At 63.5% G+C, this 56,962-nt stretch carries 49 protein-coding genes, 1 tRNA gene and 1 pseudogene (2 of these 51 cut by a window edge); 17 read left to right on the top strand and 34 right to left on the bottom strand.

Annotated elements, in window-relative coordinates:
* Positions 1-1,747 carry the 3' portion of an IlvD/Edd family dehydratase gene (locus KAQ61_RS08265; protein ID WP_210931319.1) on the top strand. Its footprint begins 11 nt before the window's first position, so 1,747 of the gene's 1,758 nt are visible here — the last part of the coding sequence; its start codon lies beyond the left edge, outside the window; the stop codon is at positions 1,745-1,747.
* A gap of 6 nt (positions 1,748-1,753) precedes the next feature.
* Positions 1,754-2,434: a GntR family transcriptional regulator gene (locus KAQ61_RS08260; RefSeq protein WP_045266630.1), complete on the top strand. Its 681-nt coding sequence runs from the start codon at positions 1,754-1,756 to the stop codon at positions 2,432-2,434.
* A 12-nt stretch (positions 2,435-2,446) separates the two neighbouring features.
* Here the strand turns inward: KAQ61_RS08260 and KAQ61_RS08255 are convergent, their stop codons facing one another.
* On the bottom strand, positions 2,447-3,262 hold the full coding sequence (locus tag KAQ61_RS08255; RefSeq protein WP_045267850.1) for a beta-keto acid cleavage family enzyme: 816 nt from the start codon (positions 3,260-3,262) through the stop codon (positions 2,447-2,449).
* Positions 3,263-3,272: 10 nt separating this feature from the next.
* Positions 3,273-4,199 (bottom strand): 3-hydroxyacyl-CoA dehydrogenase family protein, encoded by a 927-nt coding sequence (locus KAQ61_RS08250; protein ID WP_083215258.1) that lies wholly within the window; start codon positions 4,197-4,199, stop codon positions 3,273-3,275.
* 502 nt (positions 4,200-4,701) lie between these two features.
* Between KAQ61_RS08250 and KAQ61_RS08245 the strand changes: the two genes are divergently transcribed.
* On the top strand, positions 4,702-5,112 hold the full coding sequence (locus tag KAQ61_RS08245; RefSeq protein ID WP_210931317.1) for a hypothetical protein: 411 nt from the start codon (positions 4,702-4,704) through the stop codon (positions 5,110-5,112).
* A complete protein-coding gene (locus KAQ61_RS08240; protein ID WP_210931796.1) occupies positions 5,109-5,471 on the top strand; it encodes a phage terminase small subunit P27 family in 363 nt (120 codons plus the stop codon). The genes KAQ61_RS08245 and KAQ61_RS08240 overlap by 4 nt, the downstream gene beginning before the upstream one ends.
* Positions 5,472-5,476: 5 nt before the next feature.
* Here KAQ61_RS08240 and KAQ61_RS08235 read toward each other — a convergent pair whose 3' ends face one another.
* The gene (locus KAQ61_RS08235) at positions 5,477-5,842 is read right to left on the bottom strand and encodes a hypothetical protein (protein ID WP_045266632.1); all 366 of its coding nucleotides are present in this window, start codon (positions 5,840-5,842) and stop codon (positions 5,477-5,479) included.
* A 105-nt stretch (positions 5,843-5,947) separates the two neighbouring features.
* Entirely contained in the window at positions 5,948-6,289 is a 342-nt protein-coding gene (locus tag KAQ61_RS08230; RefSeq protein WP_244983024.1) for a DUF3024 domain-containing protein, read from the bottom strand.
* Positions 6,290-6,318: 29 nt separating this feature from the next.
* Here KAQ61_RS08230 and KAQ61_RS08225 point away from each other — a divergent pair, with 29 nt between their 5' ends.
* From KAQ61_RS08225 to KAQ61_RS08210, 4 genes are all read left to right on the top strand, one after another.
* Entirely contained in the window at positions 6,319-6,603 is a 285-nt protein-coding gene (locus KAQ61_RS08225) for a hypothetical protein (protein WP_210931313.1), read from the top strand.
* Positions 6,590-7,855, top strand: a complete 1,266-nt coding sequence (locus tag KAQ61_RS08220; protein ID WP_210931310.1) for an integrase family protein — start codon at positions 6,590-6,592, stop codon at positions 7,853-7,855. Before KAQ61_RS08225 ends, KAQ61_RS08220 begins: the two co-directional genes overlap by 14 nt.
* Before the next feature lie 134 nt (positions 7,856-7,989).
* The gene (locus KAQ61_RS08215) at positions 7,990-8,409 is read left to right on the top strand and encodes a helix-turn-helix domain-containing protein (RefSeq protein ID WP_210931308.1); all 420 of its coding nucleotides are present in this window, start codon (positions 7,990-7,992) and stop codon (positions 8,407-8,409) included.
* Positions 8,409-9,716, top strand: a complete 1,308-nt coding sequence (locus tag KAQ61_RS08210) for a type II toxin-antitoxin system HipA family toxin (RefSeq protein WP_210931306.1) — start codon at positions 8,409-8,411, stop codon at positions 9,714-9,716. The genes KAQ61_RS08215 and KAQ61_RS08210 overlap by 1 nt, the downstream gene beginning before the upstream one ends.
* 230 nt (positions 9,717-9,946) lie before the next feature.
* Here KAQ61_RS08210 and KAQ61_RS08205 read toward each other — a convergent pair.
* The 18 genes and pseudogenes from KAQ61_RS08205 to KAQ61_RS08125 form a co-directional block, all read right to left on the bottom strand.
* Positions 9,947-10,135 (bottom strand): annotated as a pseudogene (locus KAQ61_RS08205) (IS5/IS1182 family transposase); the annotation flags it as partial.
* Positions 10,136-10,299: 164 nt separating this feature from the next.
* Positions 10,300-13,095 (bottom strand): phospholipase D-like domain-containing anti-phage protein, encoded by a 2,796-nt coding sequence (locus KAQ61_RS08200; protein ID WP_210931304.1) that lies wholly within the window; start codon positions 13,093-13,095, stop codon positions 10,300-10,302.
* A 12-nt stretch (positions 13,096-13,107) separates the two neighbouring features.
* Entirely contained in the window at positions 13,108-16,137 is a 3,030-nt protein-coding gene (locus KAQ61_RS08195) for an anti-phage-associated DUF1156 domain-containing protein (protein ID WP_210931302.1), read from the bottom strand.
* A 69-nt stretch (positions 16,138-16,206) separates the two neighbouring features.
* Positions 16,207-16,608 (bottom strand): type II toxin-antitoxin system tRNA(fMet)-specific endonuclease VapC, encoded by a 402-nt coding sequence (vapC, locus tag KAQ61_RS08190; RefSeq protein ID WP_210931300.1) that lies wholly within the window; start codon positions 16,606-16,608, stop codon positions 16,207-16,209.
* Positions 16,605-16,838, bottom strand: a complete 234-nt coding sequence (locus KAQ61_RS08185) for an antitoxin (RefSeq protein WP_042419946.1) — start codon at positions 16,836-16,838, stop codon at positions 16,605-16,607. The genes vapC and KAQ61_RS08185 overlap by 4 nt, the downstream gene beginning before the upstream one ends.
* Before the next feature lie 144 nt (positions 16,839-16,982).
* Entirely contained in the window at positions 16,983-17,609 is a 627-nt protein-coding gene (locus KAQ61_RS08180) for a DUF3780 domain-containing protein (RefSeq protein WP_052369990.1), read from the bottom strand.
* Between the two features lie 2 nt (positions 17,610-17,611).
* The gene (locus KAQ61_RS08175; RefSeq protein WP_210931298.1) at positions 17,612-20,686 is read right to left on the bottom strand and encodes a DUF499 domain-containing protein; all 3,075 of its coding nucleotides are present in this window, start codon (positions 20,684-20,686) and stop codon (positions 17,612-17,614) included.
* A 428-nt stretch (positions 20,687-21,114) separates the two neighbouring features.
* Positions 21,115-21,624, bottom strand: coding sequence for a hypothetical protein (locus KAQ61_RS08170; protein WP_244983023.1), 510 nt, complete (start codon positions 21,622-21,624; stop codon positions 21,115-21,117).
* Complete coding sequence (locus tag KAQ61_RS18950; RefSeq protein ID WP_276514459.1) at positions 21,563-21,853, bottom strand: HGGxSTG domain-containing protein; 291 nt, start codon at positions 21,851-21,853, stop codon at positions 21,563-21,565. The genes KAQ61_RS08170 and KAQ61_RS18950 overlap by 62 nt, the downstream gene beginning before the upstream one ends.
* Before the next feature lie 46 nt (positions 21,854-21,899).
* Positions 21,900-23,093: a plasmid recombination protein gene (locus tag KAQ61_RS08165; RefSeq protein ID WP_210931295.1), complete on the bottom strand. Its 1,194-nt coding sequence runs from the start codon at positions 23,091-23,093 to the stop codon at positions 21,900-21,902.
* A gap of 119 nt (positions 23,094-23,212) precedes the next feature.
* On the bottom strand, positions 23,213-23,422 hold the full coding sequence (locus KAQ61_RS08160) for a hypothetical protein (protein ID WP_042419516.1): 210 nt from the start codon (positions 23,420-23,422) through the stop codon (positions 23,213-23,215).
* Positions 23,423-23,622: 200 nt separating this feature from the next.
* Positions 23,623-24,291, bottom strand: coding sequence for a hypothetical protein (locus KAQ61_RS08155; RefSeq protein WP_210931293.1), 669 nt, complete (start codon positions 24,289-24,291; stop codon positions 23,623-23,625).
* Between the two features lie 549 nt (positions 24,292-24,840).
* Positions 24,841-24,916: transfer RNA gene (locus tag KAQ61_RS08150), tRNA-Thr, on the bottom strand.
* Between the two features lie 18 nt (positions 24,917-24,934).
* A complete protein-coding gene (locus KAQ61_RS08145) occupies positions 24,935-25,951 on the bottom strand; it encodes a class 1 fructose-bisphosphatase (RefSeq protein ID WP_183302438.1) in 1,017 nt (338 codons plus the stop codon).
* A 97-nt stretch (positions 25,952-26,048) separates the two neighbouring features.
* Positions 26,049-28,736, bottom strand: a complete 2,688-nt coding sequence (pepN, locus tag KAQ61_RS08140) for an aminopeptidase N (protein WP_045266895.1) — start codon at positions 28,734-28,736, stop codon at positions 26,049-26,051.
* An 11-nt stretch (positions 28,737-28,747) separates the two neighbouring features.
* A protein-coding gene (prfB, locus tag KAQ61_RS08135) for a peptide chain release factor 2 (protein ID WP_156781647.1) occupies positions 28,748-29,852 on the bottom strand; the annotation gives its coding sequence in 2 pieces (ribosomal slippage) (positions 28,748-29,770 and positions 29,772-29,852; 1,104 coding nt in all).
* Positions 29,853-30,079: 227 nt separating this feature from the next.
* Positions 30,080-32,308, bottom strand: a complete 2,229-nt coding sequence (locus KAQ61_RS08130; RefSeq protein ID WP_210931291.1) for a hypothetical protein — start codon at positions 32,306-32,308, stop codon at positions 30,080-30,082.
* A gap of 198 nt (positions 32,309-32,506) precedes the next feature.
* Positions 32,507-33,556 carry a DUF72 domain-containing protein gene (locus tag KAQ61_RS08125; RefSeq protein ID WP_210931289.1) on the bottom strand — a complete coding sequence of 350 codons (1,050 nt, stop codon included), beginning with the start codon at positions 33,554-33,556 and terminating at the stop codon, positions 32,507-32,509.
* 168 nt (positions 33,557-33,724) lie between these two features.
* On the opposite strand from KAQ61_RS08125, the gene KAQ61_RS08120 reads away from it, so the two are divergent.
* The 3 genes from KAQ61_RS08120 to KAQ61_RS08110 all read left to right on the top strand — a co-directional run bounded on the left by KAQ61_RS08120 (position 33,725) and on the right by KAQ61_RS08110 (position 39,802).
* Positions 33,725-36,091, top strand: a complete 2,367-nt coding sequence (locus tag KAQ61_RS08120) for a Tex family protein (RefSeq protein WP_210931287.1) — start codon at positions 33,725-33,727, stop codon at positions 36,089-36,091.
* A gap of 262 nt (positions 36,092-36,353) precedes the next feature.
* A complete protein-coding gene (locus KAQ61_RS08115; RefSeq protein WP_210931285.1) occupies positions 36,354-37,151 on the top strand; it encodes an HDOD domain-containing protein in 798 nt (265 codons plus the stop codon).
* 185 nt (positions 37,152-37,336) lie between these two features.
* Positions 37,337-39,802: an AI-2E family transporter gene (locus KAQ61_RS08110; RefSeq protein WP_210931283.1), complete on the top strand. Its 2,466-nt coding sequence runs from the start codon at positions 37,337-37,339 to the stop codon at positions 39,800-39,802.
* Positions 39,803-39,810: 8 nt separating this feature from the next.
* Here KAQ61_RS08110 and KAQ61_RS08105 read toward each other — a convergent pair whose 3' ends face one another.
* On the bottom strand, positions 39,811-40,947 hold the full coding sequence (locus tag KAQ61_RS08105; RefSeq protein WP_210931281.1) for an iron-containing alcohol dehydrogenase: 1,137 nt from the start codon (positions 40,945-40,947) through the stop codon (positions 39,811-39,813).
* A gap of 233 nt (positions 40,948-41,180) precedes the next feature.
* On the opposite strand from KAQ61_RS08105, the gene KAQ61_RS08100 reads away from it, so the two are divergent.
* Both KAQ61_RS08100 and KAQ61_RS08095 read left to right on the top strand, forming a co-directional pair.
* On the top strand, positions 41,181-42,110 hold the full coding sequence (locus KAQ61_RS08100) for an alpha/beta hydrolase (RefSeq protein ID WP_210931794.1): 930 nt from the start codon (positions 41,181-41,183) through the stop codon (positions 42,108-42,110).
* A 25-nt stretch (positions 42,111-42,135) separates the two neighbouring features.
* On the top strand, positions 42,136-42,990 hold the full coding sequence (locus tag KAQ61_RS08095) for a YbgC/FadM family acyl-CoA thioesterase (RefSeq protein WP_210931279.1): 855 nt from the start codon (positions 42,136-42,138) through the stop codon (positions 42,988-42,990).
* A gap of 102 nt (positions 42,991-43,092) precedes the next feature.
* On the opposite strand, the gene KAQ61_RS08090 is transcribed toward KAQ61_RS08095, so the two are convergent.
* On the bottom strand, positions 43,093-43,872 hold the full coding sequence (locus KAQ61_RS08090) for a methyl-accepting chemotaxis protein (RefSeq protein ID WP_210931277.1): 780 nt from the start codon (positions 43,870-43,872) through the stop codon (positions 43,093-43,095).
* Between the two features lie 53 nt (positions 43,873-43,925).
* On the opposite strand from KAQ61_RS08090, the gene KAQ61_RS08085 reads away from it, so the two are divergent.
* On the top strand, positions 43,926-45,011 hold the full coding sequence (locus KAQ61_RS08085; RefSeq protein WP_210931792.1) for an IS5 family transposase: 1,086 nt from the start codon (positions 43,926-43,928) through the stop codon (positions 45,009-45,011).
* A gap of 52 nt (positions 45,012-45,063) precedes the next feature.
* Here the strand turns inward: KAQ61_RS08085 and KAQ61_RS08080 are convergent, their stop codons facing one another.
* The 8 genes from KAQ61_RS08080 to KAQ61_RS08045 form a co-directional block, all read right to left on the bottom strand.
* Positions 45,064-45,774 carry a hypothetical protein gene (locus KAQ61_RS08080; RefSeq protein WP_210931275.1) on the bottom strand — a complete coding sequence of 237 codons (711 nt, stop codon included), beginning with the start codon at positions 45,772-45,774 and terminating at the stop codon, positions 45,064-45,066.
* Positions 45,775-46,033: 259 nt separating this feature from the next.
* Complete coding sequence (locus KAQ61_RS08075) at positions 46,034-47,098, bottom strand: NAD(P)/FAD-dependent oxidoreductase (RefSeq protein WP_210931273.1); 1,065 nt, start codon at positions 47,096-47,098, stop codon at positions 46,034-46,036.
* Between the two features lie 99 nt (positions 47,099-47,197).
* Positions 47,198-47,527 carry a ferredoxin FdxA gene (gene fdxA, locus KAQ61_RS08070; protein ID WP_210931271.1) on the bottom strand — a complete coding sequence of 110 codons (330 nt, stop codon included), beginning with the start codon at positions 47,525-47,527 and terminating at the stop codon, positions 47,198-47,200.
* Positions 47,528-47,671: 144 nt separating this feature from the next.
* Positions 47,672-49,051 carry a sulfate adenylyltransferase subunit 1 gene (locus KAQ61_RS08065; protein ID WP_210931269.1) on the bottom strand — a complete coding sequence of 460 codons (1,380 nt, stop codon included), beginning with the start codon at positions 49,049-49,051 and terminating at the stop codon, positions 47,672-47,674.
* Between the two features lie 164 nt (positions 49,052-49,215).
* Positions 49,216-50,148 carry a sulfate adenylyltransferase subunit CysD gene (gene cysD, locus KAQ61_RS08060; RefSeq protein WP_042416599.1) on the bottom strand — a complete coding sequence of 311 codons (933 nt, stop codon included), beginning with the start codon at positions 50,146-50,148 and terminating at the stop codon, positions 49,216-49,218.
* Positions 50,149-50,212: 64 nt separating this feature from the next.
* Positions 50,213-50,848, bottom strand: coding sequence for a phosphoadenosine phosphosulfate reductase domain-containing protein (locus KAQ61_RS08055; RefSeq protein WP_210931267.1), 636 nt, complete (start codon positions 50,846-50,848; stop codon positions 50,213-50,215).
* Complete coding sequence (locus KAQ61_RS08050) at positions 50,845-51,237, bottom strand: DUF934 domain-containing protein (protein WP_183302455.1); 393 nt, start codon at positions 51,235-51,237, stop codon at positions 50,845-50,847. The genes KAQ61_RS08055 and KAQ61_RS08050 overlap by 4 nt, the downstream gene beginning before the upstream one ends.
* Positions 51,238-51,263: 26 nt before the next feature.
* Positions 51,264-53,057, bottom strand: coding sequence for a nitrite/sulfite reductase (locus KAQ61_RS08045; protein ID WP_210931265.1), 1,794 nt, complete (start codon positions 53,055-53,057; stop codon positions 51,264-51,266).
* Between the two features lie 162 nt (positions 53,058-53,219).
* Between KAQ61_RS08045 and KAQ61_RS08040 the strand changes: the two genes are divergently transcribed.
* From KAQ61_RS08040 to KAQ61_RS08030, 3 genes are all read left to right on the top strand, one after another.
* Positions 53,220-54,056 carry a double zinc ribbon domain-containing protein gene (locus KAQ61_RS08040; RefSeq protein ID WP_338026775.1) on the top strand — a complete coding sequence of 279 codons (837 nt, stop codon included), beginning with the start codon at positions 53,220-53,222 and terminating at the stop codon, positions 54,054-54,056.
* A 116-nt stretch (positions 54,057-54,172) separates the two neighbouring features.
* Entirely contained in the window at positions 54,173-54,817 is a 645-nt protein-coding gene (locus KAQ61_RS08035; protein ID WP_210931262.1) for a hypothetical protein, read from the top strand.
* 86 nt (positions 54,818-54,903) lie between these two features.
* Positions 54,904-56,346 (top strand): zinc ribbon domain-containing protein, encoded by a 1,443-nt coding sequence (locus KAQ61_RS08030; RefSeq protein WP_210931260.1) that lies wholly within the window; start codon positions 54,904-54,906, stop codon positions 56,344-56,346.
* A 79-nt stretch (positions 56,347-56,425) separates the two neighbouring features.
* Here the strand turns inward: KAQ61_RS08030 and KAQ61_RS08025 are convergent, their stop codons facing one another.
* Positions 56,426-56,791: a hypothetical protein gene (locus KAQ61_RS08025; protein WP_183302460.1), complete on the bottom strand. Its 366-nt coding sequence runs from the start codon at positions 56,789-56,791 to the stop codon at positions 56,426-56,428.
* Positions 56,792-56,894: 103 nt separating this feature from the next.
* Positions 56,895-56,962 carry the final stretch of an Lrp/AsnC family transcriptional regulator gene (locus KAQ61_RS08020; protein ID WP_210931790.1) on the bottom strand. It continues 388 nt past the right edge of the window, so only the last 68 of its 456 coding nucleotides appear in the window; its start codon lies off the right edge, out of view; it ends in the stop codon at positions 56,895-56,897.

Genomic DNA, 56,962 nt, shown 5'->3' with positions numbered 1-56,962 from the left:
GCCAAGCCAAGCGCCCTCGATCCATCCTGAAGCAGCCTCCAGTGGCATTTCGAAAGGGCTGACCAATTACGGCGATCGCGGGTTCTCGCTGTTCCTGCGCAAAGCCTTTATCAAAGGCGCAGGCTTCACGGACAAAGCCCTGGATCGCCCCGTGATCGGCATCACCAATACCGGCAGCGCTTACAACCCTTGCCACGGCAACATGCCCCAGCTGATGGAAGCTGTGAAGCGTGGCATCTTGATGGCGGGTGGTTTGCCCATGGACTTCCCCACCATCTCGCTGCACGAAAGCTTCTCGCAACCCACCAGCATGTATTTGCGCAACCTCATGTCCATGGACACCGAGGAGCTGCTGCGCGCGCAACCCATGGATGCCGTGGTGCTGATTGGTGGTTGCGACAAGACCGTGCCTGCACAGCTCATGGGCGCAGCGTCGGTCGGGCTGCCCGCAGTGCAGTTGGTGACTGGGTCGATGCTCACCGGCTCGCACCGCAGTGAGCGTGTGGGCGCCTGCACCGACTGTCGCCGCTACTGGGGCAAATTCCGCGCTGAAGAAATCGACAGCCAAGAAATTGCAGACGTCAACAACCAGTTGGTGGCCAGCGTGGGCACTTGTTCGGTAGCGGGCACTGCCAGCACCATGGCGTGCATTGCCGAGGCATTGGGGATTGCCATTCCCGGCAGCGCCAGCCCTCCAGCCGTCACCGCAGACCGCATTCGCATTGCCGAGCGCACCGGCGAAGTGGCCGTGCACATGGCCCGTGCGGGTTTGACCATTGACCAAATCCTCACCCCTGCGGCCTTTGAAAATGCCATGCGCGTGTTGCTGGCCATGGGCGGCTCGACCAATGCCATCGTCCATTTGGCGGCGATTGCGGGGCGACTGGGCTATGAACTGGACCTGAAGGCACTGGATGCACTGAGCCGCAACACCCCGGTGCTGCTGGACCTCAAGCCTTCGGGCGACCATTACATGGAAGATTTTCACGCTGCTGGCGGCATGCCTACCTTGCTGCGCGAGCTCAAGCCGCTGCTGAACCTGGACGCTTTGACCGTCACCGGCAAAACCTTGGGCGAGGAGTTGGAAGCCGCAGGCCCGGGCTTTGCGCAGACGATTGTCAAAACGCTCCAAGACCCGTTGTCTCCCCAAGGCGGCATTGCCGTGCTGCACGGCAATCTGGCGCCTGGTGGTGCCATCATCAAGCAATCGGCCGCCAATCCTGACTTGATGGAGCACGAAGGGCGCGCTGTGGTGTTTGAAAATGCCGAGGACTTGGCTGCGCGCATCGATGCGTCTGACCTGGATGTGCAAGCCGACGATATCTTGGTGCTCAAGAACATTGGCCCCAAAGCCGCCGCCATGCCTGAAGCGGGCTATTTGCCCATTCCCAAGAAGCTTGCAGCGCAGGGTGTGAAAGACATGGTGCGCATTTCGGACGGGCGCATGAGCGGCACAGCCTTTGGCACCATCGTGCTGCATGTCACGCCTGAAGCGGCGATTGGTGGCCCGCTGGCGTGGGTGCAGACCGGCGATACCATCAAGCTGTCGGTGCGCGAGCGCTCGATTGAATGGAAGATCGATCCCGCCGAGCTTGCGCGTCGCCAAGCTGCCCAACCCGTGCAAATTCCCAGCGCCGAGCGAGGCTATGCCCATTTGTTCAAAAAGACGGTGCTGCAAGCAGACCGGGGCGCCGATTTTGATTTTTTGACCGCAACGCAGCGCAAGGGCGCTGTACCTAGGAGTTAAGCAGGCATGTTGACGGGCACTCAAGCCTCCGAGTGCCGTCCCGAACAGGGCGGCACCTCGGCCATGGTGGCCACACTGGAAGAGGACATTGTGCTGGGCCTTCTGCCACCCAAAATGCGGCTGGTTGAAGACGAGCTGATGGCGCGCTTTGCGGCCAAGCGCCACACGGTGCGCGAAGCTTTGGCTGTGCTCGAAGGCCTGGGCTTGGTCGAGCGCAAGCGCAACATCGGCGCCTTGGTGAAGTCTTTTGGCAGCGATGAAGTCTTGCAGCTCTACGATATGCGCTGCCTGCTGGAGGTCGAGGCCATGCGCACAATCCCATTGCCCCTGCCCAATGCGGCCTTGCAGGCGCTGGCACAGCTGCAAAGCGCGCACGACGAGGCCGTGCGCCAGCACGACGCACGCCGTATCTTCAGAACCAACCAAGCGTTCCATCGGTTTTTGTTTGCGCAATGCGGCAATATGTTCTTGGCCCAGGCCATTGAAGATTTCGCACGCCGCACGCATGCCATTCGCTTTGGTGCCTTGATTTCGGGCGAGCGGCAGCTGCAGTCGCAGCAAGAGCACCACGAGCTGCTGGCCGTGCTGGAGCTCGGGGATCGCTCCCGCTTGCTCGAGCTGGCTACGGCGCACTTGCTGCCCTCCAGAGATCACTACTTGAAGGCGCAGGCCATGCTGCAAGCCTGAAAGCTGCACCGATCAATTCAAGAACAGGCGACGCACATCATCGGCACATGCCAGCGGGCGGCCCAACGCTTGCGCACCTTGGGCGACTTGCGCCACCAGCGCTGCGTTGTCCGGGGCGTGTGAGCCGTCTTTGAGAAACAGATTGTTCTCAAAGCCCACGCGGGCATGGCCGCCCAGGCTGGCAGCAGCCATCGCACAAGCGTTTTCCTGTGGGCCAAATGCGCACATGGCCCAAGGATAGGCGCCATCATCTGCCGCCAGAAACGGCAGCAAGTCCGTGGGAGAAGACGTCTGCCCCACGGCATAGCGACCCAGCACAAACAGCAAGAACCAGCGGTTGTCTGGAATCACGCCTTGCGCGCGCAGGCGCTGCCAAGTCTGCACATCTGCCACGTCATACAAAATAATTTGCGTCATGACGTTGCTGTTCTTCAGCCAAGTGAAGAATGCTTCAATCTCAGCCTCGGACACTTCAGGCTTGACGATTTCGCGCAGCCCCACCGATACCGCCTCCGGTGTGACTTCACGCGCGACCTGCATTTGCACGTGGGGCTGGTAGACCTGTGCGGCCTCGGTGGTGATTTGCACCACCAGCTCCTGCCCAACAGCCTGGCGAATGGCAGCCGTTGCCTCGCGGTAGGCGTGGGCATCGAGCAAATGTTTGCCATCGGCTTGCCGCACATGAGCGTGGATCATGGCAGCACCGGCATCCAGGCAGGCCTTGGCGGTTTGTGCCAATTCCTGCGCCGTCAGTGGCACCTGCGGGTGCTGCGCTTTGGTTTTATAGGCCCCATTAGGGGCCACGGTAACAATCAAAGGGCTGTGCATGCCGTGCCTTTCAGCTTTGCGCTGCATCACCCACGGGTGGCAGCTCGTTTTTGAGGATTTCCAGCCCTGCCAGCAAGGTTTTTTGGTAGCGCTGGCGTTCTTGCGCGATGGTCTCTGGCGTCCACTTGAAAAAGCCTTCGCCCGTTTTCATGCCGAACTTGCCTTCTGCCACTTTTTGCGACAGGCATTGGCTAGGCACCGTGTTGGCGGCCAGCGAGGGGTACATGGTGGCACCTGCCGCGCAGTGCACTTCAAGGCCTGCGTGGTCACGCTGGAGCACCGGGCCAGCTGCCAAAAAGCGAAAACCAAAACCAAAGCGCACTGCCGCGTCCACATCTTCAGGCGTGGCCACACCTGCATCGATCAGCGCGAATGCCTCTCGTGCCAATGCGTGCTGCAAGCGGTTGGCCAAAAAGCCGGGCAAATCTTTCTTCACCAGCACCGGCACCATGCCGCACTGGCGCATGAATGCATGCAGGTTTTGGGCAGATTCGAGTGCGCTGCCTTCGCCGCACACCACTTCCACCAAAGGCGTCAGGTGGGCGGGCATAAAAAAGTGCAGGCCCAGCATGCGCTCGGGTGTTTGGAGCCCTTGAGCGATGGCGGAAATGGGAAAACTTGAGCTATTGCTGGCCAGCAGTGTGTCGGGTCGGGCCAGCGCTTGCAGATCCTTGAACAAAGCTTGCTTGATGTCTAGGCGCTCGGGAATGCACTCGATCACGACGTCGACCGTAGTCCAGTCAATGTCCTGCAAGGACTCTACCGCGCTCAGTTGCTGCTGTTGCTCGCTTGCTTGCAGCTGTGCCAAGCCATTGGCTACTAATTCCGGTACCTTGGCACGGCGCTCGGCGTTGGACTCGACCACGATGGTGCGGCAACCGCCACGGCACAGCACCACGGCCACATCAGCCCCCATGGTGCCGCCACCCACCACCACAGCGGTTGAGCGAGAAGGGCGAAAGAAATGCGCAGGAGCGCTAAATGTTGTGGACTCCACCGAGTGTCTCCCTAGTCAAAATTACTGGGAGCAAGTGTGGAGCTTGTCAATAAATTTGTTAAACGAATTTATTTTCTTAACTATCCTGTTTTGCCGATAAGTTGGCGTGTTGATTTGTCGGCGTCTGCTTGACTTTGCTTGGCACGACGTTTGGTGAACAGATGTAACAAAGCCATAATCACCCACAACAAAATGAGACATCAGGAGTGCAGAGGGTGAGCAATTTTGATTCTCTGAAGGCGCACTCCCAAGCGCTGGCATCGCTGGGTGCGACAGCGGAAAAAATCTTTCCTCACGATCCTGTCAGCTGCGTGGCCAAGCTGCGCATTCTGGCCCAGGCACTGGCCAAAGATATTGCCCATCGCACAGGCGGGGGTCCCAGCAGCAAACCCAAGCCGAGCTGCTGCGTGCGATTGACCAGCGCATGGGGCTGGATCCACAAGTGCGCCACCTGTTTCATGTGCTGCGCATGCGCGGCAATGAAGCAGCCCACGATATCGACGCCCCCATTGGCTACCGCGAAGCGCTGGACAGCTTAAAGATCGCGCGTGAAGTGGCGCTGTGGTTTCACCGCACCTTTGGCAATGATCCGCACTTCAAGCCCGGGCCATTCAAACTGCAGGATGACCCGAGCCAAAAGCTGTACGCGCTGCAAAAGCAAATCAACGACTTGCAAAGCAAGCTCAGCAGCACAGAGGCGGTGACGAGCGATGCTGCCGCCATGGCAGGGCTGCTGCGCCAGCAGGCAGAACAAGAAAAAGCACTCAAGGCCACACCAGCCTGCAGTTCGTCCACTTGGCATTCTTGGGCCTTCTGCTCAGGAGACTTTGAACACGTTCTAAAGCAGACCTGACAGAGCCGCCTCACTGGCTCACTGATCGGCAAAAGGACACTTGGCTGGATGTGATTCAAAACGCCCCACCGGGCCTGCTCAAAGATGTCGATGCCTCGGTGTTCACAGTGTGGGTGGTGGCGTTTGACTTGTACCAAGAGGCCAGCAACAAGTTGGCCAAGACCGGCATGCTGATCAAAGCGCCTAACACAGGAGTGCCGATGCAGTCGCCGTACCTGGCCATCGTCAACCGCCAAGCGCAGATCATGCCCAAGGCGGCAGCTGAGATGGGCTTCACCCCCGCGTCACGCTCGCGGGTGGTGGTCAAAAAAGAAGCAGGCCAAAAAGATGACCCTTGGAGTGGGATTGCGGGTGGGTAAGCCAGTTACTTGGAAGGTTCTGGCACCCATTTGATGCCTGCTACGCCTAGGTTGCCCGTACTGATGTGGTCGCTGAGGAGGGGCACGAGGGTGCGCATATTGAAATCGAAGCTGTGCTGCCACATGAGTCGCAGTTTCCGCAAAGCGTTTTCATTTCGGTAGATGCTGCCATCCCAGTCGATGAGCAACATCGCCACCTCTCCTTCGTCGGCCAGCATACACAGCAAAGCGTCATCAGCGTCTTGATCCAGTGAGGCTTTAAGTTCGTCCTCATAGTCGGCCAGGACTTCGACGTACAGATCGATGCTTAGGGTGGCTTGTCCAGCGAGGGCTGCGTGCAGATCAGCTGCAATTTGCTTTTTGTCACTCATGGGGGGATTTTCGCAGCATCAGAAGCTGCGCTGGCTCAGTGGGTGCAGGCGAAAAAGGAGTCGGGCCACAAAGATGCCTCTTGGAGTGGAATTGCGAGTGGGTAACTAACCCCAGAAGCACCCATAGGGATCTTCTTCTACGGCTGCGCAAAACGCATCAATCGTTTTAGCAGTGGGCACTGGCTCGTAGCTGTGCCACTTCAGATCGGCTCGCATCCAGTAGATCTTCCAGATTTTTTGGGTGCGCACATAGGTGGCTTTGGCGAAGGGCCGCTGGTGTCGTTCTCCATCCATGAGGCGGCGATCTTCGAGCAGGTACACCGATTGGCCTTCTAGGGTCCACAGGAGATCCAGTTGGTCTCGTATGTGTTCAGGTGGTCGCTTGCGCTGCACGAATGCGTTCATTGCTTTGCCAGTGCGCAGTACTTCTAGCTCGGTCAGGGCCATTGACGCTCTCTCTATCTGTCTGATACCCCATGACACTATCACCATCTAGGCGCAATTACGCTGCAGTTGCGCTGCGCTATGCGCAATCGGTTGTGGCTGGCGATGTGCCCGCATGCCAGTGGGTGCGCCAAGCTTGCCAGCGGCAAATCAACGACTTGCAGCGTTTCAAGGGCCGCACCGCAGCGTACCGATTTAACCCTGTGCTCACGGACAGCACCGGACGCAAGTACCGCCCTGCAGACAATTTGTGTGCCTTTATTGAGTTGCTGCCGCACATCAAAGTGAATCACACCGGCTTCCATGAGCTGCCCTGAAGGTAAGGCGAAAGTGTTTTTACGTGACAGTGAAGTGCCTGGCCTAGCGGTTCGTGCTACTGATAAAGGTGCAAAGGCTTTTGTTTTTCAGCGTAAAACCAAAGAGGGCAGCTTCTTGAGTAAGACTATCGGCCCCCCAGCTGTATGGAGCATCGAGCAAGCGCGCACTGAGGCGCGGAAATTGGCATTGACAGTTGACCAAGGCCAAGACCCACGCGAGCTGGAGCGTCAGCACAGGGCAGAGCAGGACGCCCAGCGACAGCAGGCCAAAGCCAAAGCTCTGACAGTAGGAGATATCTGGCCGTTGTATTTGGAGAACGGTAGACCAAAGCGCCGGGATGCTTGGAAGCCGCGCTACTTGGCAGACCTTCATGCAATGGCGCTACCCGGTGGAGAGCCAAAAAAGCGCGGTACTGGACTGACGCGCCCCGGCCCACTTTTTCCTCTTCTGGCATTGCCCCTGTCTGGTGTGACAGAAGATGCGCTGAAGGTGTGGTTTGACCGGGAAGCAATCACAGGTAAGCACCAAGCTGCACGTGCCTTGATGATGTTTCGTGGCTTTCTTCGCTGGTGTGCCGCTCAACCCGAGTATCGGGCGCTGGTGGACCGTGATGCGGGTAAAGCACCGGCGATTGTGGAAAGTCTGCCTGCGAGTGTTCGGCGTACCGATGCATTGGAGGCGGCCCAAGTGCAAAGTTGGTGGAGTGGGGTTGAGCAGTTGTCTAACCAAACCGCCAGTGCTTATCTAAGAACTTTGCTCTTAACAGGTGCGCGCCGGGAAGAAGTGGCTGCCTTGACGTGGCAACAGGTGGATTTCCGCTGGAGCAAGTTGACCTTGGCTGACAAGGTGGAAGAGGTCCGCGTCATTCCGCTGACCCCGTATTTGGCGCAACTACTCATGCGTTTACCGCGTGTCGGTGCCCATGTGTTTGCCAGTACCGGTAAAGCGGGGCGGATTACCGACGCTCGCGCAAGCCATGCCTTAGCGCTACGCAGTGCTGGAATTGGTCATTTGACATTCCACGGCTTGCGTCGCTCCTTTTCGTTGCTGGGGGAAGCCGCAGGCGCACCTGCCGGTGCAATTGCGCAGATCATGGGGCACAAGCCCAGTGCGACGGCAGAGGGCTATCGGCCGCGCAGTATTGATGCGTTGCGGCCGTTCGCGCAGCGCATCGAAGCGTACATTCTGGACCTGGCCAACGTCCAATTTGAAGTGCCTCAAGTGGCTGCCAGGTTGCACATCGTGAAGTGATCCACTTGGTTGTCACAGGGCGAGGTCCTACCGCCAGTTCATGAGTATCACTCTTGAGTGATAACTTGCAGAAATCACATTAAAGTGATAATTTGCATTTATCACTTTGAAATGATTTTGGCCGTGGGGGTGAGATGGACTACACACTGAATTTTCCACAGCACCTGGGCTTGTACCTCAAGTCGCTGCGTAAAGCCAAAGGCATGAGCCAAGCTGGATTGGCGAGCTTGCTCCAAGTCACGCAATCCAGAATCGCCGCGATTGAGAAGGACCCTTCCGCCGTCAGCGTGGGGCAGATGATGGCCATCCTGGAATTGTTGGGAGCGCAGTTGGTGCTGCGGGCTCAAACGCTGCCCCCAGAGGCCGCGCTCTCAGACGCAGCATCCGTCCCAGTGCAAGCCGGTGAATCCACGTCAAAAAGCAAGCAGGCGAGGGTAGTAGCCAGTCAGGCAGCGCCAGCCCAGCACCTTGAGCCAAGGCCGAGCGCGCAGCCGCTGAAACACACGGTACTCGCAGATGGCTGGCAGAGTCACAAGCCACAAGGGCGTTGGTAATGCGCGCGCTCGGTATTTGGATGAACGGTTTGCGTGTAGGTCGCTGGGAGATCTCGCGCACGGGTGCGCACAGTGTGGTGTATGACCCAGGCTGGCTGGCGAGCAAACATGTGCGCCCTTTGTCGCTGTCGCTGCCATTTACGCCGGACCTGCGTGTCACCGGCGAGGTGGTTGAGAACTTTTTTGACAACCTATTGCCTGACAACACCGACATCCGCAAGCGCATTCGGCAACGGTACGGGCTGCGCAAGTCTGACGTTTTTACCTTGCTAGAAGCGATCGGTCGCGATTGCGTGGGTGCCGTGCAATTACTGCCCGAGGGTGTTGAGCCTGATGGCTTTGATCAGATCCGTGGCCAGCAATTGGATGAAGCCGCGATCAGCGCGCACTTGAGCTCTTTGGGGGCTTCATTTGGCAGCCTGGATACGGACGTCGACTTTCGGATTTCTATTGCTGGCGCACAAGAGAAAACAGCGCTGCTGCGCGTGGACTCACAGTGGTACGTGCCCGAAGGTGCTACGCCTACCACCCACATACTCAAGCCCAACATCGGTTTGGTGCCGGGGACAGAGCTGGATTTCACACAGTCAGTGCAAAACGAGTGGTTGTGCAATCAATTGCTTAAAGCGCTGGGATTGCCGGTAGCGAACTGCAGCATTGAAACTTTTGGCCCACACACGGTGCTGTGTGTCGAGCGCTTCGATCGCGCATGGACACCAGATGGCTGGTTGGCACGTTTGCCGCAAGAAGATTTATGCCAGTCGCTGGGGGTCGCCAGCACTCAGAAGTACGAAGCGGATGGTGGCCCTGGGATCGCGCAATGCTTGCAAGTGTTGAGCAAGAGCCAGGCGTCTGCGCAAGATTGCGCGCGCTTCGTCATGGCACAGCTGGCGTTTTGGCTTTTGGGTGCTATCGACGGCCACGCCAAAAACTTCTCCATCTTTATGCAACCTGGCGGGGGATATATCTCAACGCCTTTGTATGACGTGTTGTCGGCATGGCCGGTAATAGGCCATGGGCACGGAAAGATTGCTTGGCAGAAAGCCAAGATGGCCATGGCTGTTCCAGGGACTCAAAGCCGCCACTACCACTTGCAAAAAATCCAGCGTCGGCACTGGAAGGCTTTGGCAGATTGGACGCGGGTTGAGGGCCTGTGGCCCGCGATGCTGGAGATGCTGGCGCAGCTGGACACCGCGATTGAGCAAGTCAATGCTGACCTGCATCCTAGTGTGTCACCGAGTATCGCGAAGCAAATCTACGACGGAGCACGTGCCCAAGCACACCGTTTTCTGGCTGTACCTGATTGATGAGGTACAGGGCTTTTGCCTCGATTCCAGTTTGCGGGATTCCCGCAAACTGGATTGCTTGATTTCAGCAAACTAGATTGCTGCTTTCCGGCAAACTAGATTGCTGGTTTTCAACAATCTGGAATACACGGTAAGGCTGATCAAAGGGACGCCGCCGATCCCGCAAACTTTGCTGCGGCGTTGTTGCATAAATCACCATGAGGCCGAGCTACCCCAAACCTCAGACGGATTTACGCAGCAGCGACCGTCTGGCGTGTGCCCAGAGCGGTAAATTGATTGAGGATTGACGCTCGAATATTGAGCTCGGCCACCTGGCGTTCAAACGTCCTGGCCATCACCTTCTCGCCCAGGCGCTTGAAGCAATTCATCTTGGTCTCCACCAAAGACCTTCGGTGGTAGCCGCTCCAGCGTTTCCAGATTGCCAGCGCAGGATCATGGCGCGGTTGCGGTCGGTGCAGGGAGAGGTGGCTCAGCGCGGGTTCTAACAATCCATTCGGCGCCGCGCCTGGCTAGTCTGTACGACGACATGCCGCAAACGAAACTCGAAAGGTTTGCACGCTTCGCCACATTTCTTCTGGCTCCGTCACCACCCTTTGGCCAGCATCTCCCGCATGCTCAACCCATTCAGCACCGTGGCGCAGGTTTCCCAGTCCGCATCCTCCACCTTGCTGTACTTCGCATCAAACGGATTGCGCGTGGCCGTGGTGCGGTCTATCAGCTGATTTGCGGCGGCCTCGTCGTTCAAAGCTACCTGCACCCACACATCTTCTAGGGTATCGGGGATCTGCCCGAACAGGCCATGGATGGCTTCAAGCCGGTCGGCCAGCACCTGGTGCACGCGGTCTTCCACCGAGTCGCGGTAGCGCAGGTTGGCGATCCAGATTTCACTGCGGGCCTGGCCAATGCGCTGGATGCGGCCTTTGCGCTGTTCCAGCCGGGTGGGGTTCCAGGGCAAGTCGATGTTGATCAGCGTGCCTAGCCGCTGCAGGTTCAGGCCCTCCGATGCTGCATCAGTGCCTAGCAGCAGCTTCAGGTCACCCTCGCGCACCCGCTTTTTGAGCACATTGCGGTCGCAGCGCTGAAATCGCCCATCGCGCCAGAAGCCCGAACGGTTGCTGCCCGCGTACAGGCCAATGTCCATACCCGCGAACTCTGGGCGCTTGGCCATTTCATCGCCCGTCCAGCGCACCGTGTCGTAATACTGTGAGAACAGGATGCAGCCGCGCTCCAGCCAGCTCTCGGAAACGCCCGGGTGGGTGCCTAGCAAGTAGCCGATCAGCGCCTCCAGCTTGGGGTCGTTGTTGCCGCCTTGCTTGAGCAGGTTCAGGCAGCGTCGCAGCGAATCGATTTCTTTATCGGTGAAGTTTTTGAAATCGCTCGCCCCTTGCGGTGGCCGTCCGACCTGCACCGGTGCCTCATCGTCGGCGTCATCATCGTCTTCGTCGTCGGGGGCATCAGGCTCCTCGCCCAGCAGCTTGGCCACAGTGCGCCGCCCGGCTTCCATCGAACTGCCCAAGCGCCGCAGCAGCAGCGTTTTGAAAAACCCCGCACCTTTCACCCGTTGCGCCAGTAGCTGTGAAAACTCTTCGGCCTCCACATACGCTTCACGCAGGTAGCTGCCCAGCACCAACGCACCTTCGTGGTCTTCGCCAAACAGTTTCACCGTCACCTTGGGCAGAAAGTAGCTGCCCGTGGCGGGGTTGATAGTGGCCTCCAGGTAGGCCCGAGTGCGGCGCACAATGCAGCGCAGCAGCGGGTTGTAGTGGGCACCGTACTCAGGCAGCAGGCCGTTTTGCAGCTGCACGCGCTGAATCGCGGGAGAGAGCTGATTCAGACTCTCAGGAGGGAATTGCCAACGCGTGTCTTCGGCATCCAAGCTGCGGCGAATGCGGTCAAAGGCCGGGTTTTCAAACTTGGAGGGCAGCGGATCGCGCACAAACTCCCAGCCCTCACGCAGATCCGCTGTCGGCACCTCCGCATCTCCAGTGGCGATATCTAGGCAACGGCTAGGCTGATACCAACGGCTGGAATGCGTCCAGCCACCCAGCACACCATCATTGCCCTGCGAAAGGATGTGCAGCAAATCCCAAGCCTCCACCGGATGCAGCTGCACCGGCGTGGCTGTGGCCAGCAACATGCTTTTGGTCTTGGGGCCTATCTCGCGCAAAAAGGCCATCAGCTTGTTAGGCTCGGCGCGCTCGTTCACTTCATCGGCATCGGCGTCCACCTTGGGCACCTTGCGGCGGCGGGCGCGGTGCGCTTCGTCCACGATCACGCAGGTGTAGCGACGGCTCAGCAGCTGCCCCACGGCTTCAGACAAGCCGCGCACCACCAGCCCTTGCGACACCAACCCAATGCGGCGCGGGCACTTGCCCAGCGACTTGGCACCGTCTGACGGGTACTCCAGGTCGTTCTCGTCCACCCAGGTCTTGCCTGTCCAGCGGGCCGATGGCAGGTCCAGCAACTCCATCAGCTCGTCCTGCCACTGCTGCAGCAAGGGCTTGGGCGCCAGCACTAAGATCGGCCCGCCCTCGGGGTCGTCCAGCGCCATCAGCATGGCGGCCATGGCCAGTTGCACCGTTTTTCCCAGACCTACCTGGTCGGCCAACACCAGGCGTGCGCCACCCAGGCGATGTCGCTCCAGTGCTAGCTGGGCAAAGTATTTTTGGTGCGGCCACAGGCCCTGCTCGCGGCGGTACACCGGTGCCTCCACGGCCACAGCAGCAGCGACCTGCGTGGGGTCTGGCATTGAGGGCAGTTGCGCTGGCTCGATGACCGTGCGGGTGATGATGCGTTGCACATCCTGCACGATGAAGGGGCAGCAGGATAGGTCCACCGCTCGCGGGTCGTTCCACAGCGCGTCAAACTCCGCCTGCACCCAGGCGATGGTTTCGGGGTCGTTGTCTTCCCACAGCAGCTCGTAGTTCAGCTTCCAGGCCGACAGGCTCTCGTTCACGCTGCCCATGAAGGCGGTGGCGGTGCCATCGGCATAGCGCAGCACCCCGGCCTTGCCGTGAATCAGGCCAAACGCCGTGTCAGGCAGCACCCGCACTTCCAGCTTGTTGCTGGTCAATGCGTCGTACAACGCCCGGTAGCGCGGCAAGGCTGCGGGCGGTGCTTCCTCAGGCTTGCCCGCGCACCAGCTGCGGCGCAGCGCGGCTTGTGCGGCGGCGGCGGTCGCCAAGTCTTGCGGGTCCAGGTCAGAGTTGCAGATGATGCGCACTGGCCCGGCCACACTGGCCAGTGCCTCACCCGCCACCTCAAACAGGCTGGATCGAAAGTACCCCGCAATGCGGTCGTAACTGATGGCGCCGCGCAGGCGCTGGGCCAACACCGATTTATCAAGGCGGTTCAGGCGGCTGGAATGGCGCTGCAGCATGCGGTGCCTCTATCAAGCGTGGTCGTTGCGCAACCGCCCGGCCAGCATTCGGGCGGCGTCAGAGTCTGCCACCCACTCGCCCATACCTTCGGCATTGCCCAGCGCAGCCAGCCATTCCAGCAGGTTCACAAAGCCTTCGCGCCGGCCCCAGTAGCCTTGGCCAAACGTGTCGCGCAGGTATTGGCGGCCAGGCTCGGGGCTGTTGTCGTTGGCAGCCGTTTCACGCACGGCAAACAGCAGGTGACGTAGGGGCGATGCCGCAAACGGGTGCGGACCCGCCGCCGCCACACGGCCCCTGCCTCGACCCACATTGGTGCCCATTGGGCCTGCAGTGCCCGCCCCATCATCGCCAACAGCTACTAAAACGCTAGCAGCCAAGGCGCTGGCGCTGGCCACGCGGGTGCCGTTGGCCTTGTCGCTTTTGAGCAGGGGCTTGATGTCGGTCACGCCAAAGCCGCGGGCCAACTCTTCGTACATGCCCTTGCGGCGCTCGCCCCGGCTCTCGATGTCGAGCGAACGCAGGTAATAGCGCTCCACCAGGCTCAGGTCTCGCCAGGCGTTTTCCAAACCGCGTGGGATGAGCGTGTCGCAGGCAATGCCCAGGGCGCGCTCAATCACAGCCTGAAAGTCGCTCTTCTCGCCCTTGGCGCGCACGGCAAACACCTCGTGCTCCACGTCTTTGCCGTCCAGGTTGCCGTACTGCGTTAGGACTTTCAGCGCGGCAGCATAGGCGGCCAGCTGGTAGTCGGCATCGTTGAAGTTGGGCTCACCGCCTTCGTCCAGCGCCTGCATGCTGGCAATCTGGCGCTTCACCTCGTCTTCGACCAGCGGGTACACCTCGTCCAGAAAACCGGGTTCGTTGGCGGCGCGCTTGCGCAGCACCAAGCAGACGGTGCCTTGCACGTAGTTGCCTTTTTTCATGCCCCCGGCTTGCGTCTCGGTGCTGATGGTCCAGGCGGCGGTGGCCTTGAGCCCTGCAGCCCAGAGAATCATGCCCAGGTCGGCCCACACCGCCGGGTCTTGGTGCGTGAACATGACCATTTGCATGCCGTTGTCGGGCATCTGGCGGGCCAAGTTCCGGTAAATCTCAACCATGGAGCGACGGAAATCCTCACCATTGCCACGTACGGCGAGTTCAGCGCGGGCATCGGGAGTCCAATCCGGGAAAGCCTTGGTGAGTTGCTTGTCGTACCACGCTAGGAAAAAGTCGCCAAGTTCGTGATAGTTGATCGCATCTGCATACGGTGGGTCAGTAATCCATATGTCGCACTTACTGGCAATTTCGCGAGCATCTACCAGCTCAGTTGCATGCAGGACAGCAAAAGCTGATGTTTGGCCAAACGGTTTAAGCAGCGAATCCTGCAACAGCCCAAACGACTTGTTTCCATGATTGAACAAAGTGTTCAACGCTTGATTGACAAAAGTTTGGTCAGTATTCCCAGGACCTTTGGATTTATCGCCGTTCCATGTGCATAGCTTCGAATTCCAGTTCGCCTGTACACCTAACTTCAACAACAGAGCCACCCGAGCCTCTTTTGAGGTTGCAACCGCTCCTTGTGACAAATAGCAGCCATAGGTCAACAGCTGCCGTGGCGTAAACAAATGGTGCCAATCCGTCCAGCCTCGCTCACGAATAGGTTGATCGGTGTTGTAACCGCCTGCAATTTGCTTCGAAGGAATGAACCCTTCGCGCTGCCAATCGGCAAACCGCTCGCGCAGCAGCGCCAGCACCTGCGCTTCGCGCTCCAGATCGGCCGCGTCCGGTGCGGCATAGCGGCGCTCCAGCTTTGGTTTGCCATTGCGCATCACCGTCTTGGCCCAGCGGATGCAATACAGGCGCTCCTGAAACACATCGTCCGGGCGCGGCACCACTTCGTCATTGGTCCAGCGGCGCAGGCCATCGGTGCCGCGCAGTGCCTCCACCGACCAGCTCCGGTTCGGATCAAACGGGTCCACCACGCGGCTGTCCACCACGGTGGCGCCTTTTTTGTCTTTGTATTGCTTGAACTCGGCTTCGGATACCGCCAGCACTTCGGGCTGCAAGCGGTCTGAGCCGGCCACGCGCTTCCAGGTGGCGACGATGCGGTATTTCTCGGCTATCACCCAGCTGGGGGCCAGCGGAATGTAGTAGTCGGAGCCTTCGGGCTTGACCTCCACGCAGTACAAAAACGCTTCGGCGCGTTCGCCCCGGTCGTTGTGTTCAATGCCCCAGTCGGTGATTTGCCGGTCGGCGGCGGCAAAGACCTGTTGCTGCACGCGCGCCACTTCGGCCTGCACCTCGGGGCCACCGCCCAGCAGGTTCAGGCTGGCCCAGGTGAGCAGCCCGGCGACTGGGTTCAGGTCGGAGCCAAAGGCTTCGCAGCCAATGCGTGCCGCCTCAAACGGTATGGAGCCGCCGCCACAAAAGCTGTCGCCCACGCGGGGCGTGTGGCCAAAGGTGCGCTGGCCCAGTTGGTCGATCAGTTCTGACAGGCAGGTGGCGGTGGTGCCCAGGTGGGCGTTGATGTCGGCCCAGGTGGCTGGCGTCGGGCCTGCAATGTTCTCGGGGCGTTCGCAATGCACCAGGCGCTCGGCATAGGGCAAGGCATCGAACTCGGCCCGGTCGGGGATGGGGCGCATGCGCTGTGCATCCAGAGCCTGCTGCTGCTCGGGGCTTAGGGCGTCCCAAATCTGGGTGAAAAGGGCTTCCTTGTCTTCTTCGCTCAGGCCCTGCTTGAGGCCGCGCGCACCAAAAAACTCTTCTTGCACCTCGGGTGTGGCGGCTTCGCGCCAAGCGGCTGCGGGTATCTCGCCCTTGCAGCGCTGCCAGGTGCCATCGTCGTCCATCGTCAGGATTTTGAGAAAAATCTCGCGATCCTTTTTGGCGTCGTTGCTGGCAGGCATCAGCATGCCCAGGATGGCGGCGCGCACCAGAATCAAGGGCTTGCGGCCCCACCATTTGCCCAGGCCGGTGAGCGTTTGGCTGGCACCGGCCTTGCGCTCTTTGTAGGCTTCGGCCGATAGGCGGGCAATGGGGAACTGGGTTTCGATGAAAGTGGGCATGAGTTACTTTAAATTTAATAGCTGCTCGCGCTTATGCAGCAAGCGCTAGAGGCCAATTGGGCCTAAAAATCAGGTGGCGGCGGCCCAGTTGTCTAGCTGCAGGCCGGGCACTTTGGCAAATTCGCGGGTGTTGTTGGTGACCAGCAGGGCCTGTTGGCTCAGGGCGTGCGCGGCAATCATGGTGTCGAGTGCGCCAATCGGAGTGCCACGGCGCTCCAGGTCGGCGCGCAGGTCGCCATAGGCCCACACGGCAGCATCGTCAAACGGCAAGATGGTGAGCGGGGCCAGAAACATCTCCAGCGCCTGGCGGTTGCGGGCAGAGCCACTTTTGGCCACGCCAAATGCCAGCTCTGCAGCCACCACGCTGCACAGCCCCACATCGCCCATGCGGTATTGCTGAAAGCGCGCCAGCACGGTGGGGGGCTTGGCGTTGATGATGTAGATGCAGATGTTGGTATCGAGCAGGATCATGGGTTGATCTCGTCCCGCTGCTGGGTGTCAGGCTGCTCGCGGGTGAGCACAAAGCCGGGCTCAAAAGCGGCTAGCCCGGCTTGCAGCGTTTGCCAGGGGTTGTCTGCGGGCAGCAGCAGCACGCCGTTGCCAAAGTGCTTCACCACGACTTCCGTGCCGGTGAAGCGGTATTCCTTGGGCAGCCGCACGGCTTGGCTGCGGCCAGATTGAAAAAGGCGTGCGGTGTCCATGGCGGGCTCCTTGGTTGGTGGATATCAATGGTAGCTACCGCCCGTGATTCTGTCCAGCACGGATTTGATAGTGGAATATTTGCTATATATTTAATAGCTGCTTGCGCTTTTCAAATAAGGGTTAGAGCCCAAATCGATAGCAAATCAGAGCGACAGCGACAGCTGCGAGTGCCCCAGCAGTTCGCGCCGCGCCTTGGGCGAGAGGCCTTCGCCTTTGACAAACGGGTTATCGGCCAGCGCCGCACGCAGCGCCTTGCGCCAGCCTATGCCCTTTTGCATGGCCTGGCCGGTGGTGGCCACGGTCATGGTGTAGAGCCACCAGCGCTCTTCGGGGGCCAGCACCTCCCAGTTGTGCAGTGCGTTGGGGATGTCGTCTGGCGGGGCGTCTTCGACCGCCCAGCACAGAATGCACAGCTCTTTGCCCAGCGATGGGTGCACGGGCACGGGCTTGGCAGGCGCTTTGACAAACTTGGCCACCGGCAGACCGTTAGCGCGCAGGCGGCGGTTGGCTTCGTCCCAAAAGGCGGGGGCCAGGGCCAACCAGCGGGCGCGGTCAATGACGACGCGCAAGCCGGGGGCGTTGGGCTGGGGTGGTTGCGTGGCGCGTGCACCCAGGCTGTCCAGGTCGTTGCCCCGGTGCTCGGTGATGCAGATCATGTCGCTGCTTGAGGTGCCTTTGGGCACGTCAATCAAAAAGCCGTGGCGGGCCTCTTCGGGCAAAAAACCCAGGCCCACGACCTTGCGGGTGGTGCTTGCAGAACTGCGTGCCATGGTTATTGGCGCACCTTGGCGGCATTGAAGGCCTGGTTGGTGGCTTTGAGCCAATCCAGCAGTGCTTGGCCGCTGGGGAATGCCAGGCTGCCAATTGCCATGCGCAGGCAGCCTTCGCTGACGATGTCTTGCAGTTTTTGCGCGATGGCTTTGACAGCAGAGGCGTCGTAGCCGCCCTCCAGCGCGCCGGAATATTCGACGTTCTGCTGGCCATCGGCGCTCTCGGCGGTGAGGCTGATGTCATGGGCCATAACTGAGCCCGCTTTCTCCAGCCGCCCAATGGTGTCCCACACGGCTGCGGCGTCGTCGAGCTTGGTTTGTTGCGTCCAGCGGGCTGGGGCGGTGAGGTCAATCGAGGGGCGTTCTACGCCCCCCTGCTGGGGGATGGTGATGCGGATGGTTTCAGAACTGAGGCCGTATTCACTTGCGGTGGCCATGGCGCACACCACGCGGCAATTGGCGGGCACACGGAACGGGCCGTCGTAAGTGGCAATACCCACGCTGGTGGGCGATGAACCATCGGTGGTATAGCGAATGCTGATGCTGTTGGCCTTGGGCAGCGCGAGCAGTTCCACCTCAAAGTGGTCGCCCCGGTTGTGCAACTGGTACTTGAGGCGCAGCTTGGCCGTCCAGTCTTTCACGGGGCTGGTGCGAGCCAGGTCTGCCGGGTCATGCGCCAAGAAGCGGTATCGCAGTGCGGTGGCTTCGAAGCGTGTGGGTGTGGGCACGGGGGATGAGGCAGCAGTGGGCTCTGCGTCGCCCGTTTCAAACACCACGGCGGGGGCGTGCAGTGGCTCAATCTTCAGATAGGTGTAGCCAGGGCTTTCTTCTTGCACGGAGAGTTCACGCACCGACACTTCAGGCACGGGCGGTGGAAATGGGCCACGGCGAACGTGGTTGCCCTCTTCGCGCCAGTGGCCGCGCAGCAAACATGCGGCTTTGAGGTCGTCTAGCGCCGAGAGTTTGTGCAGCGGCCAGTTGGTGTTGACGGCAGCGGCACGTTTGAAGTCGGACCAAAGCACGACCTTGGTTTCCGCCGAGCCGAACAGGCGTGCCTCTGCACGGGTGCGGAAGCTGTCGTCGTCGATTTTGGTGGTGAACTTTTGTGCGCCTTCCAGGGTGTGGCGCAGGGTGGCTTCGCCGCTTTGGTTGCCCGCAAAGGCCAGGTCGGTGCCGGTGGCACGCAGTGCGCTATTGATGGAGGGGTAAACGATCTGGTCGAAAGCCTCTTTCAGCGCGGCGGTGAACTGCAGGCCTACGCGGTCGCGCAGGGAGTCAAGGGCGCGCCACTGGGGGTCGTCAGACGGAGTGTTTTCAGAGCGCAATTCGTCTTCAATGCTCTGGAGGGCGCGGGTCTGGCGCGCGGAGTCAAGCACCTTTTGGAAGGTATCGCGCGAACCGGTGAGGAAGAGCACACGGTTTTTGTATTGCTGCTGGGCCCACCAGGCTTGCCAGTCGGCAGAGATGGGGAGCTGGTTGGCCTGACCACCTGGGCGCACGATAACTAGCGTGGTTTTTTCCAGCTCGATCTGCACTTCATCTGGTGGTGGCAGCACTTTGATGACCTGGTAACAGTCGCGCAGTGAGGGGGCGAAGTACGCCTCTAGGTGCTCACGCAACATGCGGTCCACCGTCTCGGTGTGCAGCGAAAGGGCCATGGAGCGCAACTTGGCAGCCAAGTTTTGCTGGTTCTTGAAGTAAAGGCGGCCATCAGCCGAGTTGTGCAGATACCAGGCGCGAGTGGCCAGCTTATCGAGCACGTTGGCCTTGAAGGTAGACAAGTCCCGCCCTGGACGTTGCAGGCAATCGACCAGCTGGTATTCGCGCAGGCCGTGAATGGCGCCCGGCGTGGTGGAAAGCGATGCAACCAAGATCAGCCGGGCTGCATCCGACGCATCGGAGTTGCCGTTGGCCAGGTCGATTTGCTCTACCTCGGCATCGCCTGCGTGGGCGATGTCATGGGCAATGGCTTCGCTCAGCGATGGGTTGATGGTGCGAACTTCAGACGCAATTTCGTCCAGGTTCAAGTCCAGGTCGTAGGGGTGGATGAGGTCGATGGTGGCGGCCTTGCCGGAATTCCACAGGTTGGACACCACCATCTGCATGAGCCGAATCACGCCACGGGTTTGCTGGAAGCCCTCGTTTTCCTTGAACTTGCCGACCAGCTCACGCAGGTCCGGGTGGAAGGGGTACGCATCCAGCACACGGGTGAACAGCGTTTCGGGGGATGTGGTGGTCAGGCCCATTTGCACCGCTTCGCGCAGCGCTTCGCGGTAGGCCTCTGCCACCTTTTTGACTTCAGGCTCGGGGGCTACTTGCGCAAACAGGCGTTTGCGCAGGATGTGGTACAGCTCATCGCCGTTGGGGTTGACCGGCGTGATGGGCACGGCGATGCGGCGGGACTCAGAGGTGATGCCCTGCACGGCGCGGTTGAAGGCGTCTTCCAACCGCGATTGACCCACACTGAAGTTGGAGCCCGCCAAGTCGGACAGCACAAGGCAGACATTCGGCATGTCTGCCACAGCGACAAAAAGATTGGCCAGCGCGGCTGTGGTCACAACTCCAAGGTCTGCATTGCCCACTGGCACGGCCACAGCGTATTCTAGGTATGGCGGCAGTTCATCCAAGAAAAGCACCAATGGCTCACCGCCTAGCAGCTGCTTCCACGCTTCAGGGCCTGGGGCGCTCAGCAAGGGGGACACGTAACGGGCAAATTGATCCGCCTTGCCCAGTTGTTCTGCAATGGAACCCCAGATACCGCCCGCTGCATCTGTGCTGCGGCCATTGAAGCCCACCACACGGCATGGCCCCAGGGTGGGCGCGGGGTTCTGGTCGCCGGTGAGCACTTTGTTGCGCAGGGCCGGATCGCGTGCCAACAAGCCCAGCGCAATCATGCTGTGCGTCTTACCGCCGCCCATGGCCTGTGAGAGCAGGAACACTGAAGACCCGGCACCCGATCCACCCAAATGCCGGAAAGCCCGATCCACCAGCGTGAGCATGCCGTTGGTGAAGTAGTTCTCTTCGAAGAAATCAGAGCCGTTGACCTCACCTTTGAGGAAGGTGTCGAGGTTCAACACGGTCGCGCGCCGATCTGCGGCGTGCACTGACGGACGGGGCTTGCAAAGGGTGTGGATGCTCATTTGTTGCTTGATCGGTGAGATGCCGGAATCTGGCGATGGTCTTGGACGTGCCTTACGGAGTTGGCTGAAGCCCGCAAGGATCTGACCAACAAATTTTTACGTGGCAGTATGCCAGTCCAAGCCCCTCGAAACACTGATCTTCAATATTGTCATCGCCTCGCCTGAAGATGCAGGCTCGGCTAGCGCACCTTTTGCAGCGCGGGAACGAGTATGTGTGCATGCAAGTATTCGCGCTGAACGACTGAACCCGTTTGTGACCCCAAGTGGTTCTGATGCCATAGATCGCATCAGGTTGTTGTAGTTTGACCCTGCAAAAACATGAAGTCTGGTGAGGGCTCCGCGCCTTGCGATCCAGTTGTATCGGTCTACATGCCCCCGAAGTTTTCAGTTGTCTGCATAGATCCGTCATCAAACTGCAGCACCCGCTCAGGCCAGCGCAGCGCCGCCAGCTTGAAGTCGCGGCCCAAAGGGGTGGCAGCCTTGCGCTCCACCCATCGACCGCCCACTGAGAAATCCACACAGAATACGTTACCTCGCTGGCCGTGCCACGCAAACGGGTGGGTGTTTTCAAACAAGTCCGGGTCACCCTTGCCCACCGCAGCGCGGTCGATCTTGTGCACCCGCCGCCAGTAGTGGCCCACCACCACAGGCGTGGCGTCGGTGTAGGCATCCCACCAGGGTATGCGCTCGGCAAACCGCCATTTGCCGCCTGAAAAGAAGGGGACGGTGCCGCCGTTGTCAGTATCACGGAAACGACAATTTTTCTCCTGCTCTCGAATGTCAGGTTTTGTCTGGTTCTCATGGGGTTGGGTTTTAAGCCGTGCCTTTGCGTTCAGTTTGTCGGTTCTTCCTGGGCCGCCCGCCTTTCTTCCCATTGCGGCGGCTGGCAGCCTTGCCCTTTTTGGTTTTGGGTCCCGTGGACAAGCCGCCGTGCAACTTGCAGCGTCCGCCGCGATACAGGACCCTGCTTTTGCAGGGAGTGCCCTTGCGCGTCCTCGCGCCACAGCAGTCGCTGTGGAGATGGACGGACGCAGGTTCGTGATCAGCGCTCTGGCGGCCAGATGCTGGCGCCGGTATGGCATGTCGTTGAGTGGGGTGGTGCATGGGTGCCTCTGTCTTGCAATTGAACGTACTTGTGCGCCGTCCCATCTCAGGGAACCCGCGCTTTGAGCAGCCACCATTTCAAAAGCACGCAGTTCAGCGGCACTGTCGCCACCAACCAACTGGTGCGTTGAGGAGTCGGTTGCGGGGACTTTGCGGCCGGCCACGATGGGATTGGTGCTGCCCGTACCCTGGAGATGCTTGCCTGGAGTGTCGATCGAGGCTGGGCCAGGATGCCAAGGCTGGTATGGATGGGCCAAGTGGGACCAGCGCCAGCGAACCCTACAGAGCATAGGGTTCGCTTTGGCAGGGTTGGCAACTTCAGCGTGACCTGAACATTAGCTGTGGGCGAGGAACTGCAAGTGGCTTCTGAGATGGCACGGGTGCCCACCATGCTGGCAGCAGGCTTGGGCCGTGCAGGTGCCGTGATGTGGGCACGCTGGTATTCCGGGCTTTGGCGGTAGCGCTCCGCAGCCGCGCCGCGGAGCTTGGTGATTGGCTTGGTTAAGATCTCAGCCATCGTTTTCGTGCGCTTGGGGCGGCAACGAGGGCGAGGCGGACTCAGGGTATCGGCGGGCCCCAACATCGGTGCCAGGGCTGCATAAAACGCCTGGGGGGCTTCTTCAATGCAGTTGCGAAGCAGCTGGGCCACGCAGCTTTTCCACATCGGATCCTTGCGGTGTTGCAGCGCGCGAATAACTTCCCCGGCCATTTGCTCTGCCGTCAGCGCCATATCCGAATAGTCCAGCAGGCCCAGAGCAGCAGCGTGGGGCTGCATGGCTTGTTCAAAGCGCGCCAAGCGCGCACGCAGCTGCGCTTTACCACCCAGTAAATCCGAGCCTTGCATCCGCCCGTGGACCAGGGGAACGATCAGCACATGCATGTGCTGTGCGCTTTCATCCTTGTGCACGACCGCGCTCAGGAGGTTGGTGCTGCCAAACTCTGTGGCCATCCAGTCCAAAGCAGCTTGAAAGTACGCGCATTCATCATCTTGGATGCCCACAGGCAGGCTGACCAAGGCCTCGATCAGGCGCACGGCATCCACGCGCAGCTTGTCGATGCCTGCTGCTTCCAGCTGTGCTTTGTAGGCGGCGTTGACTTCGTCAGCCGTCTGGTGCCCGAGCAAGACGCGGTTGAGATGCTGCTGGCCTGGGGTGATGTTGGGCGTCAAGGCCAGCTCGCGCAGATTGTGCCGAGCCGCCCGCAGCGCTGCCGTGGGGCCCTTGAGCTTGGCAAAGCGCACCAGCAGGTTGGCAGGGCGTGTTCGGCGGTCCATCTGCACGCGTGCCCCTCAAATGAACCCAGCCGTGACAAGCACGGCTGGGTTGGAGAGGGCCAGCGAACGCATGGCGGGGCAGCGGTTTAGTGGATACCCAAAACGCGGCGCAGCTCGGCGACCGACCAGGCCAAGCGGTTGTTGATGCGGGCAGGGCGCAGCGGCCCCGTTTCCTTGCAGGCCCACAGGCGCAGGGTCTGCTCGGAGCGGTTGAGGTGGAAAGCCGCCTCGGCGGTGGTGATGTGGGAGCGGGTTTCTTCGTCCAGGCGGACGGGGTGTGCAACAAAGTAGGCCATCGTTGTATTCCTCTGAGTTGAAGAAGTTGTGATGGCCGCGACTTTGAAAGTCACGACGAACATGAGCCCCCTACATGTTCGTATTTTTGTGATGGCAACAGAGATTCAGATTGCAGGTGCTCACCGATCCAAGCCCTGCAATTCAGTCGGCAGAAAACCTGCCAGCGAGTTGGCTGGGTCCGCTCTATACGAAGCGTCTGCTATGTGGCGGCATTCAGCTTGCGACGAATGGTCGTCGGCGTGACGTCGTAGCGTTTGGCCAAAATACCTGCCACGTCCTGCTTCGCATAGTGGCTGGCCATCAACTTGCCTGCTTCACGCTGGAGATCTTGCGGCGCAGGTACCTTGGACTGCTTGCGCCGCGTATGTGCAGATTTGTCAGCCCCTTTGCGGGCGCCTGCTTTGATGCGGGCTTCTTTGTCTCTCAGCTGTCGGATGTAAGGGCTCAACGCCTTGGCAGATGCTTGGACGCCTTCTTTGTGCGACAAAAATTGAATCAAGACGGCCACATGCTGGTACGGGCAGATCTGGATGGCATACAGCAGCAGCTCTTTAACGGAGCACTGCGCGAGTACGGCGGTTTCCTCGGCGCAATTGGCCAGCGTCAGCAGGGCAGGCCAGGGCAACTGCTCGGCAAGCACCTGCTCGCTGGTTTCTGGCTTGAGCGGAAAGCCCCTGGGCGGCAGATACACCGGGGTCCCCCACAAAGGGTCTTGTCGCAGGGTTTGCTTGAGCTGCTCGGTCTTGGCCTGGATGGCCAGCATGGTGCGCGCTTGTTGTTCCGTGAGTTCGAGGTCCACATGTGGGGCGCACTCGATGGGCAAACTCGGCAGTTCGGTGGTGGTACGGGTCTTGTCAAACGGGGGCACGAATCCAGTCTCCTTGCGCGGTTTGGGTTGGGTGGCTGACGCAGTCCAGCGCCAGCCGTCTAAAAAATCGTCTTACATCCGCCCTTACATCGTCGGAAACAACAAAGCACCGCTACTCAAAACATAGCGGTGTTTCCTTGCTTTAAATGCACTGGATAAAGAAATCGATCATATGATTTATTGCTGCCAAATCCATAGCGGAGGGTGTGCAGAGTTGTGTGTAAACGGACAATCCACTGCCGGCACAAGTCGGTCTGTCCGTAAGCATCATGAGCACCAAGAAACACGAAGTACTGAAGTACTACTGCTTGGCCTGCTGGCCAACTCAAGAAGCCAGAAGACCTGATTGGTAAGAGCGGCCTGCTCAAGCAGCTGAGCAAGTAGATGGTTGAAGGAGCTGTCACGGAGCCTGGTGTGATTTGTTGCGACACTTCGCAACTCAGCACACTGGAGCATCAAAACCATGTACTGCCGGATGCATGTGGGATGCATGCCTGCAAAAACAAAAAACCTCGCTATGCAAAACATAGCGAGGTTTCCTTATTTCAATGGTGCCGGAGACATGAATCGAACACGCGACCTTCTCATTACGAATGAGCTGCTCTACCGACTGAGCTACACCGGCAACAGGTAAAGATTATAGTTACTTTTGGTCGGCTTCGAGGTGATAGCGGGTCACGCGTTCGACTTCATTCTTGGAGCCCAGCACCACGGACACGCGCTGGTGCAGTTCGGTGGGCTGGATGTCCAGGATGCGCTCGCGGCCGTTGGTGGCGGCGCCGCCGGCCTGCTCGATCAGCCAGCTCATGGGGTTGGCTTCGTACATCAGGCGCAGCTTGCCGGCCTTCTGGGGCTCGCGCTTGTCCCAGGGGTACATGAAGATGCCGCCACGGCACAGGATGCGGTGGACGTCGGCCACCATGGCTGCCACCCAGCGCATGTTGAAGTTCTTGCCGCGCGGGCCTTCTTCACCGGCCAGGCATTCGTCGATGTAGCGCTTGACTGGGGCATCCCAGTGGCGCATGTTGGACATGTTGATGGCGAATTCTTTGGTGTCCTCGGGGATCTTGACGTTTTCCTCGATCAGGATGAAGGAGCCTTGCTCGCGGTCCAGCGTGAACATGGCCACGCCGTCGCCCACGGTCAGCACCAGGGTGGTCTGGGGGCCGTAGATGCAGTAGCCGGCCGCCACTTGGTGGGCGCCCGATTGCATGAAGTCGCTGTCGTGCACGCCAGGGTGGCCTTCGGGCTTCTTGAGCACGCTGAAGATGGTGCCGATGGACATGTTGATGTCGATGTTGGACGAGCCGTCCAGGGGGTCGAACATCAGCAGGTATTCGCCCTGGGGATAGCGGTTGGGCACCACGTAGATGCCTTCCATTTCCTCCGAGGCCATGGCCGCCAGGTGGCCGCCCCATTCGTTGGCTTCGATCAGCGTTTCGTTGGCGATGATGTCCAGCTTCTTCTGCACTTCGCCCTGCACGTTCTCGCTGCCGGCGGTGCCCATGACGTCACCCAGTTCGCCCTTGTTCACGGCAAAGCTGATGCGCTTGCAGGCGCGGGCGACGACTTCCAGCAGCAGGCGCAGCTGGGGAGGGATGCGGCCATCGGCGCGTTGCTGTTCGACCAGATAACGGGTCAGGCTGACACGACGTGTCATAAGAATTCTCCTTTGGGCACCCTGTGGCAGGGCGCCTTAACTCTAAAAAAGGAGCTGTCAGCGCTTGTTGGTCAAGCGCTGACAGCCATTTTGATGCTCAATCGCCGAGGGCGCGGGTGACCACCTCGCGCACGTCGTTGCTCAGGTCCGGCTTGGCTGCCACGCGGGCAATCGCTTCGCGGGCGGCCGTGCGGTAGGGCTCGGCCAGCTTGCTCCAGCGGTCCAGGGCGCGCGCCAGGCGGGCCGCGACCTGCGGGTTGATGGCGTCGAGCTCCAGCACACGTTCGCTCCAGAACACGTAGCCGGCGGCATCGGTGCGGTGGAAGGCCCCGGGGTTGGCGCTGCAGTAGCTGAAGATCAGGCTGCGTGCGCGGTTGGGGTTCTTGAGGCTGAAGTCCGCATGCTTCATCAGCTGCTTGACGGCAGGCAGCACCTGGCCGCCGCGGTCGCAGTTGCTGGCCTGCAGACTGAACCACTTGTCGATGACCAGGGGCTCGCTCTTGAACAGGGCGTGAAAGCGTTCCAGCGCGGGCTTGGCCAGCTCGGCGCCGCTGTGCACCAGGGCCGACAAGGCGTTGAAGCGGTCGGTCATGTTGCCCGCATCCTTGAAGCGCTGGTAGGCCTTGCCGGGCCAGACCGTATCGCCGCTGGTGCGCGCCGCCAGGCACAGCATCAGCAGGGCGCTGCCCGTGAGGGCACGGCGCCCGGACGAGATGGGGTCGGGCTGGTAGGCGCCGGTGGCGCTGTGGGTGTCGAAGGCCCAGGCCCAGTCGGCCTGCAGGGCTTCGGCCAGTTGCTGGCGCATGGATTCGCGCACGGCGTGGATGCGCTGCGGATCGACCACGTCCAGCTGCTCGGCCATGTAGCTTTCGGCGGGCAGTGTCAGCACCAGATCCTTGTAGGCGGCATCCAGCGTCGGGTGGCGCAGCACGTCACGCAGGGCGGCCACAAAGTCACCGGGCAGGATGTCGGTTGCCACGGCGCCGTCTGCACGCACCGCCTGCAGCGCGTAGCGCAGGGCCAGGCGCTGTCCGGCTTCCCAGCGGTTGAAGGCATCGCTGTCGTGGGCCAGCTGGGTCAGCAGCTCGGCATCGCTGCCGTCGTAGTCCAGCACCACCGGCGCGCTGAAGCCGCGCAGCAGCGAAGGCACCGGGGCTTGCGCCACGCCGGTGAAGACCCAGGTCTGCGTGGTTTCCGTCAGCACCAGCGTCTGGCTGGCGGTGGTGGCCTCCGTGCCTTGCAACTGCAGGGGCAGTGCGCTGCCGTCCTGGCCCAGCAGGCCGATTTCGACGGGGATCACAAACGGCAGCTTGTCGGCCTGCCCGGGCGTGGCGGCGCAGCTTTGCGACAGGGTCAGCGCATAGGTCTGGGCGGCGGCATCGTACTGGCCGCGGGCGTGGACCACGGGCGTGCCCGACTGGCTGTACCAGCGCTTGAACTGTTCCAGGTGCTGGGCCAACGCGCTGCCGGGGTTGGCGTCGGCGATGGCCTGCACGAAGTCGTCGCAGGTCACGGCCTGGCCGTCATGGCGCTCGAAATACAGCTTCATGCCCTGGGCAAAACCGTCGCGCCCGACCAGGTTGTGCTGCATGCGCACCACTTCCGAGCCCTTCTCATAGATCGTGACGGTGTAGAAGTTGTTGATCTCGATGTAGCTGTCCGGGCGCACGGGGTGGGCCATGGGGCCTGCATCCTCGGGGAACTGCACGGTGCGCAGCACGCGCACGTCCTCGATGCGCTTGACGGCGCGGGCCGAGGGGGTGCCCGCCATGTCCATGCTGAATTCCTGGTCGCGGAAGACGGTCAGGCCTTCCTTCAGGCTCAGCTGGAACCAGTCGCGGCAGGTGATGCGGTTGCCGGTCCAGTTGTGGAAGTACTCGTGGCCCACCACGCTTTCCACGTTGGCGAAGTCCACATCGGTCGCCGTTGATTGGCTGGCCAGCACGTACTTGGTGTTGAAGATGTTCAGGCCCTTGTTCTCCATGGCGCCCATGTTGAAGTCGCTGGTGGCGACGATCATGAAGCGGTCCAGGTCCAGGCTCAGGCCAAAGCGCGCCTCGTCCCATGCCACGGAGTGCATCAGGGCGTTCATGGCGTGCTCGGTCTTTTCCAGGTCGCCGGGGCGCACGAAGACCTGCAGCAGGTGCTCGCGGCCAGCGCGGCTCTTGATCTTCTGCTCGCGGGCGACCAACTGGCCCGCCACCAGCGCAAACAGGTAGCAGGGCTTTTTGTGCGGGTCGACCCACTTGGCAAAGTGGCGGCCGTCGTCCAGTGGGCCTGCGTCCACCAGGTTGCCGTTGGACAGCAGCACGGGGTAGTCATGCCGGTTGGCGCGCAGCGTCACGGTGTACAGGGCCATGACGTCGGGGCGGTCGAGGAAGTAGGTGATGCGGCGGAAGCCCTCAGCCTCGCACTGCGTGAAGAACGTGCCTTCACTCACATACAGGCCCATGAGCTTGGTGTTCTTCGCGGGCGCGCAGGTGGTGAAGATTTCCAGTTCGACGGGGTCGCTGCCCTCGGGCAGGTTCTCCAGCACGAGCTGGCTGCCATCCATCTTGAACGAGGTGCCGCCGCCGTTGACCATGACGCGCGCCAGGTTCAGCTCGTCGCCATCCAGGCGCAGCGCCTGGGCGGGCACGCCGGGGTTGCGACGGATGCACATCTTGTTGAGCACGCGCGTCTTGGCGGGGTCCAGGTCGAAGGTTAGGTCGACGGTTTCAATCAACCAGGCCGGTGCCTGGTAGTCAGCACGGTAAATGGCTGAGGCTTGTCCTTCACGCAGCATGAAAGCTCCCCTTATAGGCCTTGCTTGAGCGAGGCTTCGATGAATACGTCCAGGTCGCCGTCCAGCACCTTCTGGGTCGCCGAAACTTCAACGTTGGTGCGCAGGTCCTTGATGCGGCTGTTGTCCAGCACGTACGAGCGGATTTGGTGGCCCCAGCCCACATCGGTCTTGGTGTCTTCGAGCTTTTGCTGCTCTTCCATGCGCTTGCGCATTTCAAAGTCATACAGGCGCGAGCGCAGGCGTTGCCACGCGACGTCGCGGTTGCTGTGCTGCGAGCGACCATCCTGGCACTGCACCACGATGCCCGTCGGGATGTGGGTCAGGCGCACGGCCGAGTCAGTCTTGTTGATGTGCTGACCACCGGCGCCAGAAGCACGGTAGGTGTCGGTGCGCACGTCGGCGGGATTGATGTTGATTTCGATCGAATCATCAATCTCGGGATAGACGAACAGCGAGGAGAAGCTGGTGTGGCGACCGCCCGAGGAGTCAAACGGCGACTTGCGCACCAGACGGTGCACGCCGGTTTCGGTGCGCAGCAGGCCGTAGGCGTATTCGCCTTCGATCTTGATCGTCGCACTCTTGATGCCGGCCACGTCGCCGGGCGTTTCGTCCTCGACCGTGGCCTTGAAGCCCTTGCGTTCGGCGTACTTCAGGTACTGGCGCAGCAGCATGCTGGCCCAGTCGCAGGCTTCCGTGCCGCCCGCACCCGCCTGGATGTCGACGAAGCAGTTCAGCGGGTCGGCCTCATGGCGGAACATGCGGCGGAACTCCAGCTCCTCGATCAGTGGGCGCAGCTTGCCGGCCTCGCCCTCGATGGTTTCCAGGCCGGCGTCATCGCCTTCTTCCTTGCTCATCTCGAACAGCTCGGCATTGTCGGCCAGCTCGGTGGTGAGCTTTTGCAGGGTCAGCACGACCGCGTCCAGGGACTTCTTTTCCTTGCCCAGTTCCTGGGCCTTCTTGGGATCGTTCCAGACGTTGGGGTCTTCCAGCGAGGCGTTTACCGTGCGCAGGCGTTCGTATTTCGCATCGTAGTCAAAGATACCTCCGTAGGTCTTCTGTCCGGGTGGACAGGTCTGCGAGGGTGGCTTCAATTTGGTTGATGCGTTCGGCTTCCATGTGTATTCCTTGTGTGTGACTGTGCTGCGTGGCAAGGCCTGTCGGTGGTCGGACTTTATGGCGTCGCTCGCGCAAAGGCGTGATTTTCGCATGTAGACGGAGACACTGCCCCAATAAGGCACTCGCGCCGCAGGTTTGTGGCGGTCGGCGCCTGGGAATGGGGAGCCGTGGGTACAAACAACAACGCCACAGCGTGCAAAGGCTGTGGCGTTGGGCGGGCGGTGGCGTCAATGCGCAGGCGGTGGCGCTGCCGGTGGTGGCGGAGGCAGGTCTCTTTCGTCCATGGTGAGCGTCTGCAGATCCAGCGTGGTGAAGTCGGCTGGGGCCGAGGCAGCGGGAGAAGTGCTGTTCCAGTCCAGGGACAGCTCCTGCATCAGCACTTCATCGGGCGAGAAGTGGGAAGGGCTTTGGAACGGCGAGTCGCCAGGCAACTCCGTGGCCGCCAGTGGGGACTGCGCGGGGGCCGCAGTCAGCATGTCCAACTGGGCCGCCTGCAGCGGCAGGGTGACCTCGGGGGGCGCAACCGGCGCGCGTGGCGCCGGCGTCGTGCGCAGCGACAGGAAGGCGTCATCCGGCAGAAAGCTGGCGGGGGCTGCCACCGGCACAGCAGCCGGGGCGTCGAACACCACCTCGGGCAGGGGCACTTCGGTAGGTGCGGTGCGGATGCGACCCGGCATCTGTCCCCGGCTGGAGGCCGGGGTGGTCTGGGCCACGTTGTACAGCATCAGCAGGTCATCAAAGGCCGCCAGATCGAACCGGACTTCAGTGTCGGCAAGCGCGGTGGCAGGGTTGTGGACGATCAGGCTGCGCAGCAGGGGCTGCACGTCATCGGTGGGCCACAAGGCCTCGATCTTGCCCAGCACCTCGGGGTAGCCGCTCCACAGGTCGCGCCCTTTGCGCGAGAAGCCCAGGAAAGAGGGCACCTGCACGTTGAAATGCGCCTGGAATTGTTCGCGCGCCTGCTCGTAGGCATCGGTGCGGCTCAGGCGGTAGAGCAGCTGCAGCAGCTCCAGATAGGCCAGGGGCGAGGACGCCTGGTGCTGTGCAATGTGCGACTGCAGGATGTCGACCGCCTGGTCGTTTTCGCCAATCGAAGCGTAGAACTCGGCCTGCTCCTGCACATCGAACAGGGCCTGCGCGGTCAGCATCTCGACCAGGGAGGTGTCAGGTGGTGCCGCTGGTGCGCGGGCTGGCGCGGCCTCTGCCACTTGGCTGGGCAGCTCTTGCAGTTGCGGAGGCTCGGGCAGAGGGGGCTCTTGCGGCACTGCTACCACTGCAGGCGCAGCCATGGCTGGCGCAGTCGCTGCGATGATGGTTTCGGTGGCTTCAGGCAGCGGGGGCTCGGGCTGTTGTGCAGCCGCCGGCACCAGCGGGGGCACGGGGGCTGGTGCGGTCGCGGGTGTTGGCGCAGCTTGCAGCGCGGCCTCGGCCGGGTCCGTCGTCGGGTGGGCGGCCGCCAGCACGGTTTCGGCCCAGGCGTGTTGCGAGTTTTGGCGTTCCTGCTTGATGCGCTGCAGCAGCCACGCAATGCAGGCCAGGGACAACGCCAGCAAACCCAGCAAGACATGCACCCAGGCTGGCAGGCCCTGCTGCTCGGCCTGGGCCAGCTGGGTGTTCAGCTTCAGCAGTTCGGTCTGGTTGTTCTTGAGCTGCGATTGCAGGCCCAGCAGTTGCTGCTCCAAGGTCTGCAGGCGCTGGGCATTGGTGTCCAGCAAGGCCTGGGTCTGGGCGTCGATGCGGGGTTCGGTGGGTTCGGCGCTCGCCGGGGCCTCGGGCGCCGTCTGGGGGCTGCCCAGCCCTTCCAGGGGTTCCATGCGCAAGCGTGGCTGTGTGGTCGCTGCGGGTTCTGCCGCACTGGGGGCTGGAGCCGTGACCGCGGGCGGTGCAGGGGGGGGCGCGACCGTGCTGCTGGCGCTGGCGGCCGCAGGGGCAGCCACTGCAGCTGCGGCCACGGGGGCTGCCGCAGCGGGTTTGACCACCCGCTTGGTCACCTTGCGCACAGGGCGTGCAGACGCGTCTGCAGGCGGGGCGGGGCGTGCCGCCGGGCGCGGGGTGACCTGCAACTTGCTCAGATCAATCGGGGCGACGGTGGCCGCCATGGAACTTGGCGGGTCGGCGAACAGGGTGTAGCTGCGGGCCACGCTGCCTGCGCAGCCGGCCGTCAGCTTCACGGTCACCAGGGGTTCGTGCACGACCTGGGTGGTGCGCACGCGCACGGTGGTGGTTTGCGGGGTGATCAGCACATTGCCGGGTGACAGGCTGTCGTCGCCCATCCACACGGCGGCCGTGATGCAGCTGCTCTCGGCGGTTTGTCCGTCATCGGGCTGCACCTGAAACACCAGGTTCAAGGGCGCGCCGAGCTGGACCTGGCCTTGCGAGTTGCCCAGGGACAGCGCGCAGGCCTGCGAGGCAGCGGCGACGCTGCCAGCGAGTATGAGGATGTTGCGAAGTTTCACGGTGATGTCTTCTCTAACGCCAAAGTCCTGTGCGCAACCACGTGCGCCCTGTGAGTGAATCCTCCGGTAATGCCTCCGCAGAATGTTGCAAATTGTCGCGCTTGGGTCATTTTTTTGTGACAAGCTGGCTGTAAAGGGCCCTGGCTGTTGTCTGTGTGGGACTTAATGTGAACCATTCATAACTGGGTGGCAAGTGCCTCAGGCGGGCTCCGGACCGGCGGCAGGCGCAATCTGCTGCGCCAGCCGGTGGATGGAAAGTGGTGCACAGCCTTCCGCATCGTTGCTGATGGTGACAAAGGCGGGTTGGCCGGCGCCGGTAATGCCACGCACAGTCCGCGCCAGAATTGTGCGGGTGTGGGTGTCAGCCGAAACCAGTGCGTTGAAGGGGCGGTGCTTTTCCTGGGCCGCCTGGTAGCCGAACGGCCCGAAGCTGTGGTTCAGGTTCCAGCGGCAGACCAGGGGCGTGGGCCACAACTGGCGCAAGAACACCAGCTGTGGCTCGATGGGCGGCATTTTCCCATGCAGACCGAGGCAGTAGGTGGCGCCGTGGGCCCGCAGCACCTGGGCCAGCTCTGGGCTGAGCAGCAGCGGGTCGCGCACCTCCACGGCCACGATCACCTGTGGGGCGTGCTGCAAGGCGGCGCGGGCGCTGGCCAGCATGGCCGCCAGTTGCCGCCACAGCGTGGCGGTGTCCTGCAGCACGGACCAGGGCAGGGGGCTGATCTGGAACACCAGCACCCCCAGCTTGGGCCCCAGGCCTTCCAGGCAGGGCTGCACGAATTGGGTGCAGGCCAGGCCCGGGTCCAGGAACACCGGGTTGCGCTCCTGGCCGGCACCATGCTCGCCGCGCACCAGGGCGTCGGTCACCACGTTGGGGCACTTGACCACAAAGCGGAAGTCGCCCGGCACCTGGTTGGCCATCTGGGCGTACTGTTCGGTGCTCAGGGGGCGCCAGAAACTGCGGTCCACACAGACGGTGCGCATCAGCGGGTGTTGGCTCAGTGCGCCCAGGCCCTTGCGGGACAGGGTGCTATCGCTGTAGACGCCGTCCCAGACCAGACCATCCCACCCCGGGTAGGACCAGGTGGACACGCCCATGCGCAGCGTCGGGGGCAGCGACTGGGCCAGGTCGTGCAACTCGGCGGGGTGCTGCACCGCACGCACGGCGCTGCCACGCGGCGTGGCCGCAGCCTTGGGGGCGGGCTGGGGAGCGGGCGGATCGTCGGCCGCGAACAAATCGTCTTGCATGGCGTCTGGAGTTTGAATGATTTTGCCCTCCAGGGCAGATGTATCCAGCGCGATCAGCTATCAATTGTGTGGATATGCAAGGGGGCGCCGCGATCTGCGGATGGGCGGCAATCACGTATGGCACACTTGCCCGCTTTCAGGGACACAGCGCCGAGGGGCGCGTAACGCATGCAAAAAATCATTGGGCAAATTGCCGCAGAGATCAAAGTCAGTGCGCAGCAAGTCAGTGCTGCCGTGGAATTGCTGGATGGTGGCGCGACCGTGCCGTTCATCGCCCGCTACCGCAAGGAAGTGACCGGGGGCCTGGACGATGTGCAACTGCGTGAGCTGGAGGCCCGCCTGTCCTACCTGCGCGAGCTGGAAGACCGCCGCGTGGCCGTGCTCAAGGCCATCGACGAGCAGGGCAAGCTGACCGATGCGCTGCGCCTGGCGATTGCCAATGCGCCGACCAAGCAGGAGCTGGAAGATATCTACCTGCCGTTCAAGCAAAAGCGCCGCACCAAGGGCCAGATCGCCAAGGAGTTCGGCATTGAGCCGCTGGCCGACAAGCTGTTTGCCGACCCCACGCTGGACCCACATGAGGAAGCCAAGGCCTTCTGCCAGCCAGCCACCACGCTGGACGATGGCAAGCCGGGCCCCGATTTCAGCACCACCTTTGCCGTGCTGGATGGCGTGCGCGACATCCTGTCCGAGCGCTGGGCCGAAGACCCGGCACTGGTGCAAAAGTTGCGCGAATGGCTGTGGGACGAGGGCCTGTTCAAGTCCAAGAAGGTCGAGGCCAAGAACGAGAACGACCCCGAGGTGGCCAAGTTCCGCGACTATTTCGACTACGACGAACCGATTGGCCGCGTGCCTTCGCACCGCGCGCTGGCCGTGTTCCGCGGCCGCGCGCTGGAAATCCTCGAAGCCAAGCTGGTCCAGCCCTTGGAGCCCGAACCCGGCCAGCCCAGCCTGGCCGAAGGCAAGATTGCCCTGCACCTGGGCTGGAGCCACGCCAAGCGCGCCAGCGATGACCTGATCCGCAAGTGCGTGGCCTGGACCTGGCGCGTCAAACTCAGCCTGTCGACCGAGCGCGACCTGTTCAGTCGCCTGCGTGAAGACGCCGAGAAGGTGGCCATCAAGGTGTTTGGCGACAACCTGCGTGACCTGTTGCTGGCCGCCCCGGCCGGCGCCAAGACCGTGATGGGCCTGGACCCCGGCATCCGCACCGGCGTGAAGGTGGCCGTGGTGGACAGCAACGGCAAGCTGGTGGACACCGCTACCGTCTACCCGCACGAGCCACGCAAAGACTGGGAAGGCTCGCTGCACACCCTGGCCAAACTGGTGGAAAAGCATGGCGTGAACCTGATTGCGATTGGCAACGGCACGGCCAGCCGCGAAACCGACAAGCTGGCGGCCGACCTGATCAAGCTGGCCGCCAAGGCGGACCGCAAGATCGAGAAGGTGGTGGTCAGCGAGGCGGGCGCGTCCGTGTACTCGGCCAGCGAATTCGCTTCGCAGGAGCTGCCCGACGTGGACGTCAGCCTGCGCGGCGCGGTGAGCATTGCACGCCGCCTGCAGGACCCGCTGGCCGAGCTGGTGAAAATCGACCCCAAGAGCATCGGTGTGGGCCAGTACCAGCACGACGTGAACCAGAGCGAGATGGCGCGCCAGCTGGACGCCGTGGTCGAAGACTGCGTGAACTCGGTGGGCGTGGACCTGAACACGGCCTCGGCCCCGCTGCTGACCCGCGTGTCGGGCCTGAGCGCCTCGGTCGCCAAGTCCGTGGTGCGCTGGCGCGATGCCAACGGCTCGTTCAAAAACCGCAAGCAGCTGATGGATGTGGCCGGCCTGGGCGCCAAGACTTTTGAGCAGGCCGCCGGCTTCTTGCGCATCCGCGGTGGCGACAATCCGCTGGACATGACGGGCGTGCACCCCGAAACCTATCCGGTGGTGGAGCAGATCATTGCCGCCACTGGCAAGCCCGTGGACCAGCTGATGGGCCGCAGCGACGTGCTCAAGGGCCTGAAGGCCGAGCAGTTTGTGACTGAGAAGTTCGGGGCCATCACCGTCAAGGACATCCTGGGCGAGCTGGACAAGCCAGGCCGCGACCCGCGCCCCGACTTTGTCGTGGCGCGTTTCAACGACGGCGTGGAAGACATCAAGGACCTCAAGGAGGGCATGATCCTCGAAGGCACGGTCAGCAATGTGGCCCAGTTCGGCGCGTTTGTGGATCTGGGGGTGCACCAGGACGGCCTGGTTCACGTCAGCCAGATGAGCCACAAGTTCGTCGAGGACGCACGCGAGGTGGTCAAGACCGGCCAGATCGTCAAGGTCAAGGTGCTGGAAGTGGACGTGGCGCGCAACCGCATCAGCCTGACCATGAAGCTGGATGCGGCCCCCGCCCGCCGCGACGGCCCGCGCGACAACCGCTTTGAAAGCGCCGGTCGCGGCCAAGGCCGCGGGGGCTATGCCCAGCCGCAGCGTGGGGGCCAGGCCGAGCAGCCCAACGCCATGGCCTCGGCCTTTGCCAAGCTGCAAGCGCTGAAGAAGTAAGGCGCAGACGGTGCACGGCGTCACCCGGGGCAGCTGCGGCTGCCCTTTTTTGTACGCCGGCCCGTGACGGCGTGCGCATGACCGCGCACAATCGCGGCGCAGATAGCGGGCAATCAGCGGGGAAAAGCCTGCCTTATTCGCGCAAGGTCGTCATCCGCGCAGCCCATACTCGGCATGGGGGGCTGCGTGCCCCGGTTGAAGAGGACGGTGCCTGGGCGGCGATGCCCGGGCCCGGTACACGGTTGTCACTGCCTGAAGGTCCATGCAAGCCGCTCCAGAATTGTCACTGCCCTGCCAGCCGCGGATCCTGGCGCTGTTGATGCGCGAGCTGATCAGCGAGGTGCCGCACATGCGCCGTGTGAACCAGCTGTTCGGCTGCGACCCGGTGCTGGCGGCCCAGCTGATGGAGTGCGCCAACTCCAGCGCCTACCGCATGGCGGCGCAGGTGCGCGGCATCCCCCAGGCCCTGACCCTGCTGGGCGAGCGCCAGTTGCGCGCGCTGCTGAAGAAGGCCCAGGCGGGCATGGTGGCGCGGCCGATTGCTGGCATCGACATGGGTCAGTTTGCGCGCGTCAGCCAGGACTGCGCCAAGCTGGCGCGCAGCCTGGCGGGTCGGGTGCGACTGGATGGCAGCGTGGCCTACATCGCCGGCTTGCTGCATGGCATGGGCCAGCTGGTGCTGCACCAGACCCAGCCCGAGCGCGTGGCCATCCTGGCGGCCGAGGCCGGCCTGTGGGACCCGCGCCGCCCGCGCGTGGAGGTGCGCCACTGGGGCTACAGCGCCCACCACACCACGGCCATTCTGCTGCGCGCCTGGGGCCTGCCCGCAGAAATCGTCGCCGCCGTGCAGGCGATGGAGGCGCCGCTGCAGGACGCGCAGTTCGACCCCATGGCCGGGGTGCTGCACCTGGCGGTGTGGCGCAACCGCGTGAAGGTCAGCGGCTGGAGCGAGCGCAGCATGGCCGATGCCTTCCCTGTGGACGTGGCGCTGGCGCTGGGCATCGACGTGGACGTGGTCTTGCAGCAGGAGGCAACGGACTGGAGCCAGTCCATGTATTGATAGCGCACTGCGCGCTTGCACCAAGGGCTGGAGCCCAAAAAGACTGAAAAATCAGGCACGGCCTGGCGGAAAAACCTGACACCGGGGCGGTGCCGGGCGCCGCCATGCTGGGCGGGTTTTCGTTTTTGGTCCACAACGGTGCATGCCCGCCTTGCGCAGGCGGGCCGGCCATTGTGGCATGCCCCATGTCCGACCCGTCGCCCCAGCCATCGCCATCCACCCCGACCGAACCCCAGACTGCCCAGGGCCCGGGTGCTGGGCCCGCCAGTGCGCGCCCTACAGCGTATAGAGCCGCGCAGGGCCATGCCCTGGTGGCCATCGTGCCCGGCTTGCGCTGGATGGTGGGGCTGATGATCGCCGCCATCGTGATCGTGGGCCTGTATTTTGGGCGGGAGATCCTGATTCCCCTGGCCCTCGCCGTGCTGCTGGGCTTCCTGCTGGACCCGGCCGTCACGCGGCTGCACCGCTGGGGGCTGCCGCGCCTGGTGGCCGCGCTGCTGGTGGTGGCCTTGGCGCTGGGGGCGCTGGCGGGCCTGGGCCTGTACCTGGGGAAGCAGGTGCAGGCGCTGAGTGCGGACCTGCCCACCTACCAGACCACCATCAAGCAAAAGCTTCGCAACCTGCGCGTGCTGACCGCCGGCCCCAGCGCCTGGGACGGCGCGGTCAAGACCTATGGCACGGTGGAGCGCGAGATCGCAGCGGCCACGGCCGAGCCCGGCCAGCGGTCATCGCGGGTCCAGCAGGTCGAGGTGGTGCGCGATGAGGACAAGCCCGTGCTGCGCGTGGCGCAGTGGCTGGGCAAGGTCAGCGAGCCGCTGACGCAGGCCGGCATCGTGCTGCTGTTCGTGATCCTGATCCTGCTGGACCGCGACGACCTGCGCGACCGGCTGCTGCGCCTGATGGGGGGCAATCCGCACGTGGCGACCGATGCCATGGACGAGGCCGCCCACCGCATCGGCCGCTACCTGCGCATGCAGTGCATCGTGAATGTGGCCTATGGCGTGCCCATGGCGGCGGGCCTGTGGCTGATTGGCGTGCCCGGGGCCATCCTGTGGGGGGTGCTGGCCATGGTGATGCGCTTTGTGCCCTACGTGGGGCCGCTGGTGGCTGCGGTGTTCCCGCTGGCCCTGGCGTTTGCCGTGGCACCGGGCTGGGACATGCTGATGTGGACCCTGGCGCTGGTGTTGGTGTTGGAGCTGGTCAGCAACCACATTGTCGAGCCCTGGCTGTACGGCAGCAGCACGGGGCTGTCGACCCTGGCCATCATCATCGCCGCCACGTTCTGGACTGCGCTGTGGGGGCCGATTGGCCTGATCCTGTCGACGCCGCTGACGGCCTGCTGCCTGGTGCTGGGCCGCTATCTGCCGGGCTTGCAGTTCCTGGAGGTGCTGCTGGGCAGCCAGCCGGTGATGGACGCCCCGCACCGCCTGTACCAGCGCCTGCTGGCCGAGGACGTGTCCGATGCAATTGCCCTGGCGCGCAGCGACATCGCCCAGCGCTTGCCCGCCAGGCCGACAGTGACGGACAAGGCCGCGGCGGTGGAGGGCTTTTACGGCCAGGTGGCGCTGCCGGCCTTGAAGCTGGCGTGCAAGCACCATGCCGAGGCGGCCACGGTCGAGCACCGCATGCGCCTTTCCAACGGCATGGAAGACCTGCTGGAAGAGCTGACCGAGGATTACCCGGGCGCGCCAGGGCTGGCAGACGCGGCGGCGTGCGGGCGCGTGCACTGTGTGGGGGCCCGCTGGGCGGTGGATGCCTGGGCCGCCCGCATGCTGGCGCACAGCCTGCAGTTGCAGGGCCTGCCCGCCACCAGTGCCAGCCATGCCCTGGCGCCGGACCGGGGGCTGGACGGCATCGGCGATTGGCAGCATGTGCAGTGGCTGGTGCTGTCCACCCTGCATGGGCAGCCGCACATCCTGCTGCGCCAGTGGCTGCGCCGCATCCGTCGGCGGTATCCGCAGCTGCAGGTGGTGCTGGCGTTGTGGAACCTGCCCCCCGAAGGCCTGCAGGGCGAGGACTTGCAGCGCCTGGGCGTGCAGGCCCTGGTCACCAGCATGCACGAGGCGGTGCTGCGCATCCAGCAGGCGGCGTCGCCGGTGCCGACCACGGCCCAGGGCTGTGTGCCGGCGCGCAGGCCGCAGCACGAGGCGCAGCGCCTGCAGCACCTGCAGCGCAGCGGCGCCCTGGATGCTGGTTGCACCGAGGTCTACAGGAACGCTGCCCTGAAAGCGGCCCATGCCTTCGATGTGAAGTACGCCCAGGTCTCGCTGGTCGATGCCGACTGGGTGCACACCCCGGGCGGGCTGCTGGTGCATGGCGAGGTGCCGCCGGCTTCGCCGGGGCTGCCGCGCGATGCCTCCATCTGTGCCTATGTGGTGCAGGAGGGGCAGGGCGTGGTGGTGGACAGCCTGGCGCGCGACCCGCGGTTTGCCGACAACCCGTGGCTGCGGCGGGCGGGCATCCAGTTTTATGCCGGCGTGCCACTGGTGGATGCGGCGGGCATGGTGCTGGGCAGCCTGTGCATCCTGCACGATGCCCCGCGCAGCATCGATGCCGCCGGCCTGGCGGTGCTGCAGGCGATGGCCCGGGAGGTGATGCAACAGCTGCAGGTGCGCGCCCAGGGCGCCACAGGGGCACCGCCCGCAGCCTGAGGCCGGCCTTACCAGGCGGCGTGCAGCATGTCGGCGTAGTCCTGGGCGCTGGCCAGCCGCGGGTTGGTGGCGTGGCAGTGGTCTTTCAGGGCACCGGCAATCACGGCATCCAGCCAGTCCTGTTCCACCCCCAGGGCGCCCAGGCCACTGGGCAGTCCCAGGCGGGCATTCATGTCGCGCAGGGCCTCGGGGATGTCGCTGGCGCTGGCCAGGCCCATGGCGTGGGCCATCTTCTCCAGCCGGTGGTCCTTGACCACCGACGCGGCCTCGGCGTTGAAGCGCACCACCGCCGGCAGGAACATGGCGTTGAGGGTGCCGTGGTGCAGGCGGGGGGCGATGCCGCCCAGGCTGTGACTCAGGCTGTGCACGCAGCCCAGGCCTTTCTGGAAGGCCATGGCCCCCTGCATGCTGGCGCTCATCAGCTGGCGGCGCGCCTCGGCATCCTGGCCGTTGCGCGTGGCGCGCTCGATGTGCGCCCAGCCGCGTTCCAGGCCATCCAGGGCGATGCCATCGGCCGGCGGGTTGAAGGCCGCCGCCATGTAAGTTTCCATGCAATGGGCGATGGCGTCCATGCCGGTGGCGGCCGTCAGCAGGGGCGGCAGGCCATAGGTCAGCTCGGGGTCGCAGATGGCGGCCTTGGGCACCAGGTGCCAGCTGTGAAAGCCCAGCTTGCGGTGGTCGTCGACGATGATGATGGCACCGCGCGCCACCTCGCTGCCCGTGCCGCTGGTGGTGGGCACGGCGATGATGGGGGCGACGGCGGCCGTGATCTTGGCAGAGCCGCCTTCGATGGTGGCGTAGGTGGTCAGTGGCCCCTCGTGGGTTGCGGCAATCGCCACGCCCTTGGCGCAGTCGATGGCGCTGCCCCCGCCGACGGCGATCAGCCCGTCGCAGCGGTGCTGGCGGTACAGGTCGGCGGCGGCGTGCACGGCGGCCTCGGTGGGGTTGCTGGGGGTGGCATCAAAGACCGTCACAGGCAGCGCGCCCAGTGCGTCCAGCGCGTGCTGCAGCACGCCGGCCGCTTTGACGCCCGCGTCCGTCACGATCAGCGGCCGGGTGATGCCCACGCGCTGGCATTCCTGCGGCAGCAGGCGCACGGCGCCGAAGTCGAACTGGATCTGGGTCACGTAATTGATGAAGGCCATGCGAATTTCCCTGTGAAGCCATGTGCACACGCTGGACAGGCAATCTAGTCAGCCTGCGCCCATCGCGCCACCTTGGGAACCCTGAGCCGGGCTGGGCAACGGTCACCCCGGGGACAAAGTCCGCCAGTTTGGCTGCGCACGGCCCGGGATTGCTGCATGATGTGCGGCTTTGTGACTGTTGTCTGCGTGTTGTGAGTCCCGACCACGAACTGCCCCATCCCCTGACGCCGGCCATGCGCGATGTCTTGCGCCGCATGGTACGTGCCAACCGCCCCCATCTGCATACGCTGAGCCCCGAGCAGGCGCGCGCCGCCTACGAGGCGGGCGCCGGCGTGCTGGAGATCACCAAGCCCGCGCTGGCCCGCGTGCAAGACCTGCGCATTCCCGCGCGCGATGGCAGCGCGCTGCCGGCCCGGCTGTATGCGCCCACGCAGGGCCAGGCCCTGCCGGTGCTGCTGTACCTGCACGGCGGCGGCTTCACCATCGGCAGCGTGCAGACGCACGACATCCTGTGCCGCCAGTTGGCCCGCTTGTCGGGCTGCGCCGTGGTGTCGCTGGACTACCGCCTGGCGCCGGAGCACCGCTTCCCCACCGCCATCCACGACGCCTGGGACGCCCTGCAGTGGCTGGCCCTGCACGGCGCGGGCCTGGGGCTGGACACCGGCTGCATGGCCGTGGGCGGCGACAGCGCCGGCGGCACCCTGGCTGCGGCCTGCGCACTGCTGGCGCGCGACGCCGGCCTGGTGCTGCAGCTGCAGCTGTTGATCTACCCCGGTACCTGCGCCCACCAGGACACGGATTCGCACCTGCGTTATGCCCACGGCCTGGTGCTGGAGCGCGATGGCATCCAGTGGTTCTTCAACCACTACGTGCGCAGCGCGGCCGACCGCGAGGACTGGCGTTTTGCGCCCCTGCTGGCCCCTGACGTCGAGGGCGTGGCGCCGGCCTTCTTCTGCCTGGCCGAGCTGGACCCGCTGGTCGATGAGGGCGTGCAGTACGCCGACATGCTGCGCATGGCCGGCGTGCCGGTCGAGCTGGAAATTTACAAGGGCGTGACCCACGAGTTCATCAAGATGGGCCGCGCCATTCCCGAGGCGCGCCAGGCGCATGCCGCCATGGCGGCGGCCTTGCGCGCGGCGCTGGGCACCACGCCCGCCGACTGATGCCCGCGACATGAAAGAGCCAACGATGCGTCTCCAAGATTTCCGTTGCCGCCACCGCCTGACGGTGCGCTGGTCCGAAGTGGATGCCCAGAAGATCGTCTTCAACGCCCACTACCTGATGTACGCCGACGTGGCGGTCACCGACTACTGGCGCCAGATGGCGATGCCGTATGCGCAAAGCTGGGCCACGCTGGGTGGCGAGTTGTTCGTCAAGAAGGCCACGGTGACCTACCACGCTTCGGCCCAGATGGGCGATGTGCTGGACGTGGGCATTCGCTGCGTGCGCCAGGGCAACACCTCTCTGCAGTTCGAGGCGGGCATCTTCCGCGGCCAGCAATTGCTCAACACGGTGGAGCTGGTCTATGTGTTTGCCGACGCACAGCAGCAACCCCAGCCCGTGCCCCAGGCGTTGCGCGACATGCTGAGCGCCTTCGAGGCCGGCGAGGACATGGTGCAGCTGCGCTCCGGCAACTGGAACGACCTGGGCCGCCTGGCCGAGCGCCTGCGCATGGACGTCTTCGTCAAGGAGCAGGGCGTGCCGCCCGAGATCGAGATGGACGAGTTCGATCCGGTCTGCCGCCACGTCGTGGCCCTCAACCGCCTGGGCCATGCCGTGGGCACGGGGCGGCTGGTCAGCGATGCGCCCGGTGTGGGCCGCATCGGCCGCATGGCCGTGGCGCGCGAGCTGCGTGGTTCCAGCGTGGGGCGCCGGGTGCTGGACGCGCTGGTGGAGGCCGCACAGCAACGCGGGGACCGCGAGGCCGTGCTGCACGCCCAGGTCCACGCCCGCAGCTTCTACACCCGCGCCGGCTTTGTGCCCGAGGGCGAGGTCTACCAGGAGGCGGGCATCGACCACATCACCATGCGCAAAACCTTGTAAATGCCGCAGGTGTTCATCAAAAAATGAGCGGTCTGCGCTCAAAGACAAAGGGCTTCAGGTGTTTTTGACCTGAAGCCCTTTGTTCTATGCGCGGTGTGCGCTTCAGATTTTGAAGGCCTGCACACTGCGGCGCATCTGCACCGTCTGCTCCTGCAGGCTGCTGGCGGCAGCGTGCGACTCTTCGGCCAGGGCCGAGTTCTGCGACATGCTGTGCTCGAGCTGGTGGATGGCCTGGGTGATGTCGGCCATGGCACTGGCCTGCTCCTGCGTGGAGTCCATGATCTCGCGCATGCTGCCTGTCACATTGCCCGAGGCCTGCTGCAGCTGCTGCATGGCGGCCAGCGCGTCCTGGCTCTGGCTGGAGCCTAGGGCGATCGCTTGCCCGGAGGACTGGATCAGCCCGCGGATCTGCTGGGCCGCATCGGCACTGCGCAGGGCCAGGCGGCGCACTTCCTCGGCCACCACGGCAAAACCACGGCCTTGCTCGCCCGCGCGGGCCGCTTCCACGGCCGCGTTCAAGGCCAGCAGATTGGTCTGGAACGCCAGGCCATCGACCACGGCCACGATCTCGGCAATCTCCTGCGACTGCTGGCGGATGGTGGCCATGCTCTGGGCCAGGGCGGCCACCACGGCCTGCCCCTGGTGCGCGGCTTCGGTGGCGTTGCGCGTCATGGCGTCGGTGTCGGCGGCCAGCGCCCGGGCATGTTCGCCGGCCGCCAGCACGCGCGAGGCGGCACTGGCGGTTTCCTCCAGCGCGTTGCAGGCCATCTCGGTGCGTGCCGACAGGTCGTTGCTGCCGGTCTGGATCTCGTGGCTGGCGGTCTGCATCTGGCGCACGCTGTGTGTCACGGTGCGCACCGTGTCATGCAGGGAACCTCTCAAAACCTCCCCTCATACCCTGAACCCAAGGACGACTCGGATACAGTCAGGGCATGATCACCCCACGCAGTGCCCTGAAGTTCGACCTGTTTGCCGATAGCAGCCGTAAAGGCAAACTCGATGAGGTTGGGGATCCGTTGCAAGTCATAGCCCGTCACATTGACTTTGGCCAACTGGCTGCGCTGGCGGATGATTTGTTGGAGCGCAGCGATGGGCGCAAAGGCGGGCGTCCCGCCTATCCTACCGAGGTGATGGTGCGCATCTTGTTGCTCAAGCGCCTGTACAACTTATCGGATGAGCAGATGGAATTCCAACTGCTGGACCGCATGAGCTACCAGCGCTTTTGCTTGTTGCAAGACTCGATGAATGTGCCTGATAGAAACACCATTTGGAGATTTGGAGAGCGCATTGGCGAGGATGGAGCTATTGCGCTGCTGCATGGTGTGGATGTCCAGTTACATCGGCATGGTTTCATTGCCAGAGGGGGACAAGCGATTGATGCCACTTTGGTGCCAGCGCCCGTGCAGCATATAGGCAAGGATGATCGCTGTCAGATTGCGCAGGGCCAGCAACCCGAATGGAGTGATGCCAAGCGCAGGCAAAAGGACCTGGATGCCACGCACACCAAAAAGCATGGCAAAGGTTACTTTGGCTACAAGCTCAGCGTCAGCGTCGATCACAAGCACGGCTTCATCCGTGGCGTTGCGACAGGCACAGCCAGCGAACATGACGGCCACCACTTTGACGAAGTTCTTGACCAAAGCAACACAGGCCGGCAAGTCGACACTGACAAAGGCTATGCGAGCAAGCGCAGGCAAGAGATGCTTAAGGCACTGGGCTTTAAGGATGGCATCCAGCGTAAAGCACACAAGAACAAGCCTTTGAGTGCTTGCCAGCAGCGACGCAACAAAGCGATTGCCAAACGCAGAGCCAAGGTGGAGCACGTGTTCGCAGGCATCCGGCACATGGGCGGAAAGTTCTTGCGCTGCATTGGCCGGGTCAGAGCCCGTGCAACCATGGTGCTCATGGCCGCTTGCTACAACCTCAAACGCTTGGCATCGTTCTTGGATAGTGGGATGGACCCCTTCTTTAAATCCAAGCCTTCAAAGACCGAGGTGCGTTTGCAAGCAGCAAATCGATAAGCAATACAGGCCCAAAAGGGCCTGTATTGCTTCTGATCACGCGTTTTTTTACTCATTGGAGCACTGAGCCCTCTCCACACCACAAAAAACGGGGGTTATGAGAGGTTCCCTGCAGGTTCAGCATCAGCGCCTGCAGCTCGCGCGCCAGGGGCGTCTGCACCGATTCGCCGGAAATATCCAGATTGAATTGGCCGCCATCGTCCAGGGCATTGACCAGACCCTGCAATTCAATCCCCTGGCGGTAAGACGCCACCATTTTCTGGAGAATGAATATCTCCACGGCCGTTTGTGCCACCACAAACGTGGCATGCAAGACGATTTTCTGAAAATCTGCTTCGGTGGTGCAGTAAATGCCGTAACCCCAGGCCTGCAAACGGTCGAACAATATATGGTGCACGGCAAAAAATGCCGCACAGGCCAATACCACGCGCCATTCGCGGTACACCATGACCAGGGCCAATGTGACAAATACCCCGAAGTGAAACTCGATCGTGCCCAGCGAAACCTGGATGTGCAGTGCGACCGTGGCGCACAGCAGCAGCGGCAGGGCGTAGCGCGTGATGACCGTCCCGCGCAGGCTGAAGCACAGCGCGGCGGCCAGGACGCTGAGCACCGGGCTGAAAATCAGCACCCCATCCAGGCTGGAGTAATGCCAGGCAATCGGCACAGCCAGAATGCTGCAGCCCATAATCAGCAGCAGCATCAAGACATCGGCCTGCCGGCCGATTTCTTGCAGGGCCTGCTGGATATTGGTGTGGGACATCGAACGGCCTGCATGGGGGCGTGCCGATGCGGATGGAATTGCCAATGAATGCATAAAAAAACCCAATCAGGGATTGGGTCGCTGGATAAAAATGAAGCGGCCGCCTTTTGAATAAATATGATTGGAAAAGGCGGGGAAAGTCCGCAAATCATATCGGGGCGCCGTGGTGCCAGCGGGTGCCCCAGGGGCAAAGGGGACTGCCGTGCGGGGTCGGCCCGCCGGACGTGGCACGACCGGGGTTTAGCGGGTAGGGGGACGCTCAGGCGGCGCTGGGGGCCACCCCGAGCAGGCTTTGCAGATGGCTGCTGGAGGTGGTGTATTGCAGCAACACGGGCTTGTCGGTCAGGTATTCCGCGATCGAAAAAGCCGCCAGCGTGGCTTCGTGAAAGCCACAGACAATCAGCTTGCGCTTGCCCGGGTAGTGGTTGATGTCACCCACGGCGTAGACGCCCGGGGCTTCGGTGACGAAGGTGCCCGTGTCCACGGGCAACTGCTTCTTGACCAGCTCCAGCCCCCAGTCGGCCACGGGTCCGAGCTTGGGCGAGATGCCCTGGAACACCAGCCACTGCTGCACCGGCAGGCTGTGCGGGCTGCCATCGGGCAGGCTGACGTCGAGGGCCTGCAGCGCCGTGCCATCGGCCTGCAGGGCCAGGGGTTGGGCGGCCAGCACGCGGATGCGGCCGGCGGCCTGGTGGGTCTGCAGCTGGGCCAGCAAGGCTTCGGGAGCGGTGAAGACCTCGCGGCGGTGCATCAGGGTGACGCTGGTCGGCGCCTGGGCCAGGGCGTCGATGGCGGCCTGCACGGCCAGTTCATCGCCGCCATGCACCAGCACCTGCTGCCCGCGCAGGGGCAGCCGGGCCAGATCGGCCGGGTGGTAGTGCACGCTGTGGCCGACCAGGGCGTCGATGCCGTCGACCTTCACGGCCTTGGGCACGAACGAGCCCACGCCCGCGGCAATCACCACGGCCTTGGCGCGCAGCGTGGTGCCGGTGGCAGTGCCCAGCAGCCATTGGCCGTCGTCCTCCTGCACCAGGGTCTGGACCTGTTGGCCCAGGTGCAGCGTGGGTGCAAACGGTGCCATCTGCTGGCGCAGGCGCTGCACCAGCTCGGCCCCTGTGCACACGGGAATGCCCGGGATGTCGTAGATGGGCTTGTCCGGGTACAGCTCGGCGCACTGGCCGCCCAGGTGGGGCAGGGCGTCGATCAGGTGGCTGCGCAGCCCCTGCAAGCCCAGCTGGAACACCTGGAACATGCCCACCGGGCCTGCGCCGATCACGGCGACATCGGTGGACAGCGGGGCGGAGCAGGCAGGGGCAGAGGTCATACAGGTGGGTGCAAAGCGATCAGGCAGCTACAAAGCAAACAGCCCCAGGGGGCTGGGGCTGATGGGTGGGGCGATCGGGGCCAGCGTGGACGGAGGCGATCAACGCTCCAGCAGGTCCAGCTTACCTTGCTTGCCGTTCCAGTCGTCGGCGTCGGGCAGCGAGGCCTTGCGCTTGGTGATGCTTTTCCAGCCCTTGGCCATGGCCAGCTCGGCGTTGAGCTTGATGAAGTGCAGCTGGTCGGCTGGCGTATCTTCTTCCGCAAAGATGGCGTTGGCCGGGCATTCGGGAATGCAGACCGCGCAGTCGATGCACTCATCGGGGTCAATCACGAGGAAGTTTGGTCCTTCGCGGAAGCAGTCCACGGGGCAAACATCCACGCAGTCGGTGTATTTGCACTTGATGCAGTTTTCGGTGACGACGTGTGTCATGAGAGATTCTTCTTATGCAGTATGCAAGGGGATCGGTATTAACCCACGATTCTAGGTTTTTTCCTGAACCCTGCCAGCAGTGGGCATGGATTCAGGGGTATCAACCTGCGGTTTCCGTGTGGCGGATCAAATCCGGGGGCGCGTTCAGCGCACCAGGACGGCTGCCGCCGTGGCGTTGCTGGCGGTGTCTACCAGGATCAGCGAGCCCAGGGCGCGGCTGCGGTGGAAGGCTGCGGTGGGAATCGCTTCCTGCAGTGCAAACTCCACCACGCCGATGGCGTTGGGCTCCAACTGGGCGGCGTCTTCCTCGGCCAGGGTGTTGACGTTCAGACGATGCACCACGCGCTGGGCCTTGGCCTTGACCCAGCGGTGGCCGTGCAGCGCCCAGTAGACGCGGCCGGGCACCAGGGGCTCGTTGTCCATCCAGGCCACAGTGGCGCTCAGGCTGCGGCTGCTGGGCCAGGCGGGCTGGGCGGTGGGGGTGTCGAAATCATCCTCGGCCACGGCGGCCTGCACGGGGGCAGCCACGATCCAGTCGCCGCGCGAGACATCCACCTCGCGGTCCAGCGTGATGCCGGCAGACAGGCCCGCCGTCACGCCCTGGGGGGCGCGGGCATGGTCGATCACCTGGGCGATGGTGGCCAGCTGGCCGCTGGGCAGGATCTGCACCTGCGCGCCCACCTGGGCGCTGCCGGCGGCCACACGGCCCCAGAACACGCGGCGGCCCTGGGTGGTGACGGCGCTGTCGTGGAACTTCTCCACCCACTGCACGGGGAAGGCCAGGGGCAGATCGCTGTCAGCCGGGGTGTTGGGCAGTTGCTCCAGCAGTTGCAGCAGGCTGGGGCCGTCATAGCCGGCCCAGCCACGGTGGGCGTTGACCACGTTGTAGCCCTTGAGGGCCGACACGGGCACGGTGGCCGCCACGGCAATGCCGGCGTCCTGGGCGAAGCGCTCCAGGGCGCCGCGGATGTGGGTGAAGGCCAGTGCCGGGTCGGCCACGGCGTCCAGCTTGTTGACGGCAAACACCAGCGAGTGCACGCGCAGCAGGTGGGCCAGCAGGCTGTGGCGGCGCGTCTGCGGCAGCAGTTGCAGGCCGGGGTTCTGCCAGTCCAGCTTGGTGGCGTCCACCAGCACCACGGCGGCGTCGGCGCTGCTGACGGCCGTGACCATGTTGCGCGTGTACTGCTCATGGCCTGGCGCGTCGCCAATGATGAATTTGCGCGCGTCGGTGTTGAAGTAGCGGTAGGCCACGTCAATGGTGATGCCTTGCTCGCGCTCGGCCGACAGGCCATCGGTCAGCAGAGCCAAGTCGGTCTCGCCCGACTTGGTCACGCCGGCCAGCTGGTCCTGCAGCACGGCGCGGGTGTTCACCAGCAGGCGGCCGATCAGGGTCGACTTGCCATCGTCCACCGAGCCGCAGGTGATGAAGCGCAGGGCGGAGACGTGGTCGGAATCAGAGTCAAATTGGCCGTTAGCGCTTGCTGTGCCTGCGCTAGTAGCTATGGAATTAATGATTTCAGTCATCGAAAGCTTTCAGTGAGTGAGTCAGGGCATGACCTCAACTCAGGCACGGCCCAACCCAGAACCACCGCGCAAGGGCCGCCCCGCCGCGCTGGTGGTGTTCCCCTTCCCAAAGGCGAAGCCTGCAAGAGAAGGGGGAAGGCGCGTGAGCGCCTCAGGGGGATGCATTAAAAGTAACCGTCTTTCTTGCGCTTTTCCATGGAGGCCTCGCTGGTCTTGTCGTCCATGCGCGTGGCGCCGCGTTCGCTGACCTCGGCCGCCAGGGTCTCGATCACGATCTCGGCCGCCGTGGCCGCCGTGCTTTCCACGGGGCAGGTGCAGGTGATGTCGCCCAAGGTGCGAAAACGCACATCGCGCACCACGACGGTTTCGCCGTCTTTGGGCGGGGTCAGCTCCGTCACGGGCACCAGCAGGCCCTTGCGCTCGACGATGTGGCGTGGGTGGCTGTAGTACAGGCTGGGCAGGGCGATCTGCTCACGCTCGATGTACTGCCACACGTCCAGCTCGGTCCAATTGCTGATGGGGAACACGCGGAAGTGCTCGCCAGGGGCAATGCGGGTGTTGAACAGCGTCCACAGCTCGGGGCGCTGGGCCTTGGGCTGCCATTGGCCAAAGCTGTCGCGGTGGCTGAAGATGCGTTCCTTGGCGCGGGCCTTTTCCTCGTCGCGGCGGGCGCCGCCAATCAGCGCATCAAAGCGGAACTCTTCAATCGCTTCCAGCAGCGTGACCGACTGGTGCGCATTGCGGGGCTCTTCCGGGTGGGCCAGGCGCACCGTGCCGCGCGCCATGGAGTCTTCCACGCTGCGCACGATGAGTTCGGCACCCAGCTCCTGCGCCCGGAAGTCGCGGAAATCGGTCACTTCGGGGAAGTTGTGGCCGGTGTCGATCATCAGCAGCGGGTAGGGGATGCGGCCTGCGCCAAAGGCCTTTTCGGCGCAGCGCAGCATGACCAGCGAGTCCTTGCCGCCCGAGAACAGCAGGGCGGGACGTTCAAAGGCGGCGGCCACTTCGCGCAGGATGAAGATGGTTTCCTCTTCCAGCGCATCCAGGTGGCGGTTGCTGAGCTGGCTCAGCACGGGGGTGTCCACACGGGCGTTCATACAGATACTTTCAAACGAAATCGGGCTCTAGCGCTTATCCAGTAAGGGCTGGCAGCTATGGTTCTTAGTGGGATATGTGCAGACCGCATTCGCGGTTGTCTTCACCCTTGGTGGGGTCCACGTAGTCGAAGTTGTTGGGCAGGCCGTGCTGCTCGCAGTATTCGTACAGGTCCTTGGACGACCAGTGCAGCAGGGGCGCCACCTTGATCAGGCCATCGGGGTTGATGCTGACCGGGTCCATGGCGGCGCGCACGGCGGTGTCGGTGGCGCGCAGGGCGGTGAACCAGACCTTAGGCGCAGTCTCGCGCAGGGCGCGGGCAAAGGGCTCCAGCTTCACCTCGGCGGTGAAGGCCGCGTGGCGCGGGTCATCCAGCGCGGGCGTGGGGCCTTCCACGGCCTCGCGGTGGGCGCGCGAGCGCAGCGGCAGGTAGATCTTGAGGTTGAGCCCAAGCTGCTTGGTCACCGCATCGGCAAACCGATAGGTGGCTTCGGTGTTGTAGCCGTTGTCCATCCAGACCACGGACACGTCGGGGCGGGCGCGCGTCACCATGTGCAGGATCACCGCCTCGAAGGGGCGGAAGTTGGTGGTGACGATGGTGGGCAGGTCCAGGCCGACGGCCCAGTTCACCAGGGCCTGGGCGTCGCGGCCCAGTTCGGCATTCACCTGGGCCAGATCGAGGGTGGGGGCAAGTGCGCTCATGCGGTGGCCTGGCGTGCGTTGAAGTGGGGCAGGGGGTTCACGGCGTCGGCCTGGTAGTAGCCGCCGAAGCGCTCGAACTGGCGCTGGGCATCGGCCGCGTCCACGCCTTCGCGCAGCACGGCGCTGCTGAAGCCGGTGCGCTGCATCTGCACCAGCTGGTCGATCAGCACATCGCCCGTGGCACGGATGTCGCCGGCAAACTTCAGGCGGCGGCGCAGCAGGTAGGCCTGGCTGAAGGCACGGCCGTCGGTGAAGGCGGGAAAGTGCAGGTCGATCTGCGTGATGCCGTCCAGGTTCACGTCCAGCACGTTGGTGTCGTTGGCCAACACCAGCACGGTGGCCGTGCTGGCGGTCGGGGCCTGGTAGTCGTTGTGGGCCAGAATTTGCATGGTGGTTTCCTTGGGGTTCTGGGGGCTCAGACGGCTTCGGTTTCCACCTCGGCAGGCGCGGGGTGGCGCGCGGCCTTGCCGGCTTCCTTGAACGGGTCCAGGCCGATGCGGCGCACGGCGTCGATGAAACGCTCGCCGGGCTGGCGCAGGTCGCGGTAGGTGGTCAGCACGGCTTCCAGCACGTCGGGCACTTCGGCGGCCGAGAACGAGGGGCCGATCACCTTGCCGGCACCGGCTTCACCGGACAGCGTGGAGCCGTCCGAGCCACCCAGCGTGACCTGGTACCACTCCTTGCCGTCCTTGTCGACGCCCAGGATGCCGATGTGGCCGCTGTGGTGGTGGCCGCAGCTGTTGATGCAGCCGCTGATGTGCAGGTCGATGTCACCGATATCGTCCAGCTCGTCCAGGTCCTGGTAGCGCTGGGTGATGGCTTCGGCAATCGGCAGGCTGCGAGCATTGGCCAGGGCGCAGAAGTCGCCGCCGGGGCAGGCGATCATGTCGGTCAGCAGGGCCACGTTGGTGCTGGCCAGGCCCAGGGCCTTGGCCTGCTGCCACAGGGCGTGCAGCTCGCTGGCATGCACCCAGGGCAGCAGCACGTTCTGGTCGTGGGTGACGCGGGCTTCCCCGGCGGAGAACACATCCATCAGGTCGGCCAGGGCGTCCAGCTGGTCGCCGTTGGCATCGCCCGGGGCCTGGCCGGGGCGCTTGAAGGACAGGGTCACGGCGCGCAGGGCCGGGTTGCGGTGGGGGTGCACATTGCGCTGCACCCAGCGCGCGAACGCGGGCGAGGCGGCGATCTGCGCCTGCAATTCGGCATTGGCCTGCTCGGCGCCGATGGCGGGGTGGGACGACAGGTCGGGCTCGACGAACATGGCCGCCACGCGGTCGAATTCGGCCTGGGGCACGGTGTGGGGGCCGCCATCGACTTCGACGATCTGGCGGTATTCCTCTTCCACGGCGTCGATGTAGGCCTGGCCTTCGGCCTTGACCAGGATCTTGATGCGGGCCTTGTACTTGTTGTCGCGGCGGCCCAGCTCGTTGTAGACGCGCACGATGGCCTCGATGTAATTCATGATCTGGTTCCAGGGCAGGAACTCACGAATCTGCGTGGCGATCACCGGGGTGCGGCCCATGCCGCCGCCCACGAAGACCTTGAAGCCGACCTCGCCCGCGGCGTTCCTCACCAGGTGCAGGCCCACATCGTGCCAACCGGTGGCCGCACGGTCTTCGGCCGCGCCGGTGATGGCGATCTTGAACTTGCGCGGCAGGAAGGCGAACTCGGGGTGCAGCGTGGTCCACTGGCGCAGGATTTCGGCGTAGGGGCGGGGGTCCACAGCCTCGTCCACGGCAATCCCGGCCAGGGCGTCGGTGGTGGTGTTGCGGATGCAGTTGCCGCTGGTCTGGATGCCGTGCAGGTTCACCGTGGCCAGCAGGTCCATCACGTCGGCGGCCTTGGACAGCGGGATCCAGTTGAACTGCACGTTGGTGCGCGTGGTGAAGTGGGCGCAGTGCGTGGGCAGGAAGGTGGTGCCCAGCTTGCCCTGGCCTTCCATGGCGGCCTGGAAGACGGCGGCTTCGGGCTCGTCGTACTCGCGGGCGACGCGGGCCAGCACGCGGATCTGGGCGGCATTGATTTCGCCGTAGGGCACGGCCACGCGCAGCATGGGGGCGTAACGCTGCACATACCAGCCGTTTTGCAGGCGCAGGGGGCGGAAGTCGTCTTCCGACAGCTTGCCGGTCTGCCAGCGCTGCAGCTGGTCTCGGAATTGGTCAGCGCGTTGCTGGACAAACGCTTGGTCGAATTCGGTGTATTGGTACATGGCGCAGTCGCGATCGTGGAAAGCTGGGTCTTGTCGTAGGAAACCCTCTGGCTGCGCACTGTATGAAATCTCTTTATAAAAACAAACGATTGTTTTGTTGTTGTCTTATATCTCCGTGAAATATGGCCTGAAGTTAAGACTTGCTCGTCCGCAGCGGACGCCATGCGGAGACATCGCAAAAAGCCCGTGTGGTCCAGCCCACGCGCAGCCTCGGAATGTTTGATGGATGCGGTTTTTACCGACAGAATGCCGGGAATTTCTTCACCAACGCACCCTATGCACTGTCACCACTGCACACATCCGCTGTCCGATAACGCCAAATTTTGCAAACAATGCGGCACGCCCACGCAGGCGGCTGCCGGGACGGAGGAGGTGGCCGTGACCAAGCAGGCGTGCAGTGCCTGCGGGGCGCTGTGCTCGCCCGGTGCCAAGTTCTGCCTGCAGTGCGGCGTGGCACGCACCGCAGCCGCAGTGGTGACCCCGACTCCGGCCTCGACCCCGTCTGCGCCGCTGGTCAGCCCGCCTGTTCCGGTGATGCCCGCGGCAGACCCTGTCGCACCAACCCCGCCGGTGAAAGGGCCTGCGGTCACCCCGTCCAAGCCCGCCGTCTTGCAGCCCAAGCTGCTGGCGCTTGTGGTGGTCGGGGTGCTGGCCGTGGCGGCCGGCGGCACCTGGATGCTGTTCAAGCCGGGGGCACAGACGGTCATCAACGCCGAGCGCCTGAACGACCCAACCCCCAGCCTGCCGGAAGACGAAGACAAGGCCCGGGCGGCGAATATTGTGGGCCCCCAGGCCGAGGCGCTGGACCCCGCGCCCGCCACCGAGGCCCTGCCAACCCCGGCAGAACCCGCCGTGGTGGCTGCTCCGCAGCCGCTGGAGCCCGCCGTGGCCCCCACGCCGGCCCCGGTGGCGACCACGCCCAAACCTGCGGCCCCCAAGCCTGTGGCGCCCAAGCCGGCCCCCAAACCCGCCAACACGCTGGACAGCTTGCTGGATTGACGGGCCACGGGCCTGCCCATCCACCCGCACAACCGAGGAAGGACGCCATATGGCCCAGGGCCGTGTGGCCGTCATCTCCCCGACAGATTCCGAGAGACCGAGAGAGAGGTGAACCCATGCGAATGATCAAGACAACCGTGGTGGTGGCTGCACTGCTGACCGTGACAGGCTGTGCCACCATGGACGAAGCCAGCAATTCGCTCAGCTGCATGCTGGCCCGCGCCACCGGCAAGGCCTGCGGGGGCCAGGAAGCTGCCATGGCCAGCACGGGCCAGGGCGGGCGCTTCGAGCAGTTGCAGACCGTGTTCGAGCAGGAAATCCAGACCGCCCGCGAGGCCCAGGCGCGCGCCGTGGCCGCGACACAGCCGCTGGGGCCCAAGCAGCGCGCCGTGGCCGGCGAGGTGGCCGTGATCCACGTCGACATCACCGACAGCCGCAGCCAGCAAAAGCGCAACATGCGCACCCTGGATGCCGTGACCCTGGACATGCCCCTGGGCGGGAAGGGCAAAGACGGCTACACCCAGGCCATGGACGAGATCAAGGACCTGGCCAACACCCTGGCCGACAACCGCGGCAGCGCCAGCATCCTGGTGCAGCAGAACCCGGCCGATGTGAAGGCCAAACGCGTCAACACCGCTTCGGGCAACACCAAGAGCCCGGCTGGGCAGCCCATCACGGTGGAAAAGCAAACCACCACCAACGTGCCTGCCGGGGTGGAGCGCTACACGGTCAAGGCCGGCGCGATCCGCGGCAGCCTGTGAGGTCATGGGGTCCCGCGGACCACTGCGGGCCCAGGGATGGCGGGCACACCGCCACCCATCGCTTGTCAAAAAGAAAGAGGGACGGGATGAGTTCTAGACTGCAAAACATTCAATTTTCGGCGCTGGCGCGCGCGGGCGAAGGCCTGACGCAATGGCGGCCCCTGGCCATGGGCTTCATCACGCTGGTGGCGTGCGGCCTGCTGGTCTTTGTCAGCCAGGCCCTGGCCCGTGGCATGGGCGGCTTTGCCGGCGTGCTGCTGTTCGGCCTGCTGATGCTGGTGACCGCGGTGGTTTTCTTCTCCGGCGTTTCCGCCGTGGGTGTGATGCTGATGGACAAGGCCCAGGGCATCGCCGTGCGCGGTTTTGCCGATGCGGCCTACGCGGGCCTGCTGTGCGTGCCCAAGTTCCTGGGGTTGGCGCTGCTGGCCCTGGTGGCCACGCTGCTCTTCTACCTGGTGGCGGCCATCATCTACTTCGTCTGCAAGATCCCAGTCCTGGGGGCGGTGCTGGCCTTTGTGGCGCACCCGGTGCTGATCATCGCGGCGTCCGCCTTGATCGTGGCCTGGGTCTGCGTGGTGGCGCCCATGTTTGCGCCCGCCGTCTGGAGCGGCTTGCCGTTCAAGGCCGCCCTGGCCAGCGTGATCGGCATCGCCCGCAACCGCCTGGTCGAGGTGGTGCTGATGCAGATCGTGCTCTACGTCATCCTGATGGTCATCACCGGCCTGCTGTTCATGGGCCTGCTGCCGGCGTCGATCAGCCTGACGGCCATGGGCACCGGCATTGCCGGTGGTGGCGCGGGGGGCATGGGGCTGGAAGGCCTGATGTACATGGGCCCCCGGGCCCTGTCGCACATGGGTATGTCGGGCTCGGTGATTGGGCTGTGGCTGGGTGTGGGCGTGCTGTTCTGCGTCATCTTCGCCCTGCTGGGCCAGGTGGCGGTGATGGGCCAGAACCTGGTCTATCTGCAAGCCAGCGCCAGCATCGACAGCACGGGCGAAGAGCAGGCCCTGGACGGTGTGTGGAGCGACGTGCGCAAGCGCGCCGAAGAAGCCAAGGAACGTGCCAAGGCCGCCGCTGAGCGGGCCAAGCAGGTTGCGGCACAGAAGGCGCAGGAAGTTGCCGCCGCCAACGAAGCACGCAAGGCCGCTGCTGCTGAGCAAGCCCAGCAGCAGGCCGCATTGGCCGCCGAGCGGGAAGCCGCCCGCCAGGCCGCCGAAGCGGCACGTCTGCAGGCTGAGCAAGCTGCCGCCGAGCAAGCCCAGCAGCAAGCCGCAGTGGCTGCCGAGCGTGAAGCCGCACGCCAGGCCGCTGAAGCGACACGCCTGCAGGCCGAACAAGCCGCCGCAGAACAAGCCGCAGCCGCGCAACAGGCTGCGCAGGAAGCCCTGCGCCTGGCCGACGCACAGCCAGCGGCAGTCCCGCAGACCCAGGAGGCCGCCCCGGCGGCACCCAGCTGCCCCAGCTGCCACGGTCAGGTGGGCCGCACGGACAGCTTCTGTGAGCACTGCGGCCACAAGCTCAAGCCCTGAGCGGTACCGCGCAGAAAGCAAAAAGCCCCGCAGGGTCACCCTGCGGGGCTTTTTTGATGCGGCGGTTGTGGCGCCGGGCTCAGAAAGGCTTGGCGCCCATCAGGCCGGTCAGCGCCAGCAGGGCCAGCAATTGCACGGCCAGCAGGCTGCGGCGCAGGCCCAGCTTGGCGGGGCTGTCGGCGCGCTTGGCAAAGCCGATCGCCAGGCCGTGCACCACGTACAGGATCAGGCCGATGTAGGGGTACATCATCTGCTGCCAGGGGCCGACGAAGGTGATGGCCAGGCCGGTCAGCGCGGCCAGGCCGCCAAAGATGCGGGTGCAGACATAGACCAGCGCGCTCTTGCGGGCGGGCGTGGCCTGCCAGGCCAGGGCGGCAAAGCCGACGGCCAGCAGCAGCGTCAGCACGGCCAGCAGCATGTGGGAGTGTTTCAGGGCGGTATACATGGGCAATCGTGTTCCAGGGTTGTAGAAAGCAGGAGCTTGTCGCACTGGTGTTGTGTGGTTTTGCCGGGGATTGTGCTTGGAAATGCCCCAGGCAGCCACACCGTCAGCTATCTTTTTGCGCAATACCGGCGCCGTGGGGCGCGCGCAGCGTCTCCAGGTGGATGCTGGTTT

This window comes from Comamonas aquatica, assembly GCF_018064205.1.
Lineage (GTDB): Bacteria > Pseudomonadota > Gammaproteobacteria > Burkholderiales > Burkholderiaceae_C > Comamonas > Comamonas aquatica.
Note: the sequence above shows the minus strand (reverse complement) of the source record. Positions and strands in the feature narration are given on the sequence as shown.

Coding starts and splice junctions, on each gene's coding strand:
- KAQ61_RS08260 (WP_045266630.1), top strand. CDS start 1,754: ATGTTGACGGGCACTCAAGCCTCCGAGTGCCGTCCCGAACAGGGCGGC.
- KAQ61_RS08255 (WP_045267850.1), bottom strand. CDS start 3,262: ATGCACAGCCCTTTGATTGTTACCGTGGCCCCTAATGGGGCCTATAAA.
- KAQ61_RS08235 (WP_045266632.1), bottom strand. CDS start 5,842: ATGAGTGACAAAAAGCAAATTGCAGCTGATCTGCACGCAGCCCTCGCT.
- KAQ61_RS08230 (WP_244983024.1), bottom strand. CDS start 6,289: ATGGCCCTGACCGAGCTAGAAGTACTGCGCACTGGCAAAGCAATGAAC.
- KAQ61_RS08225 (WP_210931313.1), top strand. CDS start 6,319: ATGACACTATCACCATCTAGGCGCAATTACGCTGCAGTTGCGCTGCGC.
- KAQ61_RS08220 (WP_210931310.1), top strand. CDS start 6,590: ATGAGCTGCCCTGAAGGTAAGGCGAAAGTGTTTTTACGTGACAGTGAA.
- KAQ61_RS08215 (WP_210931308.1), top strand. CDS start 7,990: ATGGACTACACACTGAATTTTCCACAGCACCTGGGCTTGTACCTCAAG.
- KAQ61_RS08210 (WP_210931306.1), top strand. CDS start 8,409: ATGCGCGCGCTCGGTATTTGGATGAACGGTTTGCGTGTAGGTCGCTGG.
- KAQ61_RS08200 (WP_210931304.1), bottom strand. CDS start 13,095: ATGCTGCAGCGCCATTCCAGCCGCCTGAACCGCCTTGATAAATCGGTG.
- KAQ61_RS08195 (WP_210931302.1), bottom strand. CDS start 16,137: ATGCCCACTTTCATCGAAACCCAGTTCCCCATTGCCCGCCTATCGGCC.
- vapC (WP_210931300.1), bottom strand. CDS start 16,608: ATGATCCTGCTCGATACCAACATCTGCATCTACATCATCAACGCCAAG.
- KAQ61_RS08185 (WP_042419946.1), bottom strand. CDS start 16,838: ATGGACACCGCACGCCTTTTTCAATCTGGCCGCAGCCAAGCCGTGCGG.
- KAQ61_RS08180 (WP_052369990.1), bottom strand. CDS start 17,609: ATGGCACGCAGTTCTGCAAGCACCACCCGCAAGGTCGTGGGCCTGGGT.
- KAQ61_RS08170 (WP_244983023.1), bottom strand. CDS start 21,624: ATGGGAAGAAAGGCGGGCGGCCCAGGAAGAACCGACAAACTGAACGCA.
- KAQ61_RS18950 (WP_276514459.1), bottom strand. CDS start 21,853: ATGCACCACCCCACTCAACGACATGCCATACCGGCGCCAGCATCTGGC.
- KAQ61_RS08160 (WP_042419516.1), bottom strand. CDS start 23,422: ATGGCCTACTTTGTTGCACACCCCGTCCGCCTGGACGAAGAAACCCGC.
- KAQ61_RS08145 (WP_183302438.1), bottom strand. CDS start 25,951: ATGACACGTCGTGTCAGCCTGACCCGTTATCTGGTCGAACAGCAACGC.
- pepN (WP_045266895.1), bottom strand. CDS start 28,736: ATGCTGCGTGAAGGACAAGCCTCAGCCATTTACCGTGCTGACTACCAG.
- KAQ61_RS08125 (WP_210931289.1), bottom strand. CDS start 33,556: ATGCAAGACGATTTGTTCGCGGCCGACGATCCGCCCGCTCCCCAGCCC.
- KAQ61_RS08120 (WP_210931287.1), top strand. CDS start 33,725: ATGCAAAAAATCATTGGGCAAATTGCCGCAGAGATCAAAGTCAGTGCG.
- KAQ61_RS08115 (WP_210931285.1), top strand. CDS start 36,354: ATGCAAGCCGCTCCAGAATTGTCACTGCCCTGCCAGCCGCGGATCCTG.
- KAQ61_RS08110 (WP_210931283.1), top strand. CDS start 37,337: ATGTCCGACCCGTCGCCCCAGCCATCGCCATCCACCCCGACCGAACCC.
- KAQ61_RS08105 (WP_210931281.1), bottom strand. CDS start 40,947: ATGGCCTTCATCAATTACGTGACCCAGATCCAGTTCGACTTCGGCGCC.
- KAQ61_RS08100 (WP_210931794.1), top strand. CDS start 41,181: ATGCGCGATGTCTTGCGCCGCATGGTACGTGCCAACCGCCCCCATCTG.
- KAQ61_RS08095 (WP_210931279.1), top strand. CDS start 42,136: ATGCGTCTCCAAGATTTCCGTTGCCGCCACCGCCTGACGGTGCGCTGG.
- KAQ61_RS08080 (WP_210931275.1), bottom strand. CDS start 45,774: ATGTCCCACACCAATATCCAGCAGGCCCTGCAAGAAATCGGCCGGCAG.
- KAQ61_RS08075 (WP_210931273.1), bottom strand. CDS start 47,098: ATGACCTCTGCCCCTGCCTGCTCCGCCCCGCTGTCCACCGATGTCGCC.
- fdxA (WP_210931271.1), bottom strand. CDS start 47,527: ATGACACACGTCGTCACCGAAAACTGCATCAAGTGCAAATACACCGAC.
- KAQ61_RS08065 (WP_210931269.1), bottom strand. CDS start 49,051: ATGACTGAAATCATTAATTCCATAGCTACTAGCGCAGGCACAGCAAGC.
- cysD (WP_042416599.1), bottom strand. CDS start 50,148: ATGAACGCCCGTGTGGACACCCCCGTGCTGAGCCAGCTCAGCAACCGC.
- KAQ61_RS08055 (WP_210931267.1), bottom strand. CDS start 50,848: ATGAGCGCACTTGCCCCCACCCTCGATCTGGCCCAGGTGAATGCCGAA.
- KAQ61_RS08050 (WP_183302455.1), bottom strand. CDS start 51,237: ATGCAAATTCTGGCCCACAACGACTACCAGGCCCCGACCGCCAGCACG.
- KAQ61_RS08045 (WP_210931265.1), bottom strand. CDS start 53,057: ATGTACCAATACACCGAATTCGACCAAGCGTTTGTCCAGCAACGCGCT.
- KAQ61_RS08040 (WP_338026775.1), top strand. CDS start 53,220: ATGCGGAGACATCGCAAAAAGCCCGTGTGGTCCAGCCCACGCGCAGCC.
- KAQ61_RS08035 (WP_210931262.1), top strand. CDS start 54,173: ATGCGAATGATCAAGACAACCGTGGTGGTGGCTGCACTGCTGACCGTG.
- KAQ61_RS08030 (WP_210931260.1), top strand. CDS start 54,904: ATGAGTTCTAGACTGCAAAACATTCAATTTTCGGCGCTGGCGCGCGCG.
- KAQ61_RS08025 (WP_183302460.1), bottom strand. CDS start 56,791: ATGTATACCGCCCTGAAACACTCCCACATGCTGCTGGCCGTGCTGACG.